52 protein-coding genes, 2 pseudogenes, 1 riboswitch and 1 other annotated feature are annotated in these 57,671 nt (G+C 41.6%); of the genes and pseudogenes, 43 read left to right on the top strand and 11 right to left on the bottom strand.

Features of this window, described 5'->3' with window-relative positions; translation table 11 throughout:
• The first annotated feature begins 45 nt into the window (after window positions 1–45).
• The 6 genes from I4V84_RS14720 (at window position 46) to I4V84_RS14695 (ending at window position 6,533) form a co-directional block, all read left to right on the top strand.
• Window positions 46–933, top strand: coding sequence for a DegV family protein (locus I4V84_RS14720; RefSeq protein WP_118580373.1), 888 nt, complete (start codon window positions 46–48; stop codon window positions 931–933).
• A 164-nt stretch (window positions 934–1,097) separates the two neighbouring features.
• Window positions 1,098–1,850 carry a DUF975 family protein gene (locus I4V84_RS14715; protein ID WP_195992725.1) on the top strand — a complete coding sequence of 251 codons (753 nt, stop codon included), beginning with the start codon at window positions 1,098–1,100 and terminating at the stop codon, window positions 1,848–1,850.
• A 30-nt stretch (window positions 1,851–1,880) separates the two neighbouring features.
• Window positions 1,881–4,040, top strand: a complete 2,160-nt coding sequence (locus I4V84_RS14710) for a Tex family protein (protein ID WP_118580379.1) — start codon at window positions 1,881–1,883, stop codon at window positions 4,038–4,040.
• Between the two features lie 110 nt (window positions 4,041–4,150).
• On the top strand, window positions 4,151–4,414 hold the full coding sequence (locus tag I4V84_RS14705; protein WP_195992723.1) for a DUF1294 domain-containing protein: 264 nt from the start codon (window positions 4,151–4,153) through the stop codon (window positions 4,412–4,414).
• Window positions 4,415–4,593: 179 nt separating this feature from the next.
• Window positions 4,594–5,502, top strand: a complete 909-nt coding sequence (locus I4V84_RS14700; RefSeq protein ID WP_227227632.1) for a mechanosensitive ion channel domain-containing protein — start codon at window positions 4,594–4,596, stop codon at window positions 5,500–5,502.
• 94 nt (window positions 5,503–5,596) lie between these two features.
• A riboswitch (FMN riboswitch) is annotated at window positions 5,597–5,734 on the top strand.
• Window positions 5,735–5,897: 163 nt separating this feature from the next.
• A complete protein-coding gene (locus I4V84_RS14695; RefSeq protein ID WP_118580386.1) occupies window positions 5,898–6,533 on the top strand; it encodes an ECF transporter S component in 636 nt (211 codons plus the stop codon).
• Here the strand turns inward: I4V84_RS14695 and I4V84_RS20805 are convergent.
• A pseudogene (locus I4V84_RS20805) lies at window positions 6,497–6,649 on the bottom strand (DUF6783 domain-containing protein); the annotation flags it as partial. The gene I4V84_RS14695 and the pseudogene I4V84_RS20805 sit on opposite strands and share 37 nt — an antisense overlap.
• Here I4V84_RS20805 and I4V84_RS20800 point away from each other — a divergent pair.
• Both I4V84_RS20800 and I4V84_RS14690 read left to right on the top strand, forming a co-directional pair.
• A complete protein-coding gene (locus tag I4V84_RS20800; RefSeq protein WP_306797058.1) occupies window positions 6,587–6,751 on the top strand; it encodes a DUF6783 domain-containing protein in 165 nt (54 codons plus the stop codon). The pseudogene I4V84_RS20805 and the gene I4V84_RS20800 overlap by 63 nt on opposite strands.
• Before the next feature lie 15 nt (window positions 6,752–6,766).
• On the top strand, window positions 6,767–7,381 hold the full coding sequence (locus I4V84_RS14690) for an NUDIX hydrolase (RefSeq protein WP_118580392.1): 615 nt from the start codon (window positions 6,767–6,769) through the stop codon (window positions 7,379–7,381).
• A gap of 31 nt (window positions 7,382–7,412) precedes the next feature.
• Here I4V84_RS14690 and I4V84_RS14685 read toward each other — a convergent pair whose 3' ends face one another.
• Window positions 7,413–7,922: a hypothetical protein gene (locus I4V84_RS14685; protein WP_148461039.1), complete on the bottom strand. Its 510-nt coding sequence runs from the start codon at window positions 7,920–7,922 to the stop codon at window positions 7,413–7,415.
• 263 nt (window positions 7,923–8,185) lie between these two features.
• Between I4V84_RS14685 and rsxC the strand changes: the two genes are divergently transcribed.
• The 4 genes from rsxC (at window position 8,186) to I4V84_RS14665 (ending at window position 13,779) form a co-directional block, all read left to right on the top strand.
• On the top strand, window positions 8,186–10,150 hold the full coding sequence (gene rsxC, locus I4V84_RS14680) for an electron transport complex subunit RsxC (protein WP_195992719.1): 1,965 nt from the start codon (window positions 8,186–8,188) through the stop codon (window positions 10,148–10,150).
• Between the two features lies 1 nt (window position 10,151).
• Window positions 10,152–10,772: a methylenetetrahydrofolate reductase C-terminal domain-containing protein gene (locus I4V84_RS14675; protein WP_195992717.1), complete on the top strand. Its 621-nt coding sequence runs from the start codon at window positions 10,152–10,154 to the stop codon at window positions 10,770–10,772.
• A gap of 41 nt (window positions 10,773–10,813) precedes the next feature.
• Window positions 10,814–11,692 carry a methylenetetrahydrofolate reductase gene (locus I4V84_RS14670; protein ID WP_118071790.1) on the top strand — a complete coding sequence of 293 codons (879 nt, stop codon included), beginning with the start codon at window positions 10,814–10,816 and terminating at the stop codon, window positions 11,690–11,692.
• Window positions 11,693–12,057: 365 nt separating this feature from the next.
• Window positions 12,058–13,779, top strand: a complete 1,722-nt coding sequence (locus I4V84_RS14665; RefSeq protein ID WP_195992715.1) for an MATE family efflux transporter — start codon at window positions 12,058–12,060, stop codon at window positions 13,777–13,779.
• Between the two features lie 300 nt (window positions 13,780–14,079).
• Here I4V84_RS14665 and I4V84_RS14660 read toward each other — a convergent pair whose 3' ends face one another.
• Window positions 14,080–14,982, bottom strand: coding sequence for a helix-turn-helix domain-containing protein (locus I4V84_RS14660; protein ID WP_195992712.1), 903 nt, complete (start codon window positions 14,980–14,982; stop codon window positions 14,080–14,082).
• A 259-nt stretch (window positions 14,983–15,241) separates the two neighbouring features.
• Between I4V84_RS14660 and I4V84_RS14655 the strand changes: the two genes are divergently transcribed.
• From I4V84_RS14655 to I4V84_RS14615, 10 genes are all read left to right on the top strand, one after another.
• Complete coding sequence (locus tag I4V84_RS14655; protein ID WP_118580427.1) at window positions 15,242–16,423, top strand: MFS transporter; 1,182 nt, start codon at window positions 15,242–15,244, stop codon at window positions 16,421–16,423.
• Between the two features lie 212 nt (window positions 16,424–16,635).
• Window positions 16,636–18,387 (top strand): S8 family peptidase, encoded by a 1,752-nt coding sequence (locus I4V84_RS14650; RefSeq protein WP_195992710.1) that lies wholly within the window; start codon window positions 16,636–16,638, stop codon window positions 18,385–18,387.
• A gap of 195 nt (window positions 18,388–18,582) precedes the next feature.
• Entirely contained in the window at window positions 18,583–18,930 is a 348-nt protein-coding gene (locus I4V84_RS14645; protein WP_118392771.1) for a TnpV protein, read from the top strand.
• Between the two features lie 119 nt (window positions 18,931–19,049).
• Window positions 19,050–20,879, top strand: a complete 1,830-nt coding sequence (locus I4V84_RS14640; protein WP_243284123.1) for a DNA primase family protein — start codon at window positions 19,050–19,052, stop codon at window positions 20,877–20,879.
• Between the two features lie 193 nt (window positions 20,880–21,072).
• Window positions 21,073–22,017 carry a ParM/StbA family protein gene (locus I4V84_RS14635; RefSeq protein WP_181989026.1) on the top strand — a complete coding sequence of 315 codons (945 nt, stop codon included), beginning with the start codon at window positions 21,073–21,075 and terminating at the stop codon, window positions 22,015–22,017.
• The gene (locus I4V84_RS14630; RefSeq protein WP_195992708.1) at window positions 22,014–22,466 is read left to right on the top strand and encodes a hypothetical protein; all 453 of its coding nucleotides are present in this window, start codon (window positions 22,014–22,016) and stop codon (window positions 22,464–22,466) included. Before I4V84_RS14635 ends, I4V84_RS14630 begins: the two co-directional genes overlap by 4 nt.
• 223 nt (window positions 22,467–22,689) lie before the next feature.
• Window positions 22,690–22,881 carry a hypothetical protein gene (locus I4V84_RS19700; protein WP_173719831.1) on the top strand — a complete coding sequence of 64 codons (192 nt, stop codon included), beginning with the start codon at window positions 22,690–22,692 and terminating at the stop codon, window positions 22,879–22,881.
• Window positions 22,882–23,236: 355 nt separating this feature from the next.
• On the top strand, window positions 23,237–23,617 hold the full coding sequence (gene mobC, locus I4V84_RS14625) for a plasmid mobilization relaxosome protein MobC (RefSeq protein ID WP_195992707.1): 381 nt from the start codon (window positions 23,237–23,239) through the stop codon (window positions 23,615–23,617).
• Window positions 23,566–24,807, top strand: coding sequence for a relaxase/mobilization nuclease domain-containing protein (locus I4V84_RS14620; RefSeq protein WP_195992704.1), 1,242 nt, complete (start codon window positions 23,566–23,568; stop codon window positions 24,805–24,807). The genes mobC and I4V84_RS14620 overlap by 52 nt, the downstream gene beginning before the upstream one ends.
• A gap of 13 nt (window positions 24,808–24,820) precedes the next feature.
• A complete protein-coding gene (locus I4V84_RS14615; RefSeq protein ID WP_243008070.1) occupies window positions 24,821–25,480 on the top strand; it encodes a DUF6040 family protein in 660 nt (219 codons plus the stop codon).
• Between the two features lie 41 nt (window positions 25,481–25,521).
• Here I4V84_RS14615 and I4V84_RS14610 read toward each other — a convergent pair.
• From I4V84_RS14610 to I4V84_RS14595, 4 genes and pseudogenes are all read right to left on the bottom strand, one after another.
• Window positions 25,522–25,713, bottom strand: a pseudogene (locus I4V84_RS14610) (cysteine-rich KTR domain-containing protein).
• Between the two features lie 15 nt (window positions 25,714–25,728).
• A complete protein-coding gene (locus I4V84_RS14605) occupies window positions 25,729–26,355 on the bottom strand; it encodes an ABC-2 transporter permease (RefSeq protein ID WP_195992702.1) in 627 nt (208 codons plus the stop codon).
• Window positions 26,352–27,209 (bottom strand): ABC transporter ATP-binding protein, encoded by an 858-nt coding sequence (locus I4V84_RS14600; protein WP_118520107.1) that lies wholly within the window; start codon window positions 27,207–27,209, stop codon window positions 26,352–26,354. Before I4V84_RS14600 ends, I4V84_RS14605 begins: the two co-directional genes overlap by 4 nt.
• Before the next feature lie 11 nt (window positions 27,210–27,220).
• Complete coding sequence (locus I4V84_RS14595; protein WP_118044672.1) at window positions 27,221–27,592, bottom strand: GntR family transcriptional regulator; 372 nt, start codon at window positions 27,590–27,592, stop codon at window positions 27,221–27,223.
• Between the two features lie 204 nt (window positions 27,593–27,796).
• On the opposite strand from I4V84_RS14595, the gene I4V84_RS20180 reads away from it, so the two are divergent.
• Complete coding sequence (locus I4V84_RS20180; RefSeq protein ID WP_264295755.1) at window positions 27,797–27,925, top strand: hypothetical protein; 129 nt, start codon at window positions 27,797–27,799, stop codon at window positions 27,923–27,925.
• A 228-nt stretch (window positions 27,926–28,153) separates the two neighbouring features.
• Here I4V84_RS20180 and I4V84_RS14590 read toward each other — a convergent pair whose 3' ends face one another.
• Window positions 28,154–28,705 carry a helix-turn-helix transcriptional regulator gene (locus I4V84_RS14590; RefSeq protein WP_195992700.1) on the bottom strand — a complete coding sequence of 184 codons (552 nt, stop codon included), beginning with the start codon at window positions 28,703–28,705 and terminating at the stop codon, window positions 28,154–28,156.
• Between the two features lie 646 nt (window positions 28,706–29,351).
• Here I4V84_RS14590 and I4V84_RS14585 point away from each other — a divergent pair.
• The 11 genes from I4V84_RS14585 to I4V84_RS14535 all read left to right on the top strand — a co-directional run bounded on the left by I4V84_RS14585 (window position 29,352) and on the right by I4V84_RS14535 (window position 45,277).
• A complete protein-coding gene (locus tag I4V84_RS14585; protein ID WP_118061849.1) occupies window positions 29,352–29,597 on the top strand; it encodes a DUF6870 family protein in 246 nt (81 codons plus the stop codon).
• Between the two features lie 129 nt (window positions 29,598–29,726).
• Window positions 29,727–31,400, top strand: a complete 1,674-nt coding sequence (locus I4V84_RS14580) for a recombinase family protein (protein WP_195992698.1) — start codon at window positions 29,727–29,729, stop codon at window positions 31,398–31,400.
• Window positions 31,401–33,056: a recombinase family protein gene (locus I4V84_RS14575; RefSeq protein ID WP_195992696.1), complete on the top strand. Its 1,656-nt coding sequence runs from the start codon at window positions 31,401–31,403 to the stop codon at window positions 33,054–33,056. It abuts the gene before it with no gap.
• Complete coding sequence (locus I4V84_RS14570) at window positions 33,049–34,602, top strand: recombinase family protein (protein ID WP_195992695.1); 1,554 nt, start codon at window positions 33,049–33,051, stop codon at window positions 34,600–34,602. The genes I4V84_RS14575 and I4V84_RS14570 overlap by 8 nt, the downstream gene beginning before the upstream one ends.
• A gap of 119 nt (window positions 34,603–34,721) precedes the next feature.
• Complete coding sequence (locus I4V84_RS14565; RefSeq protein ID WP_118520129.1) at window positions 34,722–35,450, top strand: hypothetical protein; 729 nt, start codon at window positions 34,722–34,724, stop codon at window positions 35,448–35,450.
• A 12-nt stretch (window positions 35,451–35,462) separates the two neighbouring features.
• Complete coding sequence (locus I4V84_RS14560) at window positions 35,463–36,305, top strand: serine/threonine-protein kinase (protein ID WP_005333818.1); 843 nt, start codon at window positions 35,463–35,465, stop codon at window positions 36,303–36,305.
• A 13-nt stretch (window positions 36,306–36,318) separates the two neighbouring features.
• Window positions 36,319–37,515: a hypothetical protein gene (locus tag I4V84_RS14555; protein WP_005333823.1), complete on the top strand. Its 1,197-nt coding sequence runs from the start codon at window positions 36,319–36,321 to the stop codon at window positions 37,513–37,515.
• A 425-nt stretch (window positions 37,516–37,940) separates the two neighbouring features.
• On the top strand, window positions 37,941–40,955 hold the full coding sequence (locus I4V84_RS14550; RefSeq protein ID WP_195992694.1) for a glycoside hydrolase family 3 C-terminal domain-containing protein: 3,015 nt from the start codon (window positions 37,941–37,943) through the stop codon (window positions 40,953–40,955).
• A 180-nt stretch (window positions 40,956–41,135) separates the two neighbouring features.
• Complete coding sequence (locus I4V84_RS14545) at window positions 41,136–41,846, top strand: LytTR family DNA-binding domain-containing protein (RefSeq protein WP_173773991.1); 711 nt, start codon at window positions 41,136–41,138, stop codon at window positions 41,844–41,846.
• On the top strand, window positions 41,843–43,165 hold the full coding sequence (locus I4V84_RS14540) for a sensor histidine kinase (RefSeq protein ID WP_195992693.1): 1,323 nt from the start codon (window positions 41,843–41,845) through the stop codon (window positions 43,163–43,165). The genes I4V84_RS14545 and I4V84_RS14540 overlap by 4 nt, the downstream gene beginning before the upstream one ends.
• A 79-nt stretch (window positions 43,166–43,244) precedes the next feature.
• Window positions 43,245–43,499, top strand: a binding site (T-box leader).
• A 74-nt stretch (window positions 43,500–43,573) separates the two neighbouring features.
• Complete coding sequence (locus tag I4V84_RS14535; RefSeq protein ID WP_118580448.1) at window positions 43,574–45,277, top strand: carbon starvation protein A; 1,704 nt, start codon at window positions 43,574–43,576, stop codon at window positions 45,275–45,277.
• 75 nt (window positions 45,278–45,352) lie between these two features.
• On the opposite strand, the gene I4V84_RS14530 is transcribed toward I4V84_RS14535, so the two are convergent.
• From I4V84_RS14530 to I4V84_RS14520, 3 genes are all read right to left on the bottom strand, one after another.
• Window positions 45,353–46,696 (bottom strand): MATE family efflux transporter, encoded by a 1,344-nt coding sequence (locus I4V84_RS14530; RefSeq protein ID WP_195992692.1) that lies wholly within the window; start codon window positions 46,694–46,696, stop codon window positions 45,353–45,355.
• Window positions 46,686–47,138 carry a MarR family transcriptional regulator gene (locus tag I4V84_RS14525; protein ID WP_173773987.1) on the bottom strand — a complete coding sequence of 151 codons (453 nt, stop codon included), beginning with the start codon at window positions 47,136–47,138 and terminating at the stop codon, window positions 46,686–46,688. Before I4V84_RS14525 ends, I4V84_RS14530 begins: the two co-directional genes overlap by 11 nt.
• Before the next feature lie 273 nt (window positions 47,139–47,411).
• Window positions 47,412–48,545: an ROK family transcriptional regulator gene (locus tag I4V84_RS14520; protein WP_195992691.1), complete on the bottom strand. Its 1,134-nt coding sequence runs from the start codon at window positions 48,543–48,545 to the stop codon at window positions 47,412–47,414.
• Between the two features lie 407 nt (window positions 48,546–48,952).
• Here I4V84_RS14520 and I4V84_RS14515 point away from each other — a divergent pair, with 407 nt between their 5' ends.
• The 9 genes from I4V84_RS14515 (at window position 48,953) to mgtE (ending at window position 57,405) form a co-directional block, all read left to right on the top strand.
• Window positions 48,953–50,572 carry a mannitol dehydrogenase family protein gene (locus I4V84_RS14515; protein ID WP_195992690.1) on the top strand — a complete coding sequence of 540 codons (1,620 nt, stop codon included), beginning with the start codon at window positions 48,953–48,955 and terminating at the stop codon, window positions 50,570–50,572.
• A gap of 119 nt (window positions 50,573–50,691) precedes the next feature.
• On the top strand, window positions 50,692–52,050 hold the full coding sequence (locus tag I4V84_RS14510) for a gluconate:H+ symporter (protein ID WP_173773984.1): 1,359 nt from the start codon (window positions 50,692–50,694) through the stop codon (window positions 52,048–52,050).
• A 13-nt stretch (window positions 52,051–52,063) separates the two neighbouring features.
• Window positions 52,064–52,375: an HPr family phosphocarrier protein gene (locus tag I4V84_RS14505; protein ID WP_195992689.1), complete on the top strand. Its 312-nt coding sequence runs from the start codon at window positions 52,064–52,066 to the stop codon at window positions 52,373–52,375.
• Window positions 52,323–52,712: a VOC family protein gene (locus tag I4V84_RS14500; protein ID WP_195992687.1), complete on the top strand. Its 390-nt coding sequence runs from the start codon at window positions 52,323–52,325 to the stop codon at window positions 52,710–52,712. Before I4V84_RS14505 ends, I4V84_RS14500 begins: the two co-directional genes overlap by 53 nt.
• 267 nt (window positions 52,713–52,979) lie before the next feature.
• Complete coding sequence (locus I4V84_RS14495) at window positions 52,980–53,348, top strand: IS5 family transposase (RefSeq protein WP_243284122.1); 369 nt, start codon at window positions 52,980–52,982, stop codon at window positions 53,346–53,348.
• Window positions 53,349–53,430: 82 nt separating this feature from the next.
• A complete protein-coding gene (locus tag I4V84_RS14490; protein ID WP_195477860.1) occupies window positions 53,431–53,736 on the top strand; it encodes an MGMT family protein in 306 nt (101 codons plus the stop codon).
• A gap of 219 nt (window positions 53,737–53,955) precedes the next feature.
• The gene (locus tag I4V84_RS14485) at window positions 53,956–55,296 is read left to right on the top strand and encodes a phospholipase D family protein (RefSeq protein WP_243284121.1); all 1,341 of its coding nucleotides are present in this window, start codon (window positions 53,956–53,958) and stop codon (window positions 55,294–55,296) included.
• A 426-nt stretch (window positions 55,297–55,722) separates the two neighbouring features.
• The gene (locus tag I4V84_RS20795; RefSeq protein ID WP_334285795.1) at window positions 55,723–55,899 is read left to right on the top strand and encodes a DUF6783 domain-containing protein; all 177 of its coding nucleotides are present in this window, start codon (window positions 55,723–55,725) and stop codon (window positions 55,897–55,899) included.
• Between the two features lie 111 nt (window positions 55,900–56,010).
• Entirely contained in the window at window positions 56,011–57,405 is a 1,395-nt protein-coding gene (mgtE, locus tag I4V84_RS14480) for a magnesium transporter (RefSeq protein WP_195992685.1), read from the top strand.
• Window positions 57,406–57,671: the final 266 nt, after the last annotated feature.

Genomic DNA, 57,671 nt, shown 5'->3' with positions numbered 1-57,671 from the left:
GAACCCGATCTGGAGGTTTTACAAAATTAGTAACAGGAGGGAAATATGAGCAACTATGTGATCAGCTGTTGTTCCACAGCGGACCTTACGAAAGAACATTTTGAGAAAAGAAATATTTCCTATATCTGCTTTCATTATGAATTAAATGGAAAAGAATATGCAGATGATCTGGGACAGTCCATGCCTTTTGATGTGTTTTATAAAGCCATGCAGGATGGGGCATCTACCAAGACTTCCCAGGTAAACGCAGATGAGTTTGAAGAGTATTTTGAAGGATTTCTGAAACAGGGCAAGGATGTGCTTCACGTCTGCCTTTCTTCCGGGATTTCCGGTGTTATAAATTCAGCCAACGTTGCAAAAGCGGAGCTGGAGGAAAAATACCCGGATCGTAAGATTCTGGTTGTGGATTCTCTGGGCGCGTCTTCAGGATATGGTCTTTTTATGGATAAACTTGCTGACCTCCGGGATGAGGGTAAATCCATCGGGGAAGTTCATGCCTGGGCAGAAGAACACAAGCTGAACCTGCATCACTGGTTCTTTTCCACAGACCTTACGTTCTATATCAGAGGAGGCCGTATTTCCAAGGCCAGCGGCTTTTTCGGCACTATGCTGAATATTTGTCCGCTTCTGAATATGGATGATCAGGGAAAACTGATCCCAAGATTTAAGATCCGTACCAAGAAAAAGGTGATCCGGGCTATTGTAGACAAAATGGAAGAGTACGCCGAGGGCGGACTTGACTATAGTGGGAAATGTTATATTTCCCAGTCCGCATGTATAGAGGATGCCAGGGAAGTGGCAAGGCTGGTGGAAGAGCGTTTCCCGAAATTAAATGGGAAGGTTGAGATCAACAACATCGGAACCACCATCGGGAGTCATACAGGTCCTGGTACGGTAGCGGTGTTTTTCTGGGGAAGTAAGAGGACGGCGTAGTTATAAAAAAATTACAGATGTCAGATGGGAAAATGCTATATTAGGAACAGCTGGCATGGTTTAATGGAGCAAAAGTGAAAACAGCGAAATGGTGCTGCAATATATCTGGCCGGGATGTATCAGAATCCCGGCCTGCTGTTTCACTGCAAAGGAGAATGATGATTATGAAAAAAAGAAGTACGAAGGAAATCAAACTGCAGGCCAAAAAGTCATTGCAGGGACATGTTGGAACTGTGATCCTTGGGCTTCTGGCAGTGTATGGTCTGAATACCTTAGGAACAATCCTTTCTACCAATTTGTTTTCTGGCACATCCGCGCTGGATCTGGTTCTCAGCGAAATATTTATGCTGGTGGTGTCACTGATCGTGGGAATCATTTCTGCTGGTCTGGGGTATATGCTTTTGAATATTTCCCGGGAAAAGGAGTTTTCTCTGGGAGATCTTGGCTACTTTTTCAAAAACCAGCCAGACAGGGTGATCGTTGCAGGCTTTGTGCTTGCGATGATCCAGCTGATCACAGCAATCCCTTACTATTATGTGAGCTTTACCACAGATCCGGGACTGACTGTGGATTCCCAGATCCAGTGGCTTTCCATGACTCTGGGACTGCTGGCTGTAAGTACGCTTTTGAATTTTCTTATTTCCCTTCCATTTGCCATGACCTATTTTCTTATGGCGGATGACACAGAGCTTGGAGGAATCCAGGCACTGAAAGAGAGCGCAAGGCTGATGAAGGGAAATATCTGGAGATATGTGAAGCTGAATCTTAGCTTTATCCCGCTTTTGTTATTATCTGTGTTCACGTTCTATATTGCACTTTTCTGGATCATGCCTTATATGGAAATGTCCATGGTGGCATTTTACCGGGATCTGGATGGAGAACTGGACTACAGACTGCCGGAAGATAGGACTATTTAGAAATACAAGCAACAAGAGGAGATTGAAAAAATGGATATTTTACAGGCAATCACCCAGGAACTGGGGGTGCAGAAATGGCAGGTAGAAGCTGCTGTTAAATTGATCGACGAGGGAAACACTATCCCTTTTATTTCACGATATAGAAAAGAAGCTACCGGAACCTTAAATGACGAGCAGCTTCGTAACCTGAACGAGAGACTGACTTATCTCCGAAATCTGGAAGACAAGAAGAATCAGGTCCTTTCCAGCATTGAGGACCAGGGCAAGCTGACAGAAGAACTGAAGGCACAGATCCTGGCAGCACAGACGCTGGTAGTCGTAGAGGACCTTTACCGCCCGTACCGTCCGAAGAGACGTACCAGGGCAACCATTGCCAAGGAAAAAGGCCTGGAGCCCCTGGCAAATATCATTATGCTCCAGATGACAAACAAGTCTATTGAGGAAGAGGCAGAAGCCTTTGTGTCAGAGGAAAAAGAGGTTGCTTCTGTGGCAGACGCCATTGCTGGTGCGAAGGATATTATTGCAGAGCATATTTCCGACGAGGCAGATTACCGAATCCACATCCGTGACCTTACTGCAAAGAAAGGAACCATCAGTTCTGTGGCAAAGGATCCGGAGACACAGTCTGTTTACGAAATGTATTACGAATTTGAAGAGCCGGTGAAGAAGCTGGCTGGACATCGTGTGCTGGCGTTGAACCGCGGTGAGAAAGAGAAATTCCTTACTATTAAGATAGCAGCACCGGAGGAAGATATTCTCCGCTACCTGGAGAAGCAGGTGATCACCCGTGAAAACCCGTTTACCACACCAATCCTGAAAGAGGTAACAGAGGACAGCTACAAGCGTCTTATTGCGCCGGCAATCGAGCGTGAGATCAGAAGTGACCTGACAGAGAAGGCAGAAGACGGTGCTATCAAAGTCTTTGGCAAGAACCTGGAGCAGCTTCTCATGCAGCCTCCAATCGCCGGACAGACTGTCCTTGGATGGGATCCGGCCTTCCGTACAGGCTGTAAGCTGGCTGTTGTAGATCCTACTGGAAAAGTTCTGGATACCACAGTTGTTTATCCAACTGCTCCTACTAACGAGAAGAAGATTCGCGCTGCGAAGGATACAGTAGAAGCTATGATCAAGAAGTATGGCATTTCCCTGATTTCTGTTGGAAATGGTACTGCTTCCAGAGAGTCTGAGCAGGTTATTGTTGATATGCTGAAGGAGATTCCGGAAGCGAAGGTTCAGTATGTAATTACAAATGAGGCGGGTGCTTCTGTTTACTCTGCAAGCAAGCTTGCTACAGATGAATTTCCCAATTTTGATGTAGGACAGAGAAGTGCCACATCCATTGCAAGACGTGTGCAGGATCCGTTGGCTGAGCTGGTTAAGATCGATCCGAAATCCATTGGTGTAGGGCAGTATCAGCATGATATGAACCAGAAGAAGCTTGGCGAGGCTCTGACAGGTGTGGTTGAGGATTCTGTAAATAAAGTAGGTGTGGATTTAAATACTGCTTCGGCTTCCCTTCTTGAGTATATTTCCGGTGTTTCCAAGGCTATTGCGAAGAACATTGTAGTTTACCGTGAGGAGAATGGCCGTTTCACAAGCCGAAAAGATCTTCTGAAGGTTGCGAAGCTTGGTCCGAAAGCATTCGAGCAGTGTGCTGGTTTCATGCGTATTACAGGCGGCTCCAATCCTCTTGACGCGACAAGCGTTCACCCGGAGAGCTATGAGGCGGCTTCCAGGCTTCTTGAGAAACTGGGATATTCCGCTGAAGATATTGCAGGAGGCAAGCTTGCCGGACTTTCCAGACAGATCAGGGATTACAAGAAGACTGCAGATGAACTGGAAATTGGAGAGATTACTCTTAGGGATATTGTAAAAGAGCTGGAGAAACCGGCACGAGATCCGCGTGATGAGATGCCGAAGCCGATTCTCCGCACAGACGTACTGGATATTAAGGATCTGAAAGAGGGTATGATCCTGAAAGGAACTGTCCGCAACGTAATCGATTTCGGAGCTTTCGTTGATATCGGAGTTCATCAGGACGGACTTGTTCATATTTCCCAGATGAGTGAAAAATTTATCAAACATCCGTTGGAAGCTGTAAGCGTCGGAGATGTTGTGGAGGTTCGTGTTCTCGGTGTGGATGAGAAGAAGAACCGGATCAGCCTTTCTATGAAAGGGTTGAATAAATAAAGAGAAGAGGGAAAACATTATTTCTCTTCTTTTGACATTGCCTTGCAGAAAGCCTTTTTCAAACACGCTTTATAGCGTGCTTGGCAGGGAAATTAGAGAGTTGGATTAAAATGTTAGAAAATATTTTTGTTGTGTATCTGGTTTTAGTTAATATCGCAGCCTTCGGGATGTACGGCATGGACAAGCGGAAAGCCATCAGAAAACAGTGGCGCATCCCAGAGGCTCAGCTTCTTGCGGTGGCTGTCATTGGCGGTTCCGCTGGGGCTCTTCTTGGAATGCAGTTTTTTCATCATAAAACCAGAAAGTGGAAATTTCGCCTGGGTGTGCCGTTAATTCTGGCAGCGCAGTTGATACTGTGGAGAGTTTTGCAGTAGGCGGTGGATAATTTGTTCCCAAAATGAATTTCCGGTGGAAAACAGGGCAGATTGCCCTGTTTTAAATGGGTATTAGTTCCTGCCGCTTTTGCGATTTTGAGCGGAGTGGACGAAATAGTTTTTGGATAATAAGGGACAGAGTTGTTTGTGGGAAAGGACTGAAAAAAGGAGATGGGAATTTGGAAGGACAGGTTATAGAGAATGCAGTTCAGGAGACTGTCCAGGAAACAGTGGATAAAGTAAACTCCAACTGGGATCAGATCAAGGCTTACTTTAACGGTCATATTCCGGATTTGATCAGCTTCGGAATGAAAGTGGTTCTTTCTATTGTAGCGTTTTATGTGGGAACAAAGCTGATCAAGTGGCTTCTGAAGGTTGCGAAGAGTTCCATGGAAAAGGCCGGTATAGACATGGGGGTTGCCCAGTTCATCTGTTCTTTTGGAAAATTTTTGCTGTATCTGATTCTGATTTTTAATATAGCTACTAATTTCGGTGTGAAGGAATCTTCCGTAGCAGCTCTTCTGGGAACTGCCGGCGTTACCATTGGTCTTGCTTTGCAGGGCGGTCTGGAGAATCTGTCTGGCGGTGTTATGCTGCTTTTGTTTAAGCCCTTTCAGGTAGGAGATTATATTATACAGGATCAGGCTGGTGGAACGGAGGGAACCGTATATAAGGTTGAGATGTTCTATACGACCCTGATCACCATTGACAATAAGCACGTAATCATTCCAAATGGAAAATTATCCAACAGCACCATTATCAATGTAACTGCGCAGAATTTGCGTAACCTGGAAATCAAAGTGGAAATTTCCTATGATTCCGATATTAAGAAAGCAAAAAAGCTTTTGCAGCACATTTTACAGGAAGATCCCGGAACCAAATCGGACAAAGACATGCTGGTCTTTGTAGACGAACTTGCTGACAGCGCCGTAGTCATGGGCCTTCGCGTCTGGGTGCCCACCGATAAATATTGGAAGATCAAATGGCGCCTCAATGAGAAAATCAAAGAATCTTTTGATGCCAACGGAATTTCCATTCCGTATCCACAGATGGATGTACATGTTGTGGAGACAAATAAAGACAAATGATAATAGATATATAATAGAAAATATGAAATAGATGTACAAATAGATTTCCTATTGAAATTATCTTATTTCTATTGTATAATCCACCATGAAAAGAAAATTTCTTCGGGGCAGGGTGATCGAAATCCTTGGAAATCGAAATTCCCTACCGGCGGTATAGTCCGCGACCCGCTTTGGCGGCTGATTTGGTGAAATTCCAAAACCGACAGTAAAGTCTGGATGAGAGAAGAACGCGCAGAATATTTAGATCGGTTGATTTTTTTGTACGTGCTCATTGCCCCGGAAGAGATTCCGGGGCTTTTTATGTGGTGATTTTAACGTTACTGTTTACTGGTAACATTTTAATCCCATACTTGCAGAAATTTTCTTTAAATATTATAATTTAAGGAGCAATGAGTATGAGCGAACAAGTAATCAAAAATGGAAACGTAATGGAGCGAAGCCGCACCAGAACCATTGCCCAGGTAGCAATGTTAGGTGCTGTGGCAGGTGTGTTGATGAATTTTGAGGTACCGCTGCCATTTCTGGCACCGTCCTTTTATCAGTTGGATTTCTCTGAGATTCCAGCACTGATCGGTTCTTTTGCAATGGGACCTGTAGCAGGTATACTGATCGAACTGGTGAAGATTCTGGTACATCTGGTAACCAAGGGAACTATGACAGCAGGCGTTGGTGATGTGGCAAACTTCCTCTTTGGCTGTTCTTACGTAGTTCCAGCCGGACTGATTTATCGTTATCAGCATAAGAAGACAAGAACACACGCAGTGGCAGGTATGGCAGCAGGTGTAATTCTTACCACAGTGCTTGCATGCTTTGTAAACGCATTTGTACTTCTTCCGGCATACGGCAAGGCATTTGGAATGCCGGTACAGGCATTTATTGAAATGGGTGCAGCAGTACACAGCGGTGTAACCAACCTTCTTACTTTTGCAATTATGATTCTTGTACCATTCAATTTATTCAAATACACATTAACCTCAGTGATCGTGTTCTTTATTTATAAAAGAATCCGTGTGATTCTTCGCGGTGACTGATTCTCTGTTCCTTGGTGAGATCTAGAGCCTGTTTGAAAAATCATTCCCGCAATCTGCACGCCCCACTTTGCGGTGTATTTTGCCCGAATTCGGTTGCCGTAGCCCGCTACGGCGCCCTTATCCGGACAAAATCTCCCACAAATTGTGACGCACATCTTGCAGAAAGCCTTTTTCAAACACGCTCTAGCGAGACCTCTGACCAGAACAGCAAGAACTGACGAAAAGAGGTTCCTATGGGAAAAATCAACAGCATTACCAAACAGACAGATAATCGTTATGTAAACCTTTATAATGTAAAAGCCACCAGTGTGCACAATACCCCGGTAAACTATTTTGTGTCTTCCCGTGCAAAAGATGTAGACAGCCTGAAAATGGTGACACATAAGAACAATCCGGACGGTGTGATCATTTATAGCATTTATGGCGAAAAACATGACAAAGTGGTGTTGATTCGCCAGTATCGTTATACATTAGGTGATTATATTTATGAATTTCCAGCTGGTCTGGTAGAGCCAGATGAGAATTACCATGAAGGCGCAATTCGTGAAATGTACGAGGAAACCGGACTGAAGCTTGATCCTATTCCGGTAGCAGAAGCTTACCAGAAGCCCTATTTCACTACTGTAGGAATGACAGACGAGTCTTGTGCGACTGTATATGGATATGCCAGCGGCGAAATCAGTTCCAAGGCACAGGAAGATACGGAAGAGATTGAAGTGATTCTGGCGGACCGCGAGGAAGTGAAGCGGATTCTGAAGGAAGAGAATGTAGCAATCATGACGGCATATATGCTGATGCATTTTCTGGAAGATAAGGAACCATTTGGATTTTTGAATAAGATCAGGTAAAACAAAATCCCCGAAATTTTCGGGGATTTTGTTATTCATAGTATTCAATATCCTGACCGGAAGTATCGGATGAGCTGTCTCTATTATCGGAACCGGTACCAGAGCCATCCTCTGTATAATCAAGGTCTCCGCTGTCTTCTGTTCCGTAGTCCTCTGAAGGATCCTCTGTATAATCAGGAATATCGGTATTATCGGTAGTGTCGCTTCCTGAACTGTCTTCGGAATCTTCTGTAGGATAAGTAATCTGACCACTGTCAGAGGAATCCGTATCTGAATTATCATAGCTGCCGTCTACCTGGCTGCTGTCATAAGAAGTATCGTTCTGGCTGCTATCGTAAGAACTGTCATAGTTGCTGTCCTGGCTGTAAATCGGAAATTCAGCCTGTTCAGCCTGTTCAGCTGCAGTTTCCGGTGCTTCTGTCAAAGTGGTCTTGGCTGTGGGAACACGGCTCTCCTTGGGAACCACTACGGAAATTCCAAACATAGCCATACTAAGCAGAACCGCTGTGGATGCGATATGGAATTCATCTTTGTATCTCATAAATATTACACCTCATAAGTATCTTTATTAACGGTTATTCAACAGATATCCCAATTATAACACATCCAGGAATGATTTTGTAAAAAATAAAAACAGTATGGTTAAGAATAGTTACAAAGTCTGGATAAAATAGTCAGTTTATGTTATATTATATAGGAAAAAAACAGTAACTTATTTATCTGCTTTTATAAGTTTTTTGTGGAGGGAACGGATAAGAACAGATAGTATAAGAATATAATTTCTATTATAAGGAAGGTGAGCAATTGGAAAATTATACTAAGTACAAGCTGAAAAGCAGTGATGAGCTTGCATCAGTGCTGAACGGCAAGGACAACCTGTTTGTGATTGCCTGTAATAAGTGCTTTAAGGAATTTGAGACGGTTGAGGAACCGGATTGCGATGAATTCCTGAAGTTTGCAAAGGAGCAGGGAAAGACTGTCACAGGTAGTGCGAAAGTTGATTTCTTATGCAATAAAATGCACACAGAAAGAAAATTGCAGGATCTGCTTCCGGAAGGAACAGAGAATGTGGTAGTAATTTCCTGTGGTCTTGGTATTCAGACTGTTGCGGATCTGGCAGGTAAGCCGGTTGTTGCTGCAAGCAATACCCTTAACTACAGAGGGCATCATGGCATGGCACTTACCAAGAAGAGCTGTGATGCATGTGCACAGTGTTATCTGAATATTACCGGTGGTGTCTGTCCCATCGTTGACTGTTCCAAGAGTCTTGTGAATGGTCAGTGTGGAGGAGCAAAGAATGGAAAGTGCGAAGTAGATCCCAATAAGGACTGCGCATGGGAGAAAATTTACCAGAGACTGGCGAAACAGGGACGTCTGGAAGAATTCCTTAATCAGCCCGTACAGGTTCGTGATTTCTCCAAGGTTAATTTCAAGGTGATCAATGATTATGTGAAATCAATCAGAGAAAACAGACTGGATGGTTATTATGGTGGTGTTCATCCGTCAGAGCGCAAGGAATTCAGTGAGCACATTGCTCTTAAGAAGTTCCCGGATCCGAAGACGGTTGTAATTTCCATGTCTCAGCATCTGGGTGCTCCGGCGAATCCCATCGTTCAGGTTGGTGATACAGTAAAAGTCGGTCAGAAGATCGGCGAAGCTGCCGGATTCATCAGCGCTCCTGTACATTCCAGCGTAAGCGGAACAGTAGTTGCTGTTGAACCTCGTATGCACGGCACAAGAGGCAGTGAAGTGATGGCTGTTGTTATTGAATCGGATGGAAAAAATACTCTGCACGAATCCGTACAGCCACATGGAGACCTTGACAAGCTTACTCCGGATGAAATCATTGATATCATTCGTGAAGCAGGAATCGTTGGTATGGGTGGTGCAGGTTTCCCGACCTGTGTCAAGCTGAAACCGGCGAAACCAGTTGATACCATCCTTCTCAATGGATGCGAATGTGAACCGCTTTTGACAGCCGATCACAGAGTACTTCTTGAGTATGCAGATGATATTATTTTTGGTCTGCGAGCAGTTCTTAAGACAACCGGTGCCCAGAAGGGTATCATTGTTATTGAGGATAACAAGCAGGATGCCATTGAATTAATGCAGGAAAAAGTTGCCAATATCGGAGATATGGAAGTATTTGTTGCCAGAACCAAATACCCACAGGGCGCTGAGAAAACTCTGATCAAGCGTGTTATGGGCAGAATTGTTCCAAGCGGCGGTCTTCCGGCAGATGTTGGTGTTGTAGTAGATAATATCAGTACAGTAAAGGCAATTTCAGACGCAATCCAGACAGGAATGCCTCTGATTGAGCGTGTTGCAACTGTTACAGGTGAGAAGATCAAGAATCCTGGAAACTTTATCATCAAAATTGGTACAAGCGTAAGAGAGCTGATTGACTACTGTGGTGGATTTACAGATGAGGATGTTCTGGTTAAGATGGGCGGACCTATGATGGGATTCCCTCTGAATACACTGGATGTACCTATGATGAAGGGATCCAACGGTATCATTGCAATTGATACAGATGAGACCAAAGAGCAGCCATGTATCAAATGCGGACGCTGTGTAGATGTCTGTCCGATGGAGCTGTCTCCGCTGTACTTTGTAAAATATGCCAAAGACGAGAACTGGCAGGGCATGAAGGACATGAATGTTATGGATTGTGTTGAGTGCAGATGCTGTCAGTATATCTGTTCTTCCAAGATTCCGATCATCGACAGTATTAAAGCCGGAAAAAATGCAGTAAGGGGGATGAAGTGATATGTTGATTACCCAGTTAAAAGCAAAAGAAGCAATCACATCACTGACAGCCGGAAAAAAAGTTTTCATTATTAACTGTCATGGATGTAAAGAGGTTCATTTTCCGGAAAAAGAAGCTGTTGAACTTCAGAAGGAGCTTTCCGCTGAAGGAAATGTGACAGGAATTATGACTACTGATTATATTTGTAATCCGGAAAATATGGAGCTGCGTCTTCAGAAACATATGAGCAAAATTCAGGAAGCAGATATGGTTCTTGTATTTTCCTGTGGTGTTGGTGTGCAGACAATTTCTGAATATCTGGAAGATAAGATGGTCTGTGCTGCCTGTGATACATATCCGGTACCTGGTTTCCAGGGAGTGACACCATTAGAATATAAATGCGATCAGTGCGGTGAGTGTTATCTGAATCTGACAGGTGGAATCTGCCCGATCACAGCATGTTCCAAGAGCCTTGTGAATGGCCAGTGCGGCGGTTCCAAGAATGGAAAATGCGAAGTGGACAGTGAGATGGAGTGTGGATGGGAGCGTATTTACAGACGCCTGAAAGAGATTGGACGCCTTGATGTGCTGAAATGCCCGACACAGATCCACAATTTTGCTACAGATGATGAAGTGAAATAAAAGGTTAATCCTAAATTTTTAATGATTGGAGCAAATATAATATGAAAATGAAAGAATTATTCGATCGTGGTGAATTTGCAGTTTCAGCAGAAGTAGGACCGCCGAAAGGAATCCATGTAGATGAGCTGGTAGAAGAAGCCAAAACATACCTTACAGGTGTTCATGCAGTTAACGTAACAGATAACCAGTCTTCTGTTATGCGTCTTGGATCTCTTGCAATGTGTAAGGTTCTTAAAGATGCAGGCATGAATCCCATTTTCCAGCTTGCATGCCGTGACAGAAACCGTATCGCTCTGGAGTCTGATCTTCTCAGCGCAGCTATGTTTGGTATTGACAATATTCTCTGTCTTACCGGTGATCATACTAAAATGGGCGATCATCCTCAGGCAAAACCGGTATTCGACCTTGATTCCGTATCTCTTCTTCACACAGTGAAGCTTCTGGAGTCTGGCGTAGATCTTGGTGGAAACCAGCTTGTTGGAGAGCCTCCGAAATTCTCCAAGGGTGCTGTTGTTTCTCCATGCAGTGATTCTGTCGATGCACAGCTTGCAAAGATGGAGAGAAAGGTTGCTGCTGGTGCTGATTATTTCCAGACACAGGCTGTATTTGAGCCGGAGAAATTTATCAAATTTATGGAAAAAGCAAAACAGTTCGGAAAACCTGTACAGGTTGGAATTATTATTCCGAAGTCCGCTGGAATGGCGAAATTCATGAATAACAATGTTGCCGGCATTCATGTTCCGGATGAGATGATTGAGGAACTGAAGGCTGACAAAGAAAAGACAAAAGCTGGAATTACCGGTGTTGAGATCGCTGCACGTATTATCAAAGAGTGCAAGCCATACTGCCAGGGTGTTCATATCATGGCACTTGGCTGGGAGTCCAAGATTCCGGATCTGCTGAAATTAGCTGAAATCTAAAAAGTCAAGCGGATATTCGCAACCCCAGCAGGGGACTTACTTTATTCGGTAAAATTACACGGGCCGTCCGAACCATGAATGCAGGAATCTGCGTTTGTGGAGGATGGCTCGTTTTTTTACTTGCTATGAAAGTCCTGGACGGCAACCAAGAATGAGCCATGCTTGCATCAGCGAATTCTTGGGTATCGGACGGGCTAGACCGTATGAGTAAGTAGGGCGATAGCCCGGATTACGAATGCGGTCGGCAGCTGTGGGAGTGCCATAGGCGCGGAACAGCTGACTTTCATATAAAAATAGTATTGTTTTAAACAGAAATGAACGATATAATTTTATTATTGGGAAGTGATGGGCAGGAGGAAAATTATATGGAAACAAACTATGCAAAAAGTGCATACAGAACCTTTTTATTCTGGGGAGTATGTTCTTCTCTTGGGGTTACCGTATCCACCCTTGTGGATGCTACTCTGGTAGGAAATTTTATAGGCAGTACCGGCCTGGCTGTGGCGAACATTGCAACACCGGTATTTCTGCTTTATTTACTTATGGGGATCACCTTAGGAGGCGGTGCAGGCGTCTTAATTGGGAAAAAACTCGGTGAAGCAGATCTAAAAGGTGCAAATCGGATTTTTGGCTCCGTGTTAAGTGCAGGCTTGATAACAGGTGTGCTTTTTGCAGCAGTATCTCTCATATTTCGCAGCGCATTATGCAGTCTGCTTGGTGCCACACCGGAGCTTTTGCCACAGGCCCTGCAGTATCTGACGGTAGTGTTTGCTTTTGCCCCAATTTATGTGGTATATAATATTCTTTCCATAGCAGTGCGGACAGACGGAGCACCAAAGCTGGCTGCCATTTCTTCTGCTGGCGTTATTGTCACCAATTTAAGCCTGGATCTGTTATTTATGAAAGTGCTGAACTGGGGACTTGTTGGGGCTTCGGCGTCTTTATGTATTGCGGAAACAGTAGGAACTCTGATTCTGCTTACTCATTTTTGGAACAAGCAGGCGCTTTTAAGCTTTCATTTTCACATTCCTACAGGAAATGAGATCAAAGAATATGTGGAAAATGGATTTGGCGTAGGCTCTGCATTTATTTTTCAGGCGGTGGTTATGCTGGTGTTTAATACTATGCTGTTAAAGGGAAACTCAGAAAATGGCACTTTTTCTGTGGCTGTATTTGGTGTTATTTATACCATGAGTACCATTCCGGGGGCTATGTTTGACGGTGCCGGAGCTGCTGCTTCTACGGTTATCTCCATTTTAGGCGGAGAGAAGGACTGGAAAGGAATGATGGCGGTGTATCACGATGGACTGCGGATTGTTGCAGCAGCAGGAATGATTATGGCATTGTTTTTTGCAGCCGGGGCAAAAAACATACTGATATTCTTCGGTCTGAATGATGGTCCGGCACTGGAAACAGCAGCGACCGCATTTCGTATTTATGCATTAAGCGTGGCTCTGGCAGGAGTGAATGTGGTAACCACGTCCTTCTGGCAAACAATAGGAAAGACAAGATATGCTTCCGGGTTATCTGTTTTACGTAACTTCATTCTCATGCTGGTGGCCGGATTTTTACTGATTGAGAAAAAGGGAATCGTAGGGCTTGCGCTTGTGTATGTAATAAGTGAGGGAGTTTGCCTGCTGCTGGTTTTTGCAATACAGATATTTGGAAAAATAAAAGATTACATAAAAGAAAAATACAGTTTTACCAACCGGGTTTTTGAGGAATATTATCCCATCGAGGAAGGCAGTATGGAAAAAATGTCCCAGAATCTGGAAGGGTTGTGCGATGAATGGGAACTTGATTTTAAACAGTCCTTCTTTATCCATCTGATCGTGGAGGAGCTGCTTCTGAATATTATGAAATTTGGTATCGGCGAAACAGATAAGAAATATTATGTATCCGTAAAAGTAATGGACAACAACGGTGAATGCATCCTGCGGATCCGGGATAATGTCAATTCCTACAATCCCTTCGACCTTCGCGGTGACGAGGTTGACCGTGCTGTAATGGAAATGATCAAGAAAAAGGCGAAGTATTATGAGTATCAGAGAAAGCTGGTGTTCAATTATCTTTATGTGACGATCTAACTTGTTTTACATATGGCAACATGCTAAACTGAGTTTAAATAAATTACCAGATGGAGGTGACCACTCATGAGCCAGACTGTGTCTCTGGGAGAATAAGGATTCTGTTACCTTGATCACACGTTCCCGGTATTTGGAAAGACATTTGTACTTGATAAAAAGGTAAAGAAAGTCCGCCTGTATGCAACCGCATATGGTGTTTATGAAGTGGCAGAGCTGCTTGGGGCTGCACCGCAGGCGAAACCGCTTTATGACGCTGTTGTGAATGCACTGAATGCGAAATGTAAAAATAACAAATAACAGCTATTTATCCCACTTTTCTTTTCGATATTCCCCAGGTGTCACCTGGTAGTGCTTTTTGAAGGCTCTGCAAAAATAATCTACATTGTGAAAACCGGTTTCGGCTGAAATGGTGCTGACTTTTTTCTCTGTATGGGAGAGCAGAAGGGCAGCCTGTTTCAGCCGATAGTTTATTAGATAGTTAACCGGCGTGATGTGAAGATAGCTCCGAAAAAGATTTAAGGCAGAGCTTTTGCTGATCATAGACTGTGCAGCAATCTCATCCAGGGAAAGATTTCTTCTGTAATTTTCGTGAATAAACTGCATCATCAGCTGGAGTCTTGCGCGGTTTACTGAGAACTGTCCTGTGATTTCCGGTGTAGTGGAAAGGTCTGTATGCTTGTATATTTCCAGCCAGAGCTGCTGCATAAGGGCAAAGGTCAGAAGATGGCAGGAAGAACCGGAAGTCTGCGCAGAAATAATCTGCTTCATAAGATCAAGAACTTTGGTCTGCCAGGAAATCTCCCTGCGAAAAATCCAAAAAGGAATATTCGAAGAAATGATAGGCTTCACATAATTCTGGTAAATATAGCTGTCTGTAGCTGCAAGGAAAGAGGGCATGCAGAGAAAGTTTGGGATGACAGCATCCACAGGAGAGGAAAAACGGTGAAGGAATTTGGAATTAATAAAAATGCCGCTGTCAGCTGGCAGCTCCAGCTGTTTTTCCCCAATCCATGCAGTTACGGTTCCAGATTGAATATACACAAATTCCAGCTCCGTATGCCAGTGCCAGTCTATGCAGTTAAAATCAAATTGGGCTAAATGCTCATAATAGTAGCGAAAGGGATAGTCCTGGCTTCCGTGGGGAATGGTCTCCATTAAATTTTCGTCGGTAATAATTTTGGTATATACGTTGGTTTCTTTCATATCTTGTTTATCCTCAAATCGAGACCTGGAGCCTGTTTGAAAATCATTCCCGCAATCTGCTCGTCCCACTTTGCGGTATATTTTGCAGAAAACCTTTTTCGAACCGCTCTGGGAAGTGCCCCGAAAAAATAGAAAATTAATGTTTTTACGATATTATACAATAAAAATCAGAAATAATCCAATGAAAAACACATTTAAATATAATATAATCCAATAAGACAAAAATCTTCTTTAAAGAAGAAAAAAAGGAGAACCAATCATGCCAAATTACCAGAAAACCAAACGAGCCTGTTATATGGGCTTTATCACCCAGGCTATAGCAGCAAATTTTGCACCTTTGCTGTTTCTGAAATTTCACACAGATTATCATATTTCCCTTGGAAATATTGCACTGATCTCCACCTGCTTTTTCTTTACCCAGCTGCTGGTTGACTTGTTTTGTGCCCGATTTGTGGACAAAATCGGATATCGCGTGTGCATTGTAACCTCTGAGATCAGTTCCGCTTTAGGACTGGTGGGGCTGGCATTTCTTCCGGAGCTTTTGCCAGATCCTTTTATGGGAATTATCATCAGTGTTATTGTTTATGCTGTTGGAAGCGGACTGATTGAAGTGCTGTGCAGTCCTATTATGGAAGCATGTCCTTTCAAAAATAAAGAAGCGACCATGAGTCTTCTTCATTCCTTCTACTGCTGGGGCTCTGTGGGAACCATTGCAGTTTCCACCCTGTTTTTCGCAGTTTTTGGAATGGACAGCTGGAAGTGGCTGGCAGTTTTGTGGGCAATCGTTCCGGCCGTTAATGTTTACAACTTTGCCACCTGTCCCATCGAACATCTGGTGGATGAAGGGGAAGGCATGAAGATCAGGGAACTGTTTCGTAAGCCTGTGTTCTGGATTGCCGTGTGTCTGATGGTGTGTTCAGGGGCATCAGAGCTGTCCATGTCCCAGTGGGCATCTGCCTATGCAGAGGCGGCACTGGGACTGTCAAAGACCATCGGAGACCTGGCCGGTCCCTGCATGTTTGCCATTACGATGGGAATCAGCCGTATGATCTTTGGAAAATACGGAGATAAAATGGACTTGATGAAATTTATGGCAGGCTCCGGAATTTTATGCGTATTCTGCTATCTTCTTGCATCTCTGTCCTCCAATCCGGCAGCAGGACTGATCGGCTGTATTGTCTGTGGATTTTCTGTTGGAATCATGTGGCCTGGTACCATCAGTATTTCCTCTAAGAAATTTCCAGCCGGCGGAACCGCCATGTTTGCCCTTCTTGCCATGGCAGGAGACCTTGGAGGCAGCATAGGCCCTGGAATCGTGGGGCGTGTCACACAGAATGCAGGAGATAATATCCGCGTGGGTATGGGCGTAGGACTGATTTTCCCAGTGGTGCTGCTGGTGATGATTTTTCTGCTGAAAAAGGTGAAAGTAGAGGAAAAATAACTGGTATTTGAAAATCTACAGAGGGTTTAGAACGTGTTTGAAAAAGGCTTTCTGCAAAAAATTTCCATAAAGCAGGGAGTACAGATGGTGGGAATGATTTTCAAACACGCTCTGAAATATAATAGGAAGGCTGAGGTATTATTTAAAACGGGTTGGCGTAAATTAAAGATAAGTATATTCTGAGTATGCATATGCTGCAAAATGGAGGAAATATGCCAGATCAGAAGCTGGATAATCTTTTGAACCTTGCGCTGGATGCCACAGAAGAGGAAAGAGAGAAATCCCGAAATCTGAATGTGGGGTATGAGAAGCAGACACGAAAGTGGGAAATTATTGTGAAGTATAGTGAAATGGGTGATTCTGTTGAGGCGTTGCTTGGTGGATCCGGAATTTCCGTGGTTCCTCTCCTTGGCGGGTATGCCATTGTGACGCTTCCTGAAAGTATGCTGGAAGAATATTCCCGACGTCCCCAGATAGAATTTATAGAAAAGCCCACCCGTCTGTATTTTGAAGATCTTTTTTCAAAAGAGGCAAGCTGTATTACCCAGGTACAGCGCGATGAACCGGGGAATCTGCAGCTGACAGGGCGCGGCGTGTTGATCGGAATTGTGGATTCCGGGGTGGATTACAGGCATCCTGCATTTCTTACAGCAGATGGAAAGTCCAGGATTCTGCGTTTGTGGGATCAGAGCATTCCCGGTAATCCCCCGGAGGGCTATGCAACAGGAACTGAATATACCAATGAGGAAATCAATGAGGCGTTGTCCCTCTCTGTGCAGGAGGGGCGGCGCCTTGTTCCGTCTGAAGATGGAAGCGGTCATGGAACCGCTGTGCTTGGAGTGGCAGCTGGCAGCGATTTTTCCCGTGGGGCAGTGAACCGGGGTGTGGCATATGAAAGTGACCTTCTGGTTGTGAAAATGGGTATTCCAAGACAGGACTCTTTTCCAAGAACTACAGAGCTGATGCAAGGTGTAGATTATCTGGTTCGGCAGGCTATACGGCTTGGAAGACCAATCGCGCTCAATTTAAGCTTTGGAAATAATTATGGCTCACACAGAGGCGATTCTCTGCTGGAAACTTACCTGGACAATGTGTCCGGCATGGGGAAAAATGTGATCTGTGTAGGAATGGGCAACAATGGAAATGATGCTCTGCATACCGGAGGAAAGCTTTCGCCAGGTGAAATCCAGGAAATTGAACTTGGGGTTGGTGCCTTTGAGCCAACCTTGAATGTGCAGCTTTGGAAAAATTACGAAGATGAGATGGAAATCTATCTGGAACATCCAGCCGGGGAGCGTGTTGGCCCCCTTTTTGAAACACTGGGCGCCCAGCGTTGGCAGGCGGGAAATACGGAACTTCTGATTTATTATGGAAAACCGGCACCGTATCATGTGACGCAGGAGATTTATGTGGATTTTCTGCCGCAGGATGAGAAAACCCCCTATGTAGACAGCGGTGTGTGGAAAATAATCTTAGCAGCAAGAAATATAAAAAACGGGGAATATTTCCTGTGGCTTCCAGGTGGCAAAACGCTAAACCCAGGCACAGCCTTCTATCTTCCACGTCCTCAGGGAACCCTTACAATCCCTGCCACTGCCAGACGCGTGATCAGCGTCGGCGCCTACGACGCCCGTCAAAACACCTATGCTGATTTCTCTGGCCGCGGCTGTCGTGCCCTCCCCTATCCAAAACCCGACCTTGTCGCTCCCGGTGTTGATATCTATGCTCCCCGCTCTGGTGGAGGCTATGCATCCTTCACTGGCACTTCCTTTTCCACGCCTTTCGTTACCGGTGCAGCCGCCCTCCTTATGGAATGGGGAATCACCCGCCGAAAAGATCCCTACCTCTATGGCGAAAAACTAAAAGCCTATCTCCGTCGTGGTGCAAAAGCCTTGCAAGGATCGGAAAAGTTGCCAAATGACTTAATCGGGTGGGGGGAGGACGTTATAATAAGGTTACATTGAAGAAAGTCAGTAAAATCAAGTGTTTCCGTTCATTTTTCCGACACAGAAACGAAGCACTTTCACCATGATTTTGAAGAAAATCTGCCCGGGTTGGATTCAAAATGATATGGAAAGAAAGATTTGTAGCAATGACGTAACATGAACATCTGGTTTTGTTACAGATAAAAGTTTAAACGAAAGAGAGGTCACAGTAATATGAAACTGACTTATACAAATGTAAATGAATACCTGATCCCGAATCTCACCTATAAATCCGGTGAGCAGATGGAGCAACTTGGCAAATATGGATTCTTACGCAGAGATTATCTGAAAAACCATCGAAATTCAACGTATCAGGTGATGCTTTTACAGGATACCATTGGAGAGCATCTTCTGGAAGTGGACAAGGCAGCTAGGGAACGGGAGGAGGTAATTTTGAAACAGTTGGAAGAAAAAGAACCGCTGCCGGATAAGGAGAAAGACCAGATGGCATGGGTAAGAGCTGCCAATCAGCACAGAGCGATTGCGGAGGAGATTATTCTCAAGGAATTGATTTATGTATAAGGATTGCCAGTAACTAATCTGGCAGTAACTGATAAAAATAGAATATTGTGAGTGAAGTAAGGCGTGAGTCATAAAATATGGCTTGCGTCTTTTTCTTTGCCTGAAAGGAAGTGATAAGTTTGAACAAGAAGTTTTTGAAGCATTATATGGATACCAATCCAGAAGGGACAGCACAGACCTATATCTTTCTGGTGGACAATCAGGATATCGCACTGAATATTGTGATGTCAGGTTATCAGGCACTTTGTCTGGTGCAGGAAGATGACGGATATTATTTCAGTGCAGATTCCTTTATAGAAGAAATGAGAGCTATTCAGTTTACAGGAAGCTGTCAGAGTGCCTATCATTATGTGACTGCCTGTACGGTGAAGTGGATGAATGATAAGTTACAGACATTTTTCAAAGACGCTGGTCTCGACGGAAAAGCAGGCTGGCAGTTGTTCAAAGAGAAAGAGTATCTTGGCAAACTGGATAATCAGAAAGAAGTTGAGAAATTACTGGAACAGTATATTCTGCGTTTTGAACGAGATCCGAGAGAAGAACCGGAACTGAGTCGTTTTCACTTATTTGATGCAAAAGGAAATGTGAAAGGTGTCCGGGATATGGAGATTGTAGATTATCTGGTGGAGAATGTTCAGTTTTTTGTGGTAGGAATCACACCGTATTATTATGAGCATGGCGTTTTCATGGAAGACCATGATGGGGTAAGAATGAAATACCGTATCCAGAAGCTGATCTATCGAGATCAGGTACAGAGTGGAGTGATCAAAAGAATCTATAATCTGCTGATCACACAGCCAAAAGTTCACCGAGAGGCATATGAACTAAATAAACAGCCTGTGCGGTGGATCAACTTCAAAAATGGATATTATGATCCGGTTACGGGTGAAATGCTGGAACACAATCCAGATTATCTGACAATCAATCAGATACCATTTCCCTATTATCCGGAGGACAAGGAGCAGGTGTTGCAGGGTGGAGAAAATATCAAAAAGTATCTTGCATCGTCTCTTCCTAACAAAGAAGAACAGCAGACATTCTGGGAGTATTTTGGATACTGCATGACACAGGATACGCAGTTTCAGAAATTCCTTACACTGAAAGGAAATGGTGGAACCGGAAAGTCTGTGGCAGTATCGCTGATCCAGCATGTAGTTGGAATCACTAATATGTCCAGTATTTCTTTACAGGATTTAAATAAACGATTCTATGCGACTGGAATGTACGGAAAGCTGTTAAATGCTTGTGCAGATATTCCCTGCAAAGCAATGGAGAACACAGATGTATTAAAGAAAGCAGTCGGTGAAGATACACTGATCTATGAGAAAAAGGGACAGGATGCAATCCATTTTCACTCTTATGCGAAGCTGCTTTTTTCTACCAATGAAATGCCGCAGAATCTTGAGGATAAATCAGATGCTTTTTATCGTAGACTACTGATTCTTGATATGAACCGGGTAGTAAAAAGTGGTGAAAAAGATCTGCACTTAAAGGAAAAGGTACAGGCAGAATCCGATTATTCAATTCATATGGCGATGATTGCATTGAAAAATCTGTACGAACAGGGAAAGTTCACGGAGAGCGAACACAGCAAAGAATGTGTAAGAGAGGTACAGCGGTCATCTGACAGTATCTGTGCTTTTATTGATGAGTCATTGGTGCATACCAAAGGAAAACGTCTGAAACGAAGTGAAGTGTTCCATATGTATGAGGAATATTGCAAAGAGAATGGCAGACAGGGGCATGGTAAGTCCAACTTTTTCAGGAATATGACGGATAAAGGTTTCCTTCTGAAGCAGTACAATGGTGAGTTCTATTATCAGGATATTGCAGTTAAGGAAGAAGATTTTTGTCCTGTAGATCCAGAAGAAAGAATACCTTTTGAAGAAACAGATACAGATTTTAAACAGTTACAGTTAAATATGAATCAGGGAATTAAGGGCATTTAGGGCAAAATAAGCAAAAAGAAATGTTACCGGAGCAGGAGAAATAACAAAGATGGCTGCCAGAGTACATAAAATTTTGCTTTTTTTACACTGACTGCCCTTTTTCATGTATCAACGTTTTAGCTGATACAAATATAGGTTTTTCCCGAATTTGGGAAAAAGTAAAAAAAGAATTAAGAAAGTGTGAGGTATGATTATGAGAATGATGAAAAACAACAATAATGAAATAGTTATGGTGACCGGGATTGATCATGGGTATGGAAACATGAAAACAGCTACCAGATGTTTCCCATCCGGTGTAGCCAGATATGACAAGGAGCCAATCTTTCAGAATAATCTTCTTGTTTACAATGGCATGTATTACCAGATCGGAGAGGAACACAAGGAGTTCTGTGCAGAGAAAACGCAGGATGAGGACTATTATGTGCTGACACTGGCGGCTATCGCAAGAGAACTTGATGGGAAAGGTATGAACCGGGCAACGGTACATATCGCAGCCGGACTTCCTCTTACCTGGGTAGCTACACAGAAAGAAGACTTTCAGAAATATCTTCTTCAGAATGAAAGTGTGGATTTTACATTCCGTAACAAAGACTACCATGTAGAGTTTGCAGGAGCTGATATTTACCCACAGGGGTTTGCAGCAGCCTTTTACCGCTTACAGGATTTCAAAGGAATCAACATGCTTGTGGATATTGGAAACGGAACTATGAACATCATGTATATCAACAATTCCCGTCCATTAGAGAAGAAATGCTTTACAGAGAAATATGGAACGCATCAGTGTGTGCTTGCTGTAAGGGAATCCCTGTTGAAAGAACTGGGAACAGTGGTGGACGATCTGGTGATTGAGCAGGTGATCCGTACCGGGACAGCAGATATTGGTGAGAAATATCTGTCAGTCATTCGTAAAGCTGCCGGAGATTATACGAAAGAAATCTTCCATAAGCTGAGAGAACGGGAATATAATCCAGAACTGATGCGTCTGTATGTGGTCGGTGGTGGCGGTTGTATGATCCAGAATTTTGGGGAATATGACAAGAGCCGGGTGACGATTGTACGGGACATCTGTGCTACAGCGAAAGGCTATGAAGCAATGACTGTAAGGAAGATCCAGAGAAACGGAGGGATGCTTGTATGAGAAAAGAACGAAAAATCATCAATACAAATATCCGTTTGAATCTTTGTGATGAACAGGACAGGCAGGCATGGGAATATTTGCAGACGATGGACAGGGAAAGATATAAATCGTACACCAGAGCAGTTGTAGTTGCTTTAAACGATTATTTTTCCAGAGAGTACAGGAATGAAGCAGATCCGTATCTGGAAACCAGAGAAAAGGAAGATGCTTTTCTGGAAAGAGTGGAAACAGCTGTCCGGGATGGAGTGAAAGAATCTGCCCCGATGGCTATAGCGAAGAATCTGATGGAAATGCTTGTACCGTTTGTAAAAGAATCGGTAGGAGAAATTAATCTGTCGGACAGAACACTAACAATGGAGAAAACGGATGGAGAGATCGCAGAAGATAATCTGGACTGGGAGAAAGAAGCTGATATGGATGCTGCACTGGATTTTGCAGATAGTTTTTAGTTGACTGCAGAATAACAGTAACAGAGAATAAGATTGACAGTAAGGAACAGCTTTACAAAAACAGAATAGCAGAAAAAGACAATGGCAGTGGCGACATTTCAGACATTATGAATTGGAGAAATGTTTATGACTGCTATTTTTATGTCTTTTAGCAGAGCTGGAAAGAGATCCAGAAAAAGAAAGACAGAAATAACAGGAAAATATAACAGAAAAGCGTTGGCAGATGGGTGGATTGAACAAGCAAGGTGAAGAAAAGAATAGAGTGCCGGATACGGCACATGATTGTCCGATACTTCGCATCGGAGTGATGCACGAACAGCCTGTTTCAGAAAGAGAAAATCTATCGAAAGGGGAGCTTTTCTCTTTCTTCCACAGTCAGTTCCTGCACCACAAAACCACCGTCATCTCTATTTAGGTTGGATAACGCAGAGGAGAAATGTTACTTGACTGGTGCTAATTCAGTGGTGGGGAGATGACAGGCAAGTTTCGCAAAGTGGCAAGCCACTCTGCACCGGAGCCAGCCTTTGGGCTGTTCCTAAAATTGCCAGAGGGCTCTGCCCCTTGGAACCCCGGCACGTCAATGGCGTAAGTATCCCTGCGAAATATCCACCGGACATTCCTACGGAACACTTACTGATTGACTAGGATGCTGTCCTGCACCTATATAAGGGAGCGTTGCACTCCCTTATATATCCCCTGCTAATCTACCAGCCGGAAAGGTTATGAATGATTTATAAAAAAGATAGAGTGGAGAAAGGAGACAAAGATTTATGCGAAAACGAAATTATACAGTAACGATACGAATGAATAAAGCAGAGTATGATCTGCTCCAAAATAAAGTAAAGGAGTCTGGACAGACTCAGCAGGCGGTTGTAATTCATGCAATAGCAGGTTTAAAAATTGCTTCCGCAGAGGAAGTGGAAGAACTGAAAACGCTGAATCAGATTTTTGCAGAGATACTTAGTCAGCTTCGTGGTGCAGCTACGAATTTGAATCAGATTGCAAGAAAAATGAATACGGATGGTTTTATGCCAAGGGAAGATATTCTGTATTATCTCAACAAAAATATTCTCAAATACAGGAAGGAGAGTGAAAAGATATGGCTATTAATAAGACGATTAATAAGCGGACAAATACACATGGAGCAATGAGAAATTGTATCGAATATGTTTTGCGACAGGACAAGACAGGTGAACTGCTTACTTATGTAACAGGTCCGTACTGCCATGATGAGATCAACTATGATCTGGTGTATAGAACCTTTTTAGAAGAAAAGAAGATGTGGGATAAAGATTCTGGGAGAATGTACGCTCACAACATTATTTCCTGGCATAAGGACGAGCAGATTACTCCGGAGCAGGCATTAGAATTTGGAAAAGAGTTTGCAGAAAATTGGTTCAGTGGATTCCAGACCTTAATGGCTGTGCATAAGGATAAAGATCATATCCACTGCCATCTGGTTACTAATTCAGTGAGTTATGAAGATGGAAGAAAACTGCATAACACCAAAAAGGATCTGGAACGTATGAAACAGCTTACCAATCAGATGTGCCGAGAACGTGGACTGACAGTTGTCGAGAAAGGAAAGCACTTTGATAGAAGACAGATTGAAAAAGGGGAAGTCATTGCATGGAGTAAAGATAAATATAACCTGTTCCGTCAACAGGTAAAGGACAGTTTTGTAGCGGACTGTGCAATGGCGGTATTAAAGGCACTGGAAAATTGTATCAGCAAAGAAAAGTTTATAGAAAAAATGAAACAGTTTGGATGGAATGTAAACTGGACAGAGAAACGGAAGCACATTACTTTTCAGAATCAGGATGGAAAGAAAGTGCGAGACAGCAATCTGTCAAAAACATTTCATCTGGATATCAGTAAGGAGGGATTGGAGAATGAATTTAATGGAAATAGGGAAAAATCCAGAGTTGCATTCGACAGAGACAGCAGAGCAGACGAAGAACTCAGAAACTATTACAGAGAGCTTGACGCAGCCATTGCAGATGCCAGAGGAATCACCGATCAAGCTCAAAGTGGAGAGGGATATTCTCGTACAGAGTTTCGAGAGAGCGAAAGAGTTCATGCGAACACAGAAAAAGCAGATACAGACACTGGAAGAAGAGAAACTGAAGATCTTATCCGACAGGCAGAGATTGCGAGAAGAAGTTCGGAAATCAACCGTAGAAATTCAGCGTCTGACAATCGAATTGTCCGAAACGCAGAAGCTGAATCAATCGCTTCAGCAGAGCAACGACGATCTGAGGAACAGGAATGGTTTGAAGAGCAGGAGCGAGCAAGAGCAGCTCGAAGAAGAAATAAGAGACGTTCGGAACCAGAACTCTAAACTGCAGATACAGGTGAATAAATCATCTGTTGAAGCAGTAGATGAAGCACAGAAGAAACAGAAAGAAGCAGAGAAAAAGATGGAACAGGCAGAAGCCAAAGCCCGTAACGAAAAGAAAAGTGCAGAGTTGGAAATCCGCAAAGCAAAAAAAGAAGTAAAGGCAAGAACTGAAAAAATGAGGGATATAGAATATTTCTGGGGAATGGGATACGTTACAGTAATCCTGTTTGCAATCGTACAGAATGGTGCTTTTCAGAATGACTTTATAGATTTTTTCAGGACTCCATTCATGTGGTATGTTCGATTTTGTGAATGGTTGGTACATCCAACCTATGATAACGGATTCAACCAGAAAATAGCATATACAGGCGGAGAAGCATGGATTATTAGGATTCTGGCGATTGTAGCTGTGCTTTTTATATTGGCAATCGTTATGGTAACAATCGTGAAAGTAATAAAAAGATACAAAAAAATGTGGGATGAAATTTCACAGATGTTTTTGCTGGGAAGTCTTTCGGGGATTGCAGTACTTGGAGATGTAATCAGAGAATATCTGCCAGTGAATTTGATTTTGACATTTGGATTTATCAATGTGGGAATCATGCTGCTTAAAATGTATTTTCGGAAGAAGTTTGAAGAAAAAAGCCTGTATGCTGATAATCACTATGATTAGGAAAATACAAAAGCCGATAACCACAGTTCAAGAACTGTGTATTATCGGCTCTGCGGCTGTGCGTCTGGCGTTTTAATAGCAGTTATATGGAATTGTTCAATGTCGATTAGGCATTCGCTTTTGCACTTTGGACAAAAGAGTGGAAAATTTGTCACCGGCTCATTTTCTCAGATTTTGTCGCGAGTTTTATTTCCGTAGACAGGGAAACGCACCCACTCGACACTTACTTTTATTTGCGTCTCTACTTTTTATTTTTTCCTTGAATATCCTATAACACTAACAAAATACGATGCAACTACTATACCCAAAACAAAAATAGCAATCAACATAGGATTTTTTACCAAATTTTGAGTAACGTAGTCCATATCTTTTGATATTTTACTTAGGAAAAAGATAACGAGAAGTGTGCAAATCATTCTCACATACTGAACGCTCATATAGCCAAACCACTGTGCTATTGCTAAACATATAGAACACCATAAAACAGGTAATGCTATTGCAATGGCGATAGAAAAACCAAACTGGCTAAGTGTAAAATTATGATAAACCACATAACGAATGATATAAATGATAACTGTACCCATTATACTAATCGGAACAAGAAGCAAGCTAGTCAAATACTTACTGAAAATGATTTGGTACTTACTCATCGGCAAGGTTAATTCATATTGTTTCCATGAAGTCAATCCATCATAGGTCATGGTCATCATTAAGTGCATACCGATAAAAAGTGAAAAAAAAGCCGATGACATAATTGAGTAAACTTCATTCTCTCCGAAGAATGAAATTGCTATTACAAAAAAATACATTACAAGAATGACTTTTTTATTCATTTTCTTCATAAGCAATAAATCCTTAAAAACCAATCCTTTCATTTGACACCTCCTTTGATATAGAACAGCATAATGTCCTCAATAGAAGCGTCATCAATAATTAGATTTTGGTATCTTTTTTTTGCAGCTACTTTGTCATGTATTAAGCATTCCACGCTAAGATTTGTTTCTCGACAACATACATAGTCATCTGGCGAAACAGTATTAAATTCTGATTTTTTACAGCGTATAATTCCATAATTATAAATGAGGTCATCTTTCTTTTCCTCAAAAATAATTTTTCCATTATGAATCAGAATTACATAGTCAGCAACCTTTTGTATGTCAGAGGTTATATGTGTAGAGAACAAAATAGAGTGTTCTTCATCTTGAATAAATTCTAAAAAAATATCCAAAATTTCATCTCGTACAACAGGATCTAACCCTGTTGTTGCTTCGTCTAAAATCAGAATCTGGGGTCTATGCGATAGTGCACAAATAATTGACAATTTCATCTTCATACCTTTTGAAAGTTGCCCTATTGATTTATTTAATGGAACATCAAGGCGTTTCATATATTCTTCAAACAAATTCATATCCCATGTTTTATAAGATCCCGAAAGGATTTGGGCAATATCTTTTGCATTTAAGACGGAATGGAATTTACATTCGTCAAAAACAACACCAATGTTTTCTTTATGCAAATAAGAATGATTTTGTTTACCCAATATTCTTATTTCACCCGCATCCAACTTCAACTGGTCTAAAATTAAATTGATAGTTGTACTTTTTCCAGCACCATTTTCTCCTATGAAACCCACAATACGTCCTGTAGGAACTGTAAATGAAATATGATCTAACATAAAATCATCAAATTTTTTAGTCACATTTTTTACAACAATACTGTTCTGTTCCATAATTTCACCTCTCATTCTTCAAAAAATAGTTTTAGAATATTAGCCATTTGCTCATAGCTGATACCATGAGTACGACCGATTATAGCAACCTTTTCTAAAAATTCTTCCGCTATTCGTAGTTGTTCTTCTTGAATAAATTCTTTATTTGGTGATGCAACAAAACTACCTTTTCCCGATACGGTTTCGATAAACCCATCTCGAGTTAAATCTTCGTAAGCTCGTTGAACAGTAATAACACTTATATGCAGGTCTTTTGCCAGTGCACGCATGGAAGGCAGGGCTTCTCCGGCAGATAGGGTACCATCCATGATTAAACTCTTGATCTGCATAGAAATTTGTTCATAAATAGGCTTATCACTACTATTACTTATGATAATTTCCATTCTAACTTCCTCTCACCACCTTCTGATATATGCGTACTTGTACGATATGTACAGCGTATATGATAGTGTCAGAAATGTCAATAAAGTAATCCTACAATTCATTAAAATATACAATATAAAGTTTTCAAAAAATCAGCGTAATCCAACCTGTCAACCGGCATAATAAGGTTATTTCTTTGTGCAAATCAGCACGATAATGATAGGATGAGCGATGATGAATTAGAACTTCTGGCTCCATGGAACGAAATTGTCAAAGCTGAAATCGAACGTCGTGCAAACGAATCAAATCAATCATATGTGAATTGTCAAGGGGCTCTGGCTGCTGAAAAGTAGTCGGGGATTTTTTCTATCATACCTAAAAATTAAGCGCTTATCATATATTCAGATTGGCAGTGAAGTAGTTGCTAAAGAATATCCAAATAGACGGGAATATGCTGTTTGTGAAGAGGTGCTTAATGATTGTCTGAAAGAAGAATACATATAGTAGAAGAGCATTAGATTAAAAAAAGAATAGCTCCCCATTATTGGAATATTTTCCAGTTTTGGAGAGCATTGTATTTGCTATATTCGCCATTTTTTCTTAGGTTCATATTTCCCACACCCGTCACAGGTCTGTGGCCAGTTGATTTTCCATTCAAAATATTCATCTCTGGTAATCTCACCAGATCTCAGTTCTTCTTTTCTGAGAACCCATTCTTTCATAAATTCATTCAGAACCCCATAATTAAACCACATGCCGACAGGTGGATGAGCTGGCCAGCTATCAGAATCATGATAACGGACAGCAGTATCCTCATTAGAATTGCATTTTTCACCCGGATAAGTTTCTAATTGAAAGAGATTGATAGCTACTGGGTTAAATTCATCAATCCAGAACAGAATTTCCATCAGTTCAGAGGCGTCCATCGTGGTTGGCTCATGTAGTGTCAGTGGGTTTACGTCCAGAATCTTAGCCATTTCACTTACCAGATCTTTGCGGGGAACCCGGTAATTCGTTTCGTATTGGGCAAGGCGGTTTGCACCTTTATCGCCCCAGCCGAGGGCAGTACCAAGTTCTGCCTGTGTCATATTCCGGAATGTCCGGATTTTTTTTATTTTATCACCGATTGTCATATCAGATTTCCAACTTTCTTTTTGATAAAGCCATTTTACTACCAAAAACAAGGAATGTAAACAGAAAGATTCGCATTGAAGCGAACAAAATACTTGACATTCGCATAAAAGCGAATTAAAATGACAGTACAATAAAGGTTCGCATGAAAGCGAATGTACAGATAAGGATAAATATTTTTTTGTAAATTATTGCAAAATGAGGTTGGTAAAATCCTTCTGTCAGGCTTTATTAGTGAGAGGATTTTTTTGAAGAGAACAACATTTTGGTGTTTCCAGGCTGTAATAAGTGAAAGGGTATTCAAAAAAATCTCTTTTGTACCTTGAAAATTACATGAGCTGTATAATCTGATTCCACAGATGCCATAACCCTGTAAATGATTTTACGGGCGAGCGTCGAAGATACTCCGGAAACGGCTGGTAAGTTTGCGAAGAAGCTGCCAGCATTCAGAAATATTCTGATAGAGGTTGGAAGTAACGCTGACAACAGATTATACGAATGGAAGCCAATACGCTGAACAGAATACAAAATGCTATAGATATCTGGATAACTGGAGAAAAGAGGAAGAAAGTTAAGGTGATGCGGTTGAGAAAATTGTAGGTATAGGACGACTTATACAAAGAATATGTTGGAAAAGAGGTGAGCATCATGGTGAATCAGTCAGTAATAGATTCCAGTGTTGATCTGGAGCAGTTAAAGGACATTGAAGATTTAATTCCTGATATGGATAAAGCTATTTCTGAGAAAGTGGAAACTTTTCTGGATAAATCCGGAGATCAACCGTATGCTCACATGAATGAAGGGTATGTGGTGGTCGTGGAAATGACCGGAGAAATGGATGCCACAGATGCCATTGGGGATTATCTTAGAAAAAGAACGGAGTTGATGTATTAGATGCAAGTCTTGAAAAAATATCTTGCGAAGCTACAGATGTTATGTTAATGTGAGGTCAGGGAAAATGAACGTGATACATGGTTTCTGACTTCAAATTCAATGGAATAAGTAAGTTGGGAGCGATGTAAAATGGAACAGATGCAAATGAATATGCCAGATATGTACGATGCTGCATTGTATCTTCGGTTATCGAAAGATGATATGGAAGAGGGCGGTGCGAAGTCAGAGAGCAACAGCATTGCAAATCAGAGAGAGTTACTGCGGAGCTTTGTAAAAAGCCAGCCGGATATTCAGATCTTTGATATATATGTGGATGACGGATACTCAGGAGGAAATTTTGACCGACCTGAGTTTAAACGAATGACAACTGATATAGAAGCTGGAAAAGTAAACTGTGTGATTGTAAAAGACTTATCCAGATTCGGAAGAGAATATATAGAAGCCGGGCGATGGATCGAAAAGACCTACCCGGCTTTAAATGTGCGTTTTATTTCAGTTACAGACCAGTTTGACAGTAAAACAGCAGATTTTTCAGAGAAGTCATTTGTAGTTCCAATCAAAAATTTTGTAAATGAAAGCTATTGCCGGGACATTTCCGGTAAAGTGCGAAGCCATCAGAAAATCAAACGTGAGAAAGGTGAATTTATTGGAGCATTTGCACCGTATGGTTACTGCAAAGATTCGGAGAATAAGAACTGTCTGGTGATTGATTCTTATGCAGCGGATATTGTAAGAAAAATATTTTCATGGAAAATTGATGGGTTCAGTCTTGGAGCAATCGCAGAAAAACTGAATGTACGTCATGTGCAGTCGCCAAAAGAATATAAAAAGGCAAATGGTGAAAATTACAATTCCGGATTCCATAGTTCAGATACACCAAAATGGTCGGCAGTGCAGATCAAAAGGATTCTGACCAACGAGGTTTACATTGGAAACATGGTACAGGGCAAGCAGGAACGAATCAGCTATAAAGTAAAGCAACGCCTAGATAAGCCAGAATCAGAGTGGGTGAAAGTAGAAAATACGCATCCGGCAATTATCAGGCAGAATGATTTTGATGTGGTTCAGAAGCTGCTTCAATATGATGGCAGGGCATCGAAAACATCAGACAGTGCAAACTTTTTTTCGGGATTTGTGTTTTGCGGAGATTGCAAGACACCGATGATACGCAGGGTAAATCAGTATAGGGGGAAGAAAAAATCCTTTTATATCTGCCAGACAAAGAATAAAGGTGGAGATTGCACCAGACATAGTATTCCGGAAGAGGTGCTGAAAAGAATTGTGCTGAAAGAGATTCAGGCATATACGGCACTTTTTATAGACTATCAGATGATTATGGAAGAACTTTGTGAGATGCAAGTCAGCTACGATCAGGTAATTGGTTATGATACACAGATTAGTAAGTTACAGGAAGAATATAACCGATATTACAGTCTGAAAGCATCTTTGGGTGATGACTTGAAAGAGGGACTGATCAGCAAAGAGGAGTTTGATGATTTTCGGGAAAGTTACGGAAGAAAATGTGAAGAACTGGAGCAGATGATTGAAAATCAGAAAAAGCTGGTAAAGCAAATGTTTGAGGGTGGAGTGTCTGCAACTGTTCAGTTGGAGGACTGGAAGAAATCACTGGAAATCAAAGAACTGGATCGCACATTGTTGGCACTGACCGTAGATAAAATCTATATTTATGAAAATAAGCAAATTAAAATTCACATCCGTTATCAGGATATGATTGAGAAAATGAAAGTTATAAGACGGTTTTATGCAGAACACCGGACAGAGTGCAGGAAAGAGGTGGGATAAATGGCAAGGACAGCAAAAAGATATAAGAAAAACACAGAGAAGAAAGTTCTTGGGATCCCGGTATGTATGGCTGCAATTTATGCCAGATTATCCGTAGACAGTGATGAAAAAAAGTCAGAATCTATTGAAACACAGGTTACGCTGATAAAAGAATTCATTCAGAAGCACAATGAAAATCCAGACAGAGAGTATGAGATTGCTGTATATGACATATATTCTGATTTGGGAAAAACCGGAACAAATTTTGACCGACCGGGATTTGAACGGATGATGAATGATGTCAGGGCAGGTAAAATAAACTGTATTCTGGTAAAGGATTTCTCACGATTTGGAAGAAATTACATCGAAACTGGTAACTATCTGGAAAAGATTCTTCCTTTTATGAAAGTACGGTTTATTTCTGTATGTGACAACTATGATTCATATGCACCTGGTGCTAAGAATCAGGAATTATCTATGAATATCAAAAATCTGGTGAATGATGCTTATGCGAAAGACATTTCTGCAAAAGAACGGGCTGCGAAACGTATTGTACAGAAAAATGGTGAATATGTGGGATCTACAGCTCCATACGGATATTGTGTGGAAAAGGTAAATGGGATTTATAAGCTGATTGTGGAACCGGAATCTGCAAAGATTGTCCGTAGGATTTTTGAAGAATATGCTTCTGGAGATGGTATACAGAGTATTATTGACAGGCTGTTTGAAGATGGGGTACATCGGATTTCGGACTATAACCAATATCATCATGTGTACTGTCAGGATGGAGAGAATCTTCACCAGTGGGGAAATTCTTCGATACGTGCGGTTTTAAATCGAAATAATTATTATGGTGATCTGGTTCAGAGAAAATACGAATCCAGATTTCAAAGAGGTGAAAAATGGTGTGACATATTGGACGAAAGTCAGTGGATTATTACGCCAAATGCTCATGAGCCGATTATCAGCAGAGAACTGTTTGACAAAGCACAGATCAGGTTAAAAGCAGCACAACAGAAAGCAACAAAAACTACTGCAGGGTGGGAAGATGATGAAAGAGCATTTTACAATGTATTCTATTGTGGTGATTGTAAGCGGAAAATGTGTACACGTAGATACAGAGGCAATGTGTATTACTTTTGCAATGCTACCTGGTATCGGGATGAAAGAAAATGTAGTCACAAATCTATTTCCGAGGAGAAGCTGCAGAAAATTGTCCGTTCGGAGCTGACCAGACAGTTTCAGTTATCTGGATTGCGGAAAAAGGATATGTCTGCTATAAGCAGTGCGGTATTTCTTTCCAAAATCAGTGAGATTCAAACTGAGATCAGAAAACTGGATGCAGATATGGAAAGACGTTCAGAAAAACTGGCACAGGCATTTATGAAATATAAAGAGGGTGAACTTTCCAAAGAAGCCTATATAGAAATGAAAGATGACCGTAATAACTGGAAAGAGTTTTGTGAAGAGAGAAAGAAGTCTTTGGAGCAGACCATACGAAAGCTGGAAAAACAGCAGAAAGAAGAAGCCAGATTTTTACGAAGTCTGTTGGAACTGGATGGGACAACCAGAATCAATGCGGAACTTGCAGAGGGCTTGATTGAAAGTATGTATCTGTATGGTGATGGCAGACTGGAAATCAACTTCGGGTTTAAGGGGGCGGTAGAACATGAGTGATCAGAAACTGATTATTGGATATTACCGTCTTTCCATGGAAGATGATTCAGAGGGAGAAAGTAACAGCATTATCAATCAGAGAAAACTGGTAAAAGATTATATTTCCAATATTCCGGAGCTTGCTGCTATGCCATTTCAGGAGTTTTACGATGACGGATATTCTGGTTCCAGTATGGAGCGCCCGGCAATTAAGCAGGTTCTGGAACTTGCCAGAGAGAATAAAGTTCAGTGTATTGTGGTAAAAGATTTTTCCCGTTTTGCCAGAAACTATATTGAGATGGGAACTTATCTAGAGCAGATTTTTCCATTTCTTGGAGTACGCTTCATTTCTATCTCAGATCGATATGATTCTAAAGATTATAAAGGAAAGAGTTCAGACATCGAAGTACAGTTTAAAGGACTGATCGCAGACTTTTATGTGAAAGACCAGTCTGTAAAGGTAAAGGCAGCAGTCAGCACCCGACGAGGAAAAGGTGAATATTGCTGTGGCTCTGCACCTTATGGGTATCGAATCAATCCTGAAAATAAGAGAGAACTGGTGATTGTAGAGGACGAAGCAGAAGTGATCCGCAGAGTATTTGAACTGACCAATCAGCGATATTCCAAGATGGAGATTTGTAAGTTATTCAATGAAGAGGGTGTATTGACTCCCTTGCAGTCTATGAGCAGACGACAGAAATCAGGCAGTAAGAAAGCTGCATCAAGAGGATTGCAGTGGACGAGTGATATGATACGGAAGATTGTAGATGATAAAACTTATATAGGCTGTATGGTCTATGGAAAGACAAAGATTCCAGATCCCGGAACTGGGAAAGAAGTAGCGGTACCGAGAAATCAGTGGAAAGTGATGGAAAATCACCATGAGCCGATCGTATCAAAAGAAGTTTTTGAAAAAGCACAGTCCCTGCAGATCAGATACACCAAGAAAAGCAAATTCGACAGGGAAACAACACTGTTAGGTGGCTATGTGAAGTGTGGAAATTGTCGCAGAAGCTTGACTTCAAGCAGTCCGGTTCATGGTCATATCCTTTATAGCTGTGCTTACAGTAAAGGAAAAGAAGATACAGGATGTTTTGCCGGGAAAGCGGATAACAAAATGCTGGAGTATATCGTGCTGGCAGAAATAAAGGCTTACTTACGTCAGAATATCAGCCAAGAACAGATGCAGCAATCTATGAGAAAACAGCATGAGGACAGTATAGAAGCCTATAAGATGGAAAGTGCAGACTGCGAAAAACGTCAGGAGCAGATAAAGATTCAGAACCGACAGAACTATGAGAAGTATCACGAGGGACAGATGAACCAGAAACAGTTCATGGAAGCAAAGATGCAGCTGGAAGAAGAAAAAGAACGACTGCAGAAGCGTGTGCAGGAGTTGGCTGAGTTGATAAACGCTGAGAAAGACATCCTGATGAAAAAGAATGTTCCGGTGGAGCAAATGTTGAAGTATTTAGGCTATGAGAAGCTAACACGAGAAATGCTGGAAGAATATGTGTCCGGAATATATGTGTATGATGATGGGAGAGTGGAGGTAGAGTGGGGATGAAAAAATACTAGTTATGTTTATTTTAAGAAGCCTTGAGTGATTGATTTTTAAAGGCGGGATTGTTATAATTGTTTCTATAAAAAGTGCAAAAGAGAGATTGAAAAGGGTGAAATGTAACAATGGATAGGATATTGATGTTTGATCATAATATTAAAGATATAGGATTGTATACACGACCATCAACTCAAGGGGATGAGTTGGATTTGGTTGAAGATTTTATTGAATATTATATTCATAATTTTTTAAAAAGCAATAAAACAAACAATTTAGCTATATTTGTAGAACCTAAAGTTGCATCCGGATTTCCTGACATTGTATTTGCATCATATTCACCTAAAATATTGGAGAATTGGTCTGAACAAAGAGAAAATCTGGAAACGAATGATTTAAAAGTGTTATCTCAGTTATTGATGACTAAAGGAAGTACAGGAAGTGAATTGATAACAAGACTTAAGATGCCAGAAAAAGATACAATTCAGGCCATAGAAAAATTACTAGATGCACATATGATTATACGTGATCACGGCTTATGGAAACCAGTAGACATCAAAAAGATATATAATATAAAAAAATTGATTTCAGTGGAAGCTAAAATGACGGATATAAAGAAAGTTGCTGAACAGTCTCTTATTAATACATGGTTTGCATCACAATCATATGCATTAACAAGTACTTCAAATCCGCAAAGTAGTACGATTAAAAAGTTTGAAAGACAAGGCACAGGTTTGTATTGTAAGAAGAGAAGTTTTAGAAAAATAGTAGAAGCAAAGAAATTAGCATCACCGTCAAGTTATCAGTCTTTACAGTTTAATGAATGGATTGGAAGGACTGTTGCCCATTTAAGTTAGGAGAAATGAGAGATGAAAAAATTTCAAGAAATGTGTCAAGAAGAATTTGAAAAAATTGAATTGATGGCACGTGGTGGACAGAAGATTGTATTTGATGGAGTTCACAACTCATATGGAGAAACTGTTATTAAATTATATTTTCAGCTTAACGATCCCAGGTCTCTTAGGGAAATACAAATAGAAAGAGATTTAAACTTATCCATGGTACCTAAAATATATGAAACTGGAACCATAGAGTATGAGGGAACAGAGACATTATATATTATTGAGCAAAAAGTAAAAGGAACAGAATTACGGAAGGTGCTTGAAAGTGGCAAGAGATTTTCTTTAGAGGAAGCAGTGACATTTTTGGAACAGGGGTTAGAGTTTATTGCTTGTATAGAGAATAAAGGTATTGTGCATAGAGATATTAAACCGGAAAATATTATACGAGCAGATGATGGTAGAATATTTTTTCTGGATTTTGGAATTGCAAGGATATTGGGAGCAGATTCATTGACAAGAACAGGTGCAATGATGGGTCCGCATACACCTGGATATGCTGCGCCTGAGCAATTTAATAATTTAAAAAAGGAAATTGATTCTCGAGCAGATATTTTTTCACTAGGAGTTGTTACCTATGAATGTATTACAGGAAAAAATCCATTTAGAGAAGGCTCTATAAATGCACTTGAAGTCTTACAAAAGACAGAAACTATTACACCTGTACAGTATTCAATCAAAGGGGATACTCAAAGTCAGTTTATGGCATTATTAGGGGCAATGATGGGAAAATATCCTTCTAGAAGACCTAGGACTGCTAAGCAAGCAATAGATTGGTTAAAAGTAGCTAAAAAGACATTTGTTTATGAATAGAAGGGGTTAAAGAATGGAACTTTTTATACAAATGGGACATAATATGCAAGCGTTAGCTCTCGAGCATTTAGAAGAGTTTGATGGTGGAACTATTATCATTAGCCCTATGAACATTTTGCCCAATAAGGTAAAAGGTTATGCAACTAGGGTGCATAAGAAAAAAGGGAAAGTACTTGTTGATCCACAATTGTATTATCCTAGACAATATCAAAAAAAATTGTCTCAGTATGCATATTGGCCGAAGAGTGATATTACATCATTGGAAATGGGACAATTTGATACGGTAGTAGAAGAACTATCAAAATTAAATAACGAAGTTGAGGCAGAAGCGTTTTTGTTGCCTTCCATTACTGCTAAGAAAATAGACGATTTATGGAATAAAATACAGAAAATAATAATAGAAAGTGCAAAAAAATATGCACCTGATATGAAGTATATACACACAATTTCATTGAGTAGTGATGTACTTAATGATGAAAGCCAGATTGAACGGGTGATAGAGTATGTTGAAGAATGGGATGTAGAAGGTGTATATATTGTATGCGAACATCCGGAACGATATTATTTGGTGGATCGACCATTGTGGGTGTCTAATATTATGTCATTAGTAGCAGGAATTAAGAGACAGCGGAAGATGACGATTGTGGGTTATGCAAGTCATCAATTATTATGTATGGCATTAGCAAAATGTGATGCAATTGCATCAGGAAATTTTTTGAATTTAAGATGGTTTCAGCCAGAACATTTTGAAACAATAGATGATAAACAGCCTAGCCGTCGAGCGGTATGGTATTATTGTCCACAAGCATTATCAGAGTATAAAATTCCTTTTTTAGACATTGCAAAACGTATGGACCTATTAGATAGAATTGAACCTCCAGTAACGATGAAAAATAAATATAGTGAAATGTTGTTCAATGGAAGTTTACCATCATCAACAGGTTTTGGCGAAAAAGAAGCATTTAGGCATTATCTTTATTGTCTTCATAAACAATGTCAAAATAGTGTTCTGGAAACCTATGCTGAAACAAAAAATTTACATGTTTTAATGTTGGAAACAGCTGAACAATTATTATCGGGGTTAGGAAAAAAAGGAATTAAAGGGCAAGATCGAGATTTTACTGAAATTTTGGATGTAAATAGAGCAGCTATTTCAGCTTTCGATATGGCTTATCATTTTCCGCTTTCACAAGAATGGAATGATTTATAAAAAATCGTTATGCGGAGAATGATATTTGTAGCAATGACATAACATCCTCCCCACCTACTTTGTGACAATTATATAACGTCCTCTATACAGAAATATGCGGTTTTAAGCCATTTTTGTGGCAAAAAAGCCGCATATTTTTTGTAGCAATGACTTGACATCCTCGGGACGGCTCTGTTTGGAAAGTAGCCTGCCAGAATAGGATAATTAATGTACAAGATGTAGCAATTTAAAGTGTCCCAATCTGAACATTTTAAAAAGCAGGTCGGATTATTGACTTTTACACCAAGTGTTTCCGAATGGATTAATAAAACGAATGCCATAAAAACTACCGTTTATGTAAAAAAAGAACCGTTTATGTAAAATACAACAGAATCTGCTGAAATCTGATAGAATACTCCTGAAAATAACAAAGGGAGGAAATGATTATGACAGGATTTTTAGTAAATTTACTGAGCCCGGTTTTCAGCAGTCTCGGTGTAAGTCAGGCTGACCTTACATCCTATATTGAGAAGCTGATCGGCTACGTTATCGCAATCCTTGCTTTACTTGTTGTGATGATCGTAGTAATGGTTGTGGCTCATAAAGCCAAAAAGGGATTCCGTCATGTGATCCGCTGGCAGGCTGCCATTGCATTTATTGCAATTGTTGCAGTGCTTGTAAATGTAATCTGCTACGGACCGATGTACAACAACGTATCAAGTGTTTTAAACGCAAAGAAAGTAGTACTTGCACAAGAGACTACAGACCAGAGCCGTGCAACCATTCAGAAGGTTGCTGAAGAAGGAATGGTGTTACTGAAAAACGATGGTATTTTACCTCTTTCCTCAGATACAAAGAAACTGAATGTATTCGGCTGGGATTCTACAAACCCGCTGTTTGGCGGAACAGGATCAGGATCTTCTGATTCCTCCACAGCAATCGGTATCCTGCAGTCCTTAAAGGATGCCGGATATGAGACAAACGAGTCTCTTACCAAGATGTATACTGACTACAGAGCTGACCGTCCTACAATTGCCATGGCGCAGCAGGACTGGACACTGCCTGAGCCGACTAAGGAGTATTACACAGACAGCCTGATGGACGAAGCAAAAGAGTATTCTGACACAGCTGTAGTTGTAATTGGACGTTCCGGCGGAGAGGGTGCAGACCTTCCAACCGACATGAAATCTGTAATTGATGGAAGCTATGCAAAGAAAGCAGAAGAAGTATCTGTTTCCCCAGACAATTACGGATATGTAAAAGGAAGTTACACAAACAATGGAGACTATGATGACTTCGACGAGGGAGAAAGCTATCTTGAGCTTTCCAATACAGAGGAAGATATGCTGGATACAGTATGCTCCCAGTTTGACAATGTTATTGTAGTTGTAAACGCAAATAATGCAATGGAACTGGACTGGGTAGACAAATATGAGCAGATCGGTGCGGTTATCTTTGCTCCTGGAGCAGGTGCAACTGGCTTCGAAGCACTGGGCGAGATCATCAATGGTTCTGTAAACCCATCTGGAAAAACAGTAGATACCTTTGTAAAGGATCTGACAGAGACTCCATACTACAATAATATGGGCCTGAATGCTTATACAAACGTAGAAGATCTGAAAGAGCAGATCGCAGCAAATGATCCGGCTTACGAAGGAAGCATGGGATTTGTAAACTATGCAGAGGGAATCTATGTAGGATATAAATTCTATGAAACAGCAGCTGAAGAGGGTCTTATCAAGTATGAGGATATGGTACAGTATCCATTTGGATATGGACTCAGCTACACAACCTTTGACAAACAGATTGAGAATTTCAAGGATAACGGAGATACCGTCACCTTTGATGTAACGGTAGAGAACACAGGCTCTGTTGCTGGAAAAGATGTTGTGGAAATTTATTACACAGCACCTTACACAAACGGTGGAATCGAGAAAGCAGCAGCAAACTTGATCGCTTTCGAGAAAACAGATTCTATTGAGCCAGGAGAATCCCAGAAAAAATCCTTTACCATCAACAAAGAAGATATGGCTTCCTATGATTCTGAAGGTATTAAGATCTCCGGAGGCGGTTATATCTTAGAGGCTGGCGAATACACAATTTCTCTTCGTTCAGACTCTCATACAGTTCTTAGTGAAGAGAAGTTCACCGTTGATGAAGATATTGATTACAGCAAAGATGGTCGTTCTTCCGACAAAACTGTTGCAACAAACCAGTTTGAGGATTATGCGAGAGGCGACTTTGAGCAGCTTTCCCGTGAGTACGGTTTTGCAAATTATGACAAAGCATGCGGTGTGCCGGAAGAGGATGCTTATGTAATGAGCGACGAGACAAGGGCAGCCGTAGAAGAGAATGTATTTGGCATTTACGATGGAACCAAATATAACAATGATTCTGATGAAATGCCGGCAATGGGAGCAGACAACGGACTTCAGCTTGCTGACCTTACCGGAAAAGATTATGACGATGCAGACTGGGATAAGCTGTTAGACCAGCTCAGCTTCGAAGATATGGCTACTCTGATCAATGTTGGTGGATGGCAGACCGCAGAAATCAAATCAGTAGGTAAAATTGCCACATCTGACTGTGACGGACCTGCCGGATTAAACAACTTCATCACAAAGGCATTTGGAACTGCTTATCCATCTGAAGTTCTTATGGCTCAGACCTGGAACAAAGAACTTGCAAATGAAATCGGCGTTTCTATGGGACAGGAATATGTAGATGCTGATAACTACGGATGGTACGGCCCGGCTATGAACATCCACCGTACAGCATTTGCAGGACGTAACTTCGAATATTATTCAGAAGACAGTCTGTTGTCCGGATACATGGCAGCAAATGAAATGAATGGAGCAGCCACCAAGGGTATTTATCCATACATGAAGCATTTTGCATTAAATGATCAGGAAACAAACAGATGCTCTTTCCTTCTCACATTTGCTTCCGAGCAGACAATCCGTGAAGGATATCTGAAAGCATTCGAGCTTGCAACAAAGGGCTTTGAAGGAAAAGCAATGGCAGTTATGTCCTCCTTCAACTGGATCGGTACAGTACCAAGCTGTGCAAACAACGAGCTTTTGAACAACGTGCTTCGTGGAGAATGGGGATTTGTTGGAATGGTAGAAACCGATTATGACGGTTCCTATGGTTACATGATCACCGATCATTGTATCAGAAACGGAAATGATCTGATGCTTGGATTTAACAGTGCAGAGTCCAACAAACTGACAGACGAGAGCGCAACAGCAGTTCTTGCAATGCGTCAGGCTTGCAAAAATATCCTTTATACAGTAGCAAACAGCGGATATTATGCAGATGGAAATCCGGCAACCGGAATGACCAATATGACAAAACTGTTTGTAATGATTGACGTGATTCTTGCAGTTGTTCTTATTGTAGTTGATACAATTGTAATTGTACGCTGGAGAAAAAAGAAAAAACAGGCTGTAAACGAATAATTAAACAGTAATCTGGAGACATAAGTCCCCCTTTTAAATCTGGAATAAGCAGAGCAAGGAATCTGTAAAATTTCCAGAGCAAAAAAGGGGGATTTTTTTATGCGATTTTTGTCTTGCAGAGTGAGGAAAAATTATTTATTATGAAAGGAGGCGTAATAACAGGAAAAAAGGAGGACTGGCATGATCAGCATTGCAATTGTGGAAGACGAAGAAATGTATGCAAAGCAGCTTCAGCAGTTTCTGCATCAATATGAAGAAGAGAACAAAGAGATGTTTGACATTACAGTCTATTCAGACGGCGATCAGATTGTAAATAAATATAAATCCCAGTACGATATTATTCTGATGGATGTGGAAATGAAATTCATGGACGGAATGTCTGCAGCTGAAGAAATCCGCAAAATTGACACAGAGGTTGTGATCATTTTCATTACGAATATGGCACAATATGCAATCAGAGGATATGCAGTGGATGCGCTGGATTATGTACTGAAGCCGGTGTCCTATTTCGCATTTTCCCAGAGACTTAACCGTGCTATCAGCCGAATGAAAAAGCGGGAAACGAAGATCATCATGGTGAATATGAAGGGCGGCATGGTCAGGATTAATGTTGCAAATATTTATTATATTGAAAGTCAGGGACATACTCTGATACTCCATACCATACTGGGTAACTATGAGACAACGGGGAAAATGAAGGAGATGGAGGAAAAGCTTTCGGAGATGAATTTCTGCCGTGGAAATAAGGGATATCTGATCAACCTCCAGCATGTGGAACGAATCCAGGATGGATGTGCTTTGGTGAAGGGAGAAAATCTGACATTGAGCCGTGCACGAAGAAAGGTCTTCATGGAAGCCCTGACCAGATATTGGGGTGAGGTGATAAAATGACAGAATATTATCTGCCCGATATTCCAAGACTTTATACGGCACTTGCAGAGTGGATGGCTTGTCTGATTTTTATTTTGCCTTTCAAAAAAAGATTTTCACCGGCTGTAACAGGCTGTCTTGTGGCAGGTGCATTTGGAATACAGAGCGTATTTCTGATTTCTACCGGTGGGGTAAGACTGATTTTTTGGATCCCCTGTATGATATTTGCGGTTTTTCTGATGGTTGCTTTTGTTTTTTGCTGCTGTGAGATCAGGCTGACAGATGCGGCATATTTTGGAATGATTGCTTTTGTAGCAGCTGAATTTATGGCTTCTGCCGGGTGGCAGATCCTGTGTTATACAGGGAAAGAAGCATGGATGTCCTGGTGGCAGCAGGGAATGGCAATTCTTCTGATCTATGGTGTGATTGCAGTGATATTGTACAAAATTCTTCATATTCATATGCCAAAGGATGGACAGATGGAAATCACCAGAAGGGAATATTTTTCCGGACTCCTGATCAGTATTGCCGTATTTGCTGTCAGCAATATGAGTTATGTGAATGTGAACACGCCATTTACAGGCAGATATTCTTTTGAAATAGGGAATATCCGTACTATAGTAGATGTTGCAGGAATTGCAATTCTATATGCACATTTGATACAGTGCTGTGAGCTTCGGGTGAGAAAAGAACTGGAGGCGGTACAGAATGTGCTTCAGAATCAGTATGCGCAATACAAGCAGTCAAAAGAAAGCATTGAGCTGATCAATTATAAGTATCATGATCTGAAGCATCAGATTGCTGTGTTAAGAAGTGAAGCTGATCCTGGAAAACGAGAAGAATTTCTGGATAAAATGGAAGCAGATATAAAGAAATATGAAAGTCAGAACAAAACAGGAAATAAAGTGCTAGATACTGTGCTGACTACCAAGAGTCTTTATTGCGCAAAGAATAACATAACCTTTACCTGCGTTGCAGATGGAGCCTTGCTGGATTTTATGGACGTTATGGATATCTGCAGTATTTTTGGAAATGCACTGGATAATGCCATTGAATGCGAATTGAAGATTCCGGATAAAGAAAAAAGGCTGATACACGTCAGTGTTTCAAAACAGAAAAACTTTCTGCTTCTCCGGTTTGAAAATTATTATGATACCGAACTGAATTATCAGGGCGGAGCGTTTATTACAACGAAGCGGGACAAAGAATTTCATGGTTATGGGCTGAAAAGTATCCGCTATACGGTAAATAAATATGATGGCGCTGTTTCCATTGACACAAAGGAGAATTGGTTTGATCTGAAGATACTGATACCGGTCAGTGAAAATGTACAAAAATAGATTGATAAAATCGTATAATATATACAAAAAATGTATTGCAATTTTCTAAAAAAAGTAGTAAAACTTTAGTTAGATAAAGAGAAATGCATTGAACAGGACAAATTACAAAAGATAACCGGAACACAGAGAGCCGCAGACTGGTGAGAGGCGGCAGAAGGTATTTTGTGGTATCACCTGGGAGCATCCCGCTGAAAAAAATAATAACTAATTTCAGTAAGCCGGGACGTAGTCTTCACGTTACAGAAGAAGCTGTTTATACAGACAGCAGTGAGTGGTCGTGTTTAGTAATAGATACGATAATGCAAAGTGGTACCACGGAAATTCCGCCTTTGTTATCCATTGGATAGCAAGGGCGTTTTTTATATATATTAACCACTTGACTACAAATGAAAGACGAGGAGAAAGATTATGAGTGGAATTATGATGATGGTAATCGCTATCGTAGTTCTGGGCGGCGCCTATCTTCTGTATGGCCGTTACCTCCAGAACAAATGGGGAATTGACCCGAAAGCAAAAACTCCGGCTTACGAAATGGAGGATGGAGTTGATTATGTACCGGCTGATACCAATGTAGTATTTGGACATCAGTTCGCATCTATTGCCGGTGCCGGCCCGATCAATGGACCAATCCAGGCTGCCATTTTTGGATGGCTTCCGGTACTTCTTTGGATCCTGATCGGTGGTGTGTTCTTTGGAGCAGTTCAGGACTTTGCATCTATGTATGCCTCTGTAAAGAACAAAGGACGTACAATTGGATACATTATTGAAGCGTACATTGGAAAACTTGGAAAAAAATTATTCCTTTTATTCTGCTGGCTGTTCTGTATTCTGGTTGTTGCAGCATTCGCAGATGTTGTAGCCGGAACCTTTAACGGATTTGCCACAAATGATGCAGGAGAAGTGACAAAGGTAGTGGCAAATGGAGCTGTTGCAACAACTTCCATGTTATTCATTTTTGAAGCAGTTGGACTTGGATTTTTCCTGAAATACACAAAGTTCAATAAATGGGTAAATACTGCTTTTGCAATTGTGCTGTTGGTTGCAGCAATTGTGCTGGGACTGCAGTTCCCAATGTATGTAAGCCTTGGAACCTGGCACATTATTATCTTTGTATATATTCTGATCGCCAGTGTAGCTCCTGTATGGGCGCTGCTTCAGCCACGTGATTATCTGAACAGCTATCTGCTGATCTTCATGATCGTGGGCGCTGTTATCGGTGTATTTGCAGCGAACCCGGCATGTAATCTTCAGGCATTTACAAGCTTTAATGTAGATGGACAGTACATGTTCCCAATCTTATTTGTAACAATTGCCTGTGGTGCAGTTTCCGGCTTCCATTCCCTGGTATCTTCCGGTACTGCTTCCAAGCAGATCAAAAATGAAAAGAACATGCTGCCGGTTTCCTTTGGTGCAATGCTTATGGAAAGTATGCTTGCAATCATCGCATTGATCGCAGTTGCATCATTTGGAAAAGGAGAGGCTGCTGCACAGGGACTTACCACCCAGCCACAGATTTTCGCAGGTGCGATTGCAAACTTCCTTTCTGTGATCGGTTTGCCTCACTCCCTTGTGTTCACTCTGATCAACCTTGCAGTATCCGCATTTGCGCTTACATCTCTTGATTCTGTAGCCAGAGTAGGACGTCTGTCCTTCCAGGAATTTTTCCTTGATTCCGACACAGATGAGAAAAATATGAGTCCATTCCAGAAAGTGGTAACAAACAAATACTTTGCAACCATCATTACACTTGTACTTGCTTACCTGCTTACCAAGGTTGGATATGCAGAAATTTGGCCACTGTTTGGTTCTGCAAACCAGCTGTTATCTGTACTGGCACTGGTAGCCTGCGCAGTATTCTTAAAGAAAACCAAGCGTCAGGGCTGGATGCTTTGGGTACCAATGGTATTTATGATGGCAGTTACCTTTACCGCACTTGGAATGACAATTGTAAAGCTTTCCAAAGCATTTGTAACAACAGGTCTGGATCTTGGAAATTCTTTACAGCTGATATTTGCAGTATTACTGTTAATACTGGGTGTGCTGGTTGCAATCCAGGGTATTAAGAAGCTTTTGGAAAAACCGGAAACTGAAAAGAAAGCAGAACGGGCATAATAAGAATAACCCCGTCATAAAATAAGTCCCCAACGCAGTACATTTTACAGACTGCGTAGGGGACTGTTTTTTTACTTATTGCCTGTTATTGATTTTTTTGTTGAAGTACAGAAAGAAAATTACATTAAGCAAAATGCCTACCAGTGTGGAGGCAGGTGCTGCCAGACCGATTTTTGTCAGGCTGGCATCAGGCTGAATGCTCATATAATATGACATTGGAAGACGCACCAGAAGTGTCTGGAACAATCCCTGAAACATAACCCACAAGGTCTGATTATTTCCGTTAAAATAACCAACCATACTAAACATAATTGCTGTTAAAATTGTTTCAGGTGCGAAGCCCTTCAAATACTCAAAGCCTTTCTGGATAACTGCTGCATCAGTTGAGAACAGGCTGGCAAGTATATCACCCTTCAATAGAATCAGAACAAAAACCAGACATCCGAATAGCAGTCCGACTCCGATTCCGGTGAACATAGAATGCTTTGCACGCTTTGGCTTTCCAGCGCCTACGTTCTGGGAAACGAAGGAGGCCATGGACTGCATCAGTGCGCTTGGAATCAGCATGGCAAAGTTTACAATTTTGCAGGCAACCCCATATCCGGAGGAGGCTTCCAGCCCTAATCTGTTTACAAATGCACAAAGTGCCAGGAAGGACATCTGGGTAAGAAATTCCTGGAGAGCCAGAGGCAGTCCGATTCCCAGAAAACGTTTACATTGGGAATTAAAACATAAGTCGGATTTTTTGATGGAAAAGGGAAGCTTCTTTTTCAGCAGGATGACGATCGCACATACTACACTGACCGCCTGTGCGAAAACGGTTGCGAGAGCTGCGCCGGCAGCATCCAGATGAAGCCCTGCAACCAGAAATAAATCTCCGAAAATATTTACAATACAGGCTACCAGAACGAATAAAAGCGGCGATTTACTGTCACCAAGCCCGCGGAAAATAGCAGAAAGCAGGTTATAGGCAACAATGAAGAAAATACCGCTTCCACAGATTCTTACATAGCTTGTGGTAAGTGAAACAGCCTCCTCAGGAGCCTGCATAAGCACGGAAATAGGGTGGGCGAAAGCAATCATTACAATAAAAAGTATGGCAGAAATGACAGCAAAAACAACTGCAGCACCGCCAATAACAGAGCCAATCCGTTCCGGCTTTTTTTCGCCAAGATAGCGGGCTATGAGGACTGTGATTCCCATAGCAAACTGTGTTACTACAAAAGTCACAAGGTTCAATACCTGACTGCCGGTAGAAACAGCAGACAGCCCGGATGTAGAGCCGAAGCGTCCAACTACCAGAAGGTCTACTGCACCATATGCTGCCTGCAGTATAAGGGCACCAAGAATCGGCAGCATAAAAAGGGCAAGCTTTTTCAGAATGCTTCCCTGTGTAAAATCATTTTTTTCATTTGTCAAGGTCAATTCTCCTTTCACACATAATCTTATAAAATTTCTCCATGGTCCGGATGGTACATAGAATGTCCTCCTCTGGAATACTGTCTACATAACCGGATAGAATAGTAAAGTACTGTTTGTTGTACTTCTCTGAAAGGGCTTTTCCGGCTTCTGTAACAGTCAGATAGGTAATCCGGCCGTCCTCTGCAGATGCAAGCTTTTTCACATAGCCTTTGGCTTCCATGTCCTTCACTGTACGGGTTACACCGGGACGTGGGAGGGAAAGAGCGTCACTTACATCGGATATCTTCACTCGAATACCCTGTTTTTCCAGTTTTTCAATGATATCCAGATATTGAATAAAAGAAGATGCAACTCCATCTGGCAGAGGCGGCAGCATATCTCGGATTCGCTTGCCCTGATAACAGGCATCCATCATACGTTTGATAAGTTCAATGTCCATAGTTATTTCTCCTTACAAAAAAATAATTACCACTGTTAATTAACAACGGTAATTATAATAAGAGCGAAAACTTTTGTCAAGAAAAATGTGTAATTACATATTTTGCATTGATTTTTTAGGTTACTGTTTATTGGTAACATTCTGCGAGGTGTTTTTTGTAAGCAAAGCTCATAGAAAAAACGAGAACCTCGGCGCGAAATCATGCGAATGCATGATTTCTGTGCATCCCGAAGCGTGTTGCTGGTCACAGAGTGAACAGTAGCTTTTTTAGTGTCAAACTGACTGGATAAATTCCTTCACATAAAAAAGTGCAGCCCCGATCGCAGGTGTATACTGCCCATGTGTGCCCACGAGAATCTGTTCTTCTTTCAGCTCAAATGGAGTCATGGAATTGATCTGCCGCAGCAGATAATCCGTGTCATCTTCCGTAAAATAAGGTGCCAGATATCCACTGATAATGATGGGTGCATCAATAACCAGATTCAGGTTTTTCATTGCAAAAGCCAGATGTTTCAGATAATCCTCCCAGATTTGTATAAGCTGGGGGGATTTTTTTTCTCTTAAAAGAGGAAAAAATTCCTTTATAGTCATGCCGCTGGCCTGTTCCAAGGAGTTGGCAGAGCAATAGGTTTCCAGACAGCCCCGGTTTCCGCAGTAGCAAAGCGGTCCGTCAGGGTTGACGCATATATGCTCGATTGTTCCGCTGTGCATAGAACATCCCTGGTGAATCTGGTGATTGGTGATAATGGCACCGCCAAGATTTCGATTCAATAAAAGGACAACAGCGCTGTCAAGCTCCGGATGATTCCACAATTCCAGAAAAGCAGCTGATTTGGAGTCATGTTCCAGATGGCAGGGATAAGGCAGATGCCTGGAAAAATCCTTTAGACGCATACCGGTGTTGTTCATAATGTTTCCGTAGATAACAGTGGTATTATCCGGGGAAGTAATTCCCTGGGTAGCGATGGAAACCCCCAGAATTTTATTCTCCGGATACTGGTTTTTGTCAATAAAGTCCTTGACTTTGTCAGTGATCTGCTGGTAATACGCAGCTGTGTTTGAGTAGGTAAGCGGAATTGTATCCGTATAGACCGTGTTTCCGTACAGATCAATGGCGGTGATATGAAACATATTTTTTAATATTCCAACACCAATGGAAATTCTGAAATCCGAAACAGTCTGAATGGCATTGGCCTTTCGTCCTCCGGTGGAATCAAAGTAACCATTTTTCTCAATCAGCCCTTCATTTTCCAGAAGATTTAAATTCTGGCTGACAGTAGACAGACCCATCTGCAGATCTTGAACGATCTGTAGCTTTGAGGTCAGTTTGCTCCGGTAAATGTATTGGTAAATTTTGGAACGGTTTATTTTCTTTAAAGCAATGGTGGTTAATCCTTTTTCACTCATGATGGTCTCCTGGTTATGTCTTTAGTACAACATAAGGTTAGTGACTGCTAATAAATATTCAAATAGGTAATGTTACTGTCCATTGGTAACAAAGCTTGTATTGCAGACTATGAAGTGAACAGTAATCATGTAATCTTTACTTTATTAGATAATGTTAAGTCTTACTTGCATTTTAGTATAGAACAGTTAAAAAAGCAATAAGCAGAAAATTACTGGTAAAACCATACAAAAATTAGAAACAAAAATTAGAATTTCTGTCAATGGATTTTTGAAAAGAAAAGATATATACTCGACTTACAATTAAGACATACACATAAGTTAAAACAAAAAGAAACATAAAGAACAACAAAACAGATTGGGATTGAGAATCAGATCTGTACAATAAGAAAATTAGGGAGGAACAGAACATGAAATTAACATTAAACGGAATCAAAGAGCATGAAGCATGGGAAAATGCAGGAATCCAGCTTCCAGGTTATGATGTGGAGAAAATATCTGCCAAAGCGAAAAAAGCTCCGGTATGGGTACATTTTGGAATCGGCAATATTTTCCGTATATTTATCGGTGGTATTGCAGACGGACTTCTGGAAGAGAGAATTCTGGACAGAGGAATTACCTGTGTGGAGACCTTTGACTATGATGTAGTGGATAAGATTTATGAGCCATATGATAATCTTGGATTAAACGTAATCCTTCATGGAGACGGAACCCGTGAATATAAGGTTCTGGGCGCTCTGGCAGAAGCTGTAAAGGCTCAGTCTTCAGACTTGGAACAGTGGAACCGTCTGAAAGAAATTTTCACCAGCAAATCCCTTCAGATGGCATCCTTTACCATCACGGAAAAAGGATATGCATTACATAAAGCTGACGGAACCTGGTTCCCATTTGTACAGGCTGATATCCAGAATGGTCCGGACAAAGCTACAGGTGCTATGGCAGTTCTAGTGGCAATGCTTTACGAGAGATATAAAGCAGGCAAATATCCGATTGCCCTTGTATCCATGGACAATTGCTCCCAGAATGGTGCAAAGCTTCGTGAGTCTGTGCTGACCATGACAGAAGAATGGAAGAAAGCCGGATTTGTAGATGATGGATTTATAAGCTATGTAAGTGATGAGAAAGTGGTTGCTTTCCCATGGACCATGATCGATAAGATCACACCTCGTCCCAGTGAGCAGATTGCAGCTGACCTTGAGAAGCTTGGCGTAGAAAGCATGCAGCCTGTTATCACAAGCAAGAAAACATATATTGCACCATTTGTAAATGCTGAGAAACCACAGTATCTTGTAATCGAGGACAGCTTCCCCAATGGACGTCCTGCTCTGGAAAAAGGTTTCGGCGTATACATGGCAGACAGAAATACAGTAAATCTTTCTGAGAGAATGAAAGTAACGGTATGTCTGAATCCGGTTCATTCTGCAACTGGTCCTCTTGGCGTGGTTCTTGGATATGACCTTTTTGCCCATATGCTGAATACAAATGAAGACATGATGAAAATGGCACGTATGGTAGCCTATGGTGAGGGTCTTCCGGTAGTTGCTGATCCTGGAATCCTTTCCCCACAGGCATTTGTGGATGAGCTTTTTAACGATCGTTTCCCAAATGAATACCTTGGCGATACCAACCTTCGTCTTGCTGTGGATGTATCCCAGATGGTTGGAATCCGTTTTGGAGAGACTGTAAAGGCATATGTGAAGAGATTCGGGAATGCATCTAAGCTCACAGCAATTCCTCTTGGAATCGCTGGCTGGTTAAGATATATGCTGGCAGTGGATGACGCAGGGAATAAATATGAACTGGCACCAGATCCGATGAATGAGGAACTTCAGGAACAGTTAAAGGATATTGTTATTGGAAAGCCTGAGACTTTTAAGAATCAGCTGAAACCGATCCTTTCTAACGAGCGCCTGTTTTTCACAGATCTTTACAAAGCTGGTGTGGGAGAGAAGATTGAGAACATGTTCAGGGAAATGATCGCAGGGCCGGGAGCTGTGAGAGCTACAATTCATAAATATGTTACAGCGTAATAAATTTATCTGGGATGCACTATGCTGATAAGTCCCGAATATAGGATAGCAAAAATGCGGGTGTTGTTATCTGTTTAATTGTAGACTATTGAATGAGAAATTTGGGGAGGAAATACAAAATGACAGAACCGGTATTTGTGGCAGAGTCAGCCAGACTGCTGATCGCGGCAGGGACAGGAATTATATTGCTTCTGCTTCTTATCATTAAATTTAAGATTCATCCGATTTTATCACTGCTGATTTCAGCATTGGTTATTGGGCTTGGAGCCGGAATGCCGGTTCCAACCCTGGTAAGTACAGTGGAAAAAGGTGCGGGTGATACCTTGCAGGGAATTGTCCTGCTAATTGGACTTGGCTCTTTGTTTGGAGGAATCCTGGAAGTATCAGGAGGTGCACAATGTGTTGCCCAGACTTTGATCAATAAATTCGGTGAGAAAAAATCTGGAATTGCATTGGGAATCACAGGGCTGGTAGTTGGTACAACCGTATTCTTTGAGGCTGGCGTGGTGATTCTCATTCCACTGGCATTCGGACTTGCAAAAAAGACAAAGAAATCTACTTTATATTATGTGATCCCTCTTCTGGCTGGACTTGCCACAGGCTTTGCATTTATTCCGCCATCAGCAGGCTCTGTCCTGGTGGCAAATATGCTGAACGTGGATCTTGGCATTATGATAGCAGTAGGTGTGCCTGTTGGAATTTTGTCACTGATTTTTGCCGGTATTTTATGGTCAAAATTTATCGGAAGTAAAATTGATGCAGGACTTCCTTCAAATATTCAGGAAGTTCGGGAAGCCGAAGAAGGAAATCTTCCGAAGTTTTCTACAGTGTTATGTATTATCCTTGTACCATTGGTACTAATTTTGTGTAACACACTTTCAACTTATATTCCTGGTATTGCTCCGGCGAGACCAGTGCTGGAATTTCTGGGAACTCCATTTGTAGCGCTGATCATTGCTGTGTTGTGTGCCATGTACTTCCTTGGAAAAAAACAGGGATATGATGGAGAGCAGTTAAAGAAAATTCTGGATCGTTCCCTGCGCCCTACAGGACAAATCCTACTGGTAATTACTGGCGGCGGAATTGTCCGCTGGGTGCTTCAGGACTGCGGAATGGGAAATATTATTGGACCAGCCCTTGAAAAAAGCGGACTTCCGTTAGTATTGATTGCTTTTCTCATTGCAGCACTGATCCGCTCGTCCGTTGGAGCTGCTGTGGTAGCCATGACAATGGCAGCTGGAATCATGGCCGCTATGCCTGGAGTAGCAGGACTGTCACCACTTTATCTGGCTGCCATGGTCTGTGCCATCAACGGAGGAGCAACTGCTTTCAGTCATGTAAATGATTCAGGCTTTTGGCTGGTCAGTTCCCTTCTTGAGATTGATGAGAAAACGACTTTGAAATCCTGGACCATGATGGAAACCATTATTGGAATTACAGGTCTGGTCTGTGCTATTGTGATTAGTCTGTTTGCGTAGGAGCGTGAAAGCGATGAAAATAAAAGTAACATTGGGAACTATGCAGAATGCAAGTAAATTGGTCATTATTGCAGAATCAATTTCCTGCGATGTGGATCTTTGTTATAGACGCTATATTGTGGACGCGAAATCCATGCTTGGAGTCTTAAGCCTGCCGGATTTTGCATATGGAGAATTGCAGATTCCAGTTGAGACGGAAGAGGAAAAGAGGCGGATTTTAGAAAAACTGGCTGAAGCCGGGCTGTTATATGAGAAAAAAAGGAGGAGAAATAATGTTAAGGAAGCAGTTAAATGGAATTCAGCATGTGGGAATTCCTACAAATGATATAGAAACAACCGTTGAATTTTATAGAAGGCTTGGATTCGAGGTCGCTTTGCAAACTGTCAACGAGGAAGCAAATGAGAAAGTTGCATTCCTCAAGCTGAATAATCTGGTAATTGAGACATATGGGAATAAAGCTGCTAAAATGGAATCAGGCGCTATAGATCACGTTGCAATTGATGTAAAAGACATCGAAAAAGTATATGAACTGATCAACCATGCTGGTTTAAATACCACCAGGGATACGATCCATTTTTTACCATTCTGGGAAAACGGAGTCGGATTTTTCACAATTAAGGGACCGAATAAGGAAAAGATAGAGTTTAGCCAGTATCTGTGATACCCCGGCGGGAACATTCAATTACCCATCCGTAAATCAAGTAGGAAAATACAGAAAGAAGGCATATGCCATCACACTTGGAGTAGTCGGTGTGATGGCATTTTGATTTACGAGGGAGTCTTATATTCAAATTGTCCAAATGGGTACAACATAATTTTCCCTGTCGATTACGCCTACGCTAGAGCCTGTTTGAAAAATAAAAGTTGCACAAAACATATATTCTAATACCCATTTTCATGTTAGAATAAAGAAAAAGGGGTGTTAATTATGTTGAGACGATACGAATTAACCGATGAAGAAAGGAACCGTATAGCTCCATTACTGCCGCCTGAAAATTCCGGAAAACAGGGACGCCCCCAAAAGTGCAGCCGGACAATTCTGAAAGGAATTGTTTGGATTGCTCGTAGCGGAGCTCCATGGCGAGACCTTCCAGAACGTTATGGTTCCTGGCAAACTGTTTATTCCCATTTCCGTAAATGGATTGAAGACGGCACCCTTGATAATATTTTTCGTGTTTTGAGCTTAGAAGCCGAATTAACAGAACTGTCAATTGACGCTTCTATTGTCAAAGCTCATCAGCATAGTGCTGGAGCAAAAAAAGGGGGCCACCAAACGAAATACTACATGGCAAAATAGAAATGAATAAAAGTAGGTGACAAAAGTTATGATTGACGATCCCTTTTCAGATTTACTGAAAACAAACAAGCGCAAAGAAAATATCTCCAAATTAAACGATGATCTTGCCTATGAGATTCTTTCCGTGGTGGAGGAAATTCCGGCGGGGAGAGTGGCAACCTATGGACAGATCGCGAAGCTGATCGGGCGGGAGAAGAATTCCAGATTGGTGGCGGGAGTGTTGTCACATGCAGAGAACTATGGGAAGTTTCCCTGCCATCGGGTGGTGAACCATATGGGGAGGCTGGCACCGGGGTGGACAGAGCAGGAGTGGCTGCTGAAAGAGGAAGGAGTTACTCTGAAAGAAAATGGTTGTGTAGATTTGAAGAAATATTTGTGGGAATGTTGATTTTAGAAAGGGTGTATAACGATAAAGAAAAATCTAAAACGAATACGGAATATATTTTTATGGTTTTTACTTATTGTAGTACTGGTAAATGTTTTTGCACCGCTGTATTGCAGGAAGCCAGATGAAAAATTTGCGGAAACGCTGAAACAGACAGAATTTACTTCCGATACGTCAGGGGGCGAACGGATCCGCTGTATTGATGATAATGAAGAGGCACTTTTGTGGCGTCTGCGGATGATTGGAGCGGCGAAGAAGAGTATTGTATTGGCAACCTTTGATCTGCGGGCAGATGAAAGCGGAACAGATCTTCTTGCAGCATTGGATCAAGCTGCCAAAAGAGGTGTGGAAATCAAACTGTTGATCGATGGTATTTACCAGCAGCTTTTCTTGAATGGAAGTAAAGACTTTCAGGCGTTGGCAGCGAGGGAGAATGTAGTTGTTGGTGTTTACAATCCGGTGACTCCAGCAGGCTTATTTAAGCTGAATTACCGTATGCACGATAAATATGTGATCGTGGATGACGAAATGTATCTACTGGGTGGACGCAACAGCAATGATATTTTCCTTGGAGATTATACCACGGATATCAATGTGGACAGGGATATTCTGGTGTGGGATATCACAAAGGGCGAGGGAGAATCTCTGCAGGAACTGGAAACGTATTTCCGGCAGATATGGAATGAGGACTGCGTGCAAATAAAGGGTGGAAGAAAAAAGAATAGTTCAGATATTTCTGTGTCAGAAGAAGCATCGGATGACAGTGAGGGTGCAGAAAGCAATTTAAAAAACTCAAATATTGTGAATGGAATACCGAATGTTGAAAATGAAATTGCAGACGAGACACAGGAAAAGCTTTCAAAGTACGAAAAACAGTACCAGTCTTTAGAAATGCGTTACGCTTCCCTGAAAGAAAAATACGCCGATATTGAAGATTACAGCTCCTGGCAGGAGGATACCATTCCGGCGAATAAAATTACGCTTGTCAACAACGGAACCCATGCAGGTCCCAAAACGCCCCTGGTACTTCAGACAATCCGCTATCTGGCGCAGAACGCAGAAAATGTAACGATCCAGACCCCATATGTGATCTGCAACGGATACATGTACGACACTTTAAATGAGATCGCGTCCCATGCCCAGTTAAAGATCATTCTTAACGCAGTAGAAAAAGGCTCCAACCCCTGGGGCTGCACCGACTACCTGAATCAGAAAAAGAAAATTCTGAATACCGGTGCCGATGTATATGAGCTGATGAACGAGGTTCCAGTTCACACAAAAGCTGTTCTGCTTGATGACCGACTTTCTGTCGTCGGATCCTATAACCTGGACATGAGAAGTACTTATCTGGATACGGAATTAATGCTTGTTATCGACAGCAAAGAACTGAATCAGCAGATTCAGTCCACGGAAGGTACTTACATAGAAAAAAGTAAAGAAGTTCTGTCAAACGGACAGGAGACCGAAGGAGCACAGTACGAAACGAAAGTGCTGAACTGGCAGAAAAAGCTGTTCTATGGAGTATTAAGAATTATAATAAGACCATTGCGCCAGTTGCTGTAATTGATATCGTGTTGATTCTTTTGAGACGGCTTTTGCCGTCTCTCTTTTTCTATTTGCCCACAGAAAAATGACAGCTATGTAAAGAAATGGAAAGAAACTTGAAAAAATCAGGTGAAAAATCAGGTAAATAGCAAAATAGGAATTGATTTTTTGTATAAAAGCAGTTAGAATGACCTGTGGGAATAAAATATATTCCCACAAAATCTAAGAACAAAGGCAGGTGAACAGAATGGATAGTTGCGATTCTCATGGGCGAAGTAGTTGCATAGGATGGAAAAACGAAATGACAGATGAGCATCGCACACATTCTGTTCTTCTTTTCATGTAAAAGGCGCATTGCGCTTAAGAACACTGTTTCATTTCTTTTTTCTATCCTATGAGTTCTTCAGAAGAATCCAATATTCCCTAGAACCTGTTTGAAAAAGCATTTCCGCAATCTGCGCTCCATTTTGCAGTATATTTTACCCGAATTCGGTTGCCGTAGCCCACTATGGTGCCCTCATTCTGGTAAAATCTCCCACAAATTGTGACGTACATCTTGCAGAAAACCTTTTTCAAACACGCTCAAAGAACAGAAAAGCTATACGCTTATATTCTGTTTAAATACGGATTTTACTGTCCGTAAAAATGGACTTTGTATAAGTCTGTCAAAAATACATAAGATAAACACCTGGAAATGGTGAACTGTCTTATTGTCAGATTGGAGAAAGTAGGATGGAGAAAAGAGTGCAGGACTACACCCAGGATATTCTGGCTGTAGTAAGAAGTAATACCTCTCCGGCAGCTATGAGCGATAAGCTGGGAGATTTTCATGCCAATGACATTGCAGATGCAATGCCGAGGCTGACTGTTCAGGAACGCTGCAAACTGTACCGTATTCTGGAACTGGATATGCTGTCCGATGTTTTTGAGTATACGGACTCAGATAATGCAGCAGAATATGTGAAAGAGATGGATGTGAAAAAAGGTGCAGCCATTCTTTCACGTATGGAGACCGATGCCCTTGTAGAGGTTCTTCATAAGATTGATAAAGCCAAAAAGAAATTGCTGTTCGAATTAATGGACGATGATGTCCGCCACGATATTGAGATGATTGCTTCCTTTGATGAGGATGAAATCGGCAGCCGCATGACGACCAATTGCATTATCATTCGTGAGAACCTGACTGTGAAGCAGGCTATGAACAGCCTTGTAGAACAGGCTGCTAAGAACGATAATATTTCCACAATCTTTGTGGTAACCGAGTCACAGAAATTTTACGGAGCCATTGATCTGAAAGACCTGATCATTGCAAGACAGGATAAATCCCTGGAAGATCTGGTGGCAACCTCTTACCCATATGTATATGCCGAAGAGGATATTGACGACTGTATCGAAGAACTGAAAGCGTATTCCGAGGATTCCATCCCCGTGCTGGATAATGACAACCGCCTTTTAGGTGTTATCACATCTTCCAATATCATCGACCTGGTTGATGATGAAATGGGAGAGGATTACGCCATGCTGGCAGGTCTTACCGCAGAGGAAGATCTGAAGGAACCGCTGAAAGAGAGTATGAAGAAACGTATGCCATGGCTGATCGTTCTTCTTGGTCTTGGAATGGTTGTATCCTCTGTAGTTGGTGTCTTTGAGAACGTAGTTACCCAGCTTCCCATCATCATGGCCTTCCAGTCCCTTATATTGGATATGGCCGGAAACGTCGGTACGCAGTCCCTGGCTGTAACCATCCGTGTCCTGATGGATGAGTCCCTCACCGGCAAGCAGAAGCTGGAACTTGTATTTAAAGAAATGCGGATTGGTCTTTGCAATGGTGCGTTGCTTGGTATATTGTCCTTTGTACTCATTGGACTTTACATTTACTTATTTAAAGGAAAGACTTTGGTATTTGCATACGCCGTATCCGGCTGCATCGGAGTCGCCCTGCTCCTTGCAATGCTGATCTCCAGTGCCGTAGGTACCTGTATCCCACTGTTTTTCAAAAAAGCAGGTGTAGACCCCGCCGTAGCCTCTGGCCCATTGATCACCACCGTCAACGACCTTGTTGCTGTTGTGACATATTATGGACTTGGCTGGGTATTCCTCATTGGAATCCTTCACCTGGCAGGTTAATAAGATTGTATATTGAAAGCTCTTTAGGAAGTCAATAAAAATTCCTAAGGGGCTTTTTTATGGTTAAAAAGTTCTTCAGGAGGGACGCATTTGGACAATGTGTATTACTCACTCGCCGGCGCAACGCTCCAGCAAACTAAGCGCTAACTGCGACTAATGCGTTCGGGAGAGCCCTCACGCATAAGTCTACGTAAGCGCTGGATTTCGCTTACGCTAAGAACGCGCCTGAAATGGCTCGCTGGAGTAATACACATTGCCCAAATGCT

The sequence above is a fragment of the Ruminococcus sp. 1001713B170207_170306_F1 genome (assembly GCF_015668065.1).
In the GTDB taxonomy this organism is placed as follows: domain Bacteria; phylum Bacillota; class Clostridia; order Lachnospirales; family Lachnospiraceae; genus Blautia_A; species Blautia_A faecis.
Note: the sequence above shows the minus strand (reverse complement) of the source record. Positions and strands in the feature narration are given on the sequence as shown.

Excerpts from the sequence above, each read along its gene's own strand:
- I4V84_RS14720 (WP_118580373.1), top strand. The coding sequence starts at position 46 with ATGAGCAACTATGTGATCAGCTGTTGTTCCACAGCGGACCTTACGAAA.
- I4V84_RS14715 (WP_195992725.1), top strand. The coding sequence starts at position 1,098 with ATGAAAAAAAGAAGTACGAAGGAAATCAAACTGCAGGCCAAAAAGTCA.
- I4V84_RS14710 (WP_118580379.1), top strand. The coding sequence starts at position 1,881 with ATGGATATTTTACAGGCAATCACCCAGGAACTGGGGGTGCAGAAATGG.
- I4V84_RS14705 (WP_195992723.1), top strand. The coding sequence starts at position 4,151 with ATGTTAGAAAATATTTTTGTTGTGTATCTGGTTTTAGTTAATATCGCA.
- I4V84_RS14695 (WP_118580386.1), top strand. The coding sequence starts at position 5,898 with ATGAGCGAACAAGTAATCAAAAATGGAAACGTAATGGAGCGAAGCCGC.
- I4V84_RS14690 (WP_118580392.1), top strand. The coding sequence starts at position 6,767 with ATGGGAAAAATCAACAGCATTACCAAACAGACAGATAATCGTTATGTA.
- I4V84_RS14685 (WP_148461039.1), bottom strand. The coding sequence starts at position 7,922 with ATGAGATACAAAGATGAATTCCATATCGCATCCACAGCGGTTCTGCTT.
- I4V84_RS14675 (WP_195992717.1), top strand. The coding sequence starts at position 10,152 with ATGTTGATTACCCAGTTAAAAGCAAAAGAAGCAATCACATCACTGACA.
- I4V84_RS14670 (WP_118071790.1), top strand. The coding sequence starts at position 10,814 with ATGAAAATGAAAGAATTATTCGATCGTGGTGAATTTGCAGTTTCAGCA.
- I4V84_RS14665 (WP_195992715.1), top strand. The coding sequence starts at position 12,058 with ATGGAAACAAACTATGCAAAAAGTGCATACAGAACCTTTTTATTCTGG.
- I4V84_RS14660 (WP_195992712.1), bottom strand. The coding sequence starts at position 14,982 with ATGAAAGAAACCAACGTATATACCAAAATTATTACCGACGAAAATTTA.
- I4V84_RS14655 (WP_118580427.1), top strand. The coding sequence starts at position 15,242 with ATGCCAAATTACCAGAAAACCAAACGAGCCTGTTATATGGGCTTTATC.
- I4V84_RS14650 (WP_195992710.1), top strand. The coding sequence starts at position 16,636 with ATGCCAGATCAGAAGCTGGATAATCTTTTGAACCTTGCGCTGGATGCC.
- I4V84_RS14645 (WP_118392771.1), top strand. The coding sequence starts at position 18,583 with ATGAAACTGACTTATACAAATGTAAATGAATACCTGATCCCGAATCTC.
- I4V84_RS14635 (WP_181989026.1), top strand. The coding sequence starts at position 21,073 with ATGAGAATGATGAAAAACAACAATAATGAAATAGTTATGGTGACCGGG.
- I4V84_RS14630 (WP_195992708.1), top strand. The coding sequence starts at position 22,014 with ATGAGAAAAGAACGAAAAATCATCAATACAAATATCCGTTTGAATCTT.
- I4V84_RS19700 (WP_173719831.1), top strand. The coding sequence starts at position 22,690 with ATGGGTGGATTGAACAAGCAAGGTGAAGAAAAGAATAGAGTGCCGGAT.
- mobC (WP_195992707.1), top strand. The coding sequence starts at position 23,237 with ATGCGAAAACGAAATTATACAGTAACGATACGAATGAATAAAGCAGAG.
- I4V84_RS14620 (WP_195992704.1), top strand. The coding sequence starts at position 23,566 with ATGGCTATTAATAAGACGATTAATAAGCGGACAAATACACATGGAGCA.
- I4V84_RS14605 (WP_195992702.1), bottom strand. The coding sequence starts at position 26,355 with ATGAAAGGATTGGTTTTTAAGGATTTATTGCTTATGAAGAAAATGAAT.
- I4V84_RS14600 (WP_118520107.1), bottom strand. The coding sequence starts at position 27,209 with ATGGAACAGAACAGTATTGTTGTAAAAAATGTGACTAAAAAATTTGAT.
- I4V84_RS14595 (WP_118044672.1), bottom strand. The coding sequence starts at position 27,592 with ATGGAAATTATCATAAGTAATAGTAGTGATAAGCCTATTTATGAACAA.
- I4V84_RS20180 (WP_264295755.1), top strand. The coding sequence starts at position 27,797 with ATGAGCGATGATGAATTAGAACTTCTGGCTCCATGGAACGAAATTGTC.
- I4V84_RS14590 (WP_195992700.1), bottom strand. The coding sequence starts at position 28,705 with ATGACAATCGGTGATAAAATAAAAAAAATCCGGACATTCCGGAATATG.
- I4V84_RS14585 (WP_118061849.1), top strand. The coding sequence starts at position 29,352 with ATGGTGAATCAGTCAGTAATAGATTCCAGTGTTGATCTGGAGCAGTTA.
- I4V84_RS14580 (WP_195992698.1), top strand. The coding sequence starts at position 29,727 with ATGGAACAGATGCAAATGAATATGCCAGATATGTACGATGCTGCATTG.
- I4V84_RS14575 (WP_195992696.1), top strand. The coding sequence starts at position 31,401 with ATGGCAAGGACAGCAAAAAGATATAAGAAAAACACAGAGAAGAAAGTT.
- I4V84_RS14570 (WP_195992695.1), top strand. The coding sequence starts at position 33,049 with ATGAGTGATCAGAAACTGATTATTGGATATTACCGTCTTTCCATGGAA.
- I4V84_RS14565 (WP_118520129.1), top strand. The coding sequence starts at position 34,722 with ATGGATAGGATATTGATGTTTGATCATAATATTAAAGATATAGGATTG.
- I4V84_RS14560 (WP_005333818.1), top strand. The coding sequence starts at position 35,463 with ATGAAAAAATTTCAAGAAATGTGTCAAGAAGAATTTGAAAAAATTGAA.
- I4V84_RS14555 (WP_005333823.1), top strand. The coding sequence starts at position 36,319 with ATGGAACTTTTTATACAAATGGGACATAATATGCAAGCGTTAGCTCTC.
- I4V84_RS14550 (WP_195992694.1), top strand. The coding sequence starts at position 37,941 with ATGACAGGATTTTTAGTAAATTTACTGAGCCCGGTTTTCAGCAGTCTC.
- I4V84_RS14545 (WP_173773991.1), top strand. The coding sequence starts at position 41,136 with ATGATCAGCATTGCAATTGTGGAAGACGAAGAAATGTATGCAAAGCAG.
- I4V84_RS14540 (WP_195992693.1), top strand. The coding sequence starts at position 41,843 with ATGACAGAATATTATCTGCCCGATATTCCAAGACTTTATACGGCACTT.
- I4V84_RS14535 (WP_118580448.1), top strand. The coding sequence starts at position 43,574 with ATGAGTGGAATTATGATGATGGTAATCGCTATCGTAGTTCTGGGCGGC.
- I4V84_RS14525 (WP_173773987.1), bottom strand. The coding sequence starts at position 47,138 with ATGGACATTGAACTTATCAAACGTATGATGGATGCCTGTTATCAGGGC.
- I4V84_RS14520 (WP_195992691.1), bottom strand. The coding sequence starts at position 48,545 with ATGAGTGAAAAAGGATTAACCACCATTGCTTTAAAGAAAATAAACCGT.
- I4V84_RS14515 (WP_195992690.1), top strand. The coding sequence starts at position 48,953 with ATGAAATTAACATTAAACGGAATCAAAGAGCATGAAGCATGGGAAAAT.
- I4V84_RS14510 (WP_173773984.1), top strand. The coding sequence starts at position 50,692 with ATGACAGAACCGGTATTTGTGGCAGAGTCAGCCAGACTGCTGATCGCG.
- I4V84_RS14505 (WP_195992689.1), top strand. The coding sequence starts at position 52,064 with ATGAAAATAAAAGTAACATTGGGAACTATGCAGAATGCAAGTAAATTG.
- I4V84_RS14500 (WP_195992687.1), top strand. The coding sequence starts at position 52,323 with ATGTTAAGGAAGCAGTTAAATGGAATTCAGCATGTGGGAATTCCTACA.
- I4V84_RS14495 (WP_243284122.1), top strand. The coding sequence starts at position 52,980 with ATGTTGAGACGATACGAATTAACCGATGAAGAAAGGAACCGTATAGCT.
- mgtE (WP_195992685.1), top strand. The coding sequence starts at position 56,011 with ATGGAGAAAAGAGTGCAGGACTACACCCAGGATATTCTGGCTGTAGTA.